Source organism: Bacteroides sp. UBA939, assembly GCF_002293435.1.
GTDB lineage: Bacteria > Bacteroidota > Bacteroidia > Bacteroidales > Bacteroidaceae > Bacteroides.
Genome location: NZ_DBDF01000068.1, coordinates 1 through 48,365, shown reverse-complemented (window position 1 = coordinate 48,365; position 48,365 = coordinate 1). Strand labels below are relative to the sequence as shown.

Annotated in this window: 37 protein-coding genes; 7 read left to right on the top strand and 30 right to left on the bottom strand. The window is 41.5% G+C overall.

Annotated features, from left to right (window positions below; translation table 11 throughout):
* Positions 1-228: 228 nt before the first annotated feature.
* Positions 229-2,751 carry an ATP-dependent Clp protease ATP-binding subunit gene (locus tag B2Z67_RS04865; protein WP_291528691.1) on the bottom strand — a complete coding sequence of 841 codons (2,523 nt, stop codon included), beginning with the start codon at positions 2,749-2,751 and terminating at the stop codon, positions 229-231.
* 683 nt (positions 2,752-3,434) lie between these two features.
* On the opposite strand from B2Z67_RS04865, the gene gyrA reads away from it, so the two are divergent.
* Entirely contained in the window at positions 3,435-6,014 is a 2,580-nt protein-coding gene (gene gyrA, locus B2Z67_RS04860; protein WP_291528690.1) for a DNA gyrase subunit A, read from the top strand.
* Positions 5,998-7,257 carry a tetratricopeptide repeat protein gene (locus B2Z67_RS04855; protein ID WP_291528689.1) on the top strand — a complete coding sequence of 420 codons (1,260 nt, stop codon included), beginning with the start codon at positions 5,998-6,000 and terminating at the stop codon, positions 7,255-7,257. Before gyrA ends, B2Z67_RS04855 begins: the two co-directional genes overlap by 17 nt.
* A 182-nt stretch (positions 7,258-7,439) precedes the next feature.
* Here B2Z67_RS04855 and B2Z67_RS04850 read toward each other — a convergent pair whose 3' ends face one another.
* From B2Z67_RS04850 to tsaD, 19 genes are all read right to left on the bottom strand, one after another.
* A complete protein-coding gene (locus B2Z67_RS04850; protein ID WP_291528688.1) occupies positions 7,440-8,573 on the bottom strand; it encodes a universal stress protein in 1,134 nt (377 codons plus the stop codon).
* A 159-nt stretch (positions 8,574-8,732) separates the two neighbouring features.
* The gene (locus B2Z67_RS04845; RefSeq protein ID WP_291528698.1) at positions 8,733-8,999 is read right to left on the bottom strand and encodes a DNA-binding protein; all 267 of its coding nucleotides are present in this window, start codon (positions 8,997-8,999) and stop codon (positions 8,733-8,735) included.
* A 145-nt stretch (positions 9,000-9,144) separates the two neighbouring features.
* On the bottom strand, positions 9,145-9,981 hold the full coding sequence (locus B2Z67_RS04840; RefSeq protein WP_291528697.1) for a tetratricopeptide repeat protein: 837 nt from the start codon (positions 9,979-9,981) through the stop codon (positions 9,145-9,147).
* 14 nt (positions 9,982-9,995) lie between these two features.
* Entirely contained in the window at positions 9,996-11,840 is a 1,845-nt protein-coding gene (locus B2Z67_RS04835) for a BatD family protein (protein ID WP_291528687.1), read from the bottom strand.
* 23 nt (positions 11,841-11,863) lie between these two features.
* Positions 11,864-12,556 (bottom strand): tetratricopeptide repeat protein, encoded by a 693-nt coding sequence (locus B2Z67_RS04830; protein ID WP_291528686.1) that lies wholly within the window; start codon positions 12,554-12,556, stop codon positions 11,864-11,866.
* A 6-nt stretch (positions 12,557-12,562) separates the two neighbouring features.
* Positions 12,563-13,585, bottom strand: coding sequence for a VWA domain-containing protein (locus B2Z67_RS04825; protein ID WP_291528685.1), 1,023 nt, complete (start codon positions 13,583-13,585; stop codon positions 12,563-12,565).
* 43 nt (positions 13,586-13,628) lie between these two features.
* Complete coding sequence (locus B2Z67_RS04820) at positions 13,629-14,612, bottom strand: vWA domain-containing protein (protein ID WP_291528684.1); 984 nt, start codon at positions 14,610-14,612, stop codon at positions 13,629-13,631.
* Between the two features lie 58 nt (positions 14,613-14,670).
* Entirely contained in the window at positions 14,671-15,750 is a 1,080-nt protein-coding gene (locus B2Z67_RS04815) for a hypothetical protein (protein ID WP_291528683.1), read from the bottom strand.
* A gap of 8 nt (positions 15,751-15,758) precedes the next feature.
* Positions 15,759-16,628, bottom strand: a complete 870-nt coding sequence (locus tag B2Z67_RS04810; RefSeq protein WP_291528682.1) for a DUF58 domain-containing protein — start codon at positions 16,626-16,628, stop codon at positions 15,759-15,761.
* A 122-nt stretch (positions 16,629-16,750) separates the two neighbouring features.
* Positions 16,751-17,746 (bottom strand): AAA family ATPase, encoded by a 996-nt coding sequence (locus B2Z67_RS04805; protein ID WP_291528681.1) that lies wholly within the window; start codon positions 17,744-17,746, stop codon positions 16,751-16,753.
* Positions 17,747-18,013: 267 nt separating this feature from the next.
* Entirely contained in the window at positions 18,014-19,147 is a 1,134-nt protein-coding gene (locus B2Z67_RS04800) for an HU family DNA-binding protein (RefSeq protein WP_291528680.1), read from the bottom strand.
* Between the two features lie 38 nt (positions 19,148-19,185).
* Entirely contained in the window at positions 19,186-19,458 is a 273-nt protein-coding gene (locus B2Z67_RS04795; RefSeq protein ID WP_291528679.1) for an HU family DNA-binding protein, read from the bottom strand.
* A gap of 76 nt (positions 19,459-19,534) precedes the next feature.
* A complete protein-coding gene (rimO, locus tag B2Z67_RS04790; RefSeq protein WP_291528678.1) occupies positions 19,535-20,833 on the bottom strand; it encodes a 30S ribosomal protein S12 methylthiotransferase RimO in 1,299 nt (432 codons plus the stop codon).
* Complete coding sequence (ftsY, locus tag B2Z67_RS04785) at positions 20,830-21,789, bottom strand: signal recognition particle-docking protein FtsY (RefSeq protein WP_291528677.1); 960 nt, start codon at positions 21,787-21,789, stop codon at positions 20,830-20,832. Before ftsY ends, rimO begins: the two co-directional genes overlap by 4 nt.
* Before the next feature lie 139 nt (positions 21,790-21,928).
* Positions 21,929-22,087, bottom strand: coding sequence for a DUF4295 domain-containing protein (locus tag B2Z67_RS04780; RefSeq protein ID WP_291528676.1), 159 nt, complete (start codon positions 22,085-22,087; stop codon positions 21,929-21,931).
* Positions 22,088-22,099: 12 nt separating this feature from the next.
* Positions 22,100-22,288 carry a 50S ribosomal protein L33 gene (gene rpmG / locus B2Z67_RS04775; RefSeq protein ID WP_156737426.1) on the bottom strand — a complete coding sequence of 63 codons (189 nt, stop codon included), beginning with the start codon at positions 22,286-22,288 and terminating at the stop codon, positions 22,100-22,102.
* Between the two features lie 23 nt (positions 22,289-22,311).
* Complete coding sequence (rpmB, locus tag B2Z67_RS04770) at positions 22,312-22,572, bottom strand: 50S ribosomal protein L28 (protein ID WP_291528675.1); 261 nt, start codon at positions 22,570-22,572, stop codon at positions 22,312-22,314.
* 121 nt (positions 22,573-22,693) lie between these two features.
* Positions 22,694-23,161: a CinA family protein gene (locus B2Z67_RS04765; RefSeq protein ID WP_291528674.1), complete on the bottom strand. Its 468-nt coding sequence runs from the start codon at positions 23,159-23,161 to the stop codon at positions 22,694-22,696.
* Between the two features lie 187 nt (positions 23,162-23,348).
* Positions 23,349-24,371 (bottom strand): tRNA (adenosine(37)-N6)-threonylcarbamoyltransferase complex transferase subunit TsaD, encoded by a 1,023-nt coding sequence (gene tsaD / locus B2Z67_RS04760; protein WP_291528673.1) that lies wholly within the window; start codon positions 24,369-24,371, stop codon positions 23,349-23,351.
* Positions 24,372-24,536: 165 nt separating this feature from the next.
* On the opposite strand from tsaD, the gene B2Z67_RS04755 reads away from it, so the two are divergent.
* Positions 24,537-29,003, top strand: a complete 4,467-nt coding sequence (locus B2Z67_RS04755) for a translocation/assembly module TamB domain-containing protein (protein WP_291528672.1) — start codon at positions 24,537-24,539, stop codon at positions 29,001-29,003.
* Here the strand turns inward: B2Z67_RS04755 and B2Z67_RS04750 are convergent.
* The 4 genes from B2Z67_RS04750 to B2Z67_RS04735 are packed head-to-tail and all read right to left on the bottom strand — an operon-like array spanning position 29,000 to position 33,926.
* Entirely contained in the window at positions 29,000-29,905 is a 906-nt protein-coding gene (locus tag B2Z67_RS04750) for a Ppx/GppA family phosphatase (protein ID WP_291528696.1), read from the bottom strand. The genes B2Z67_RS04755 and B2Z67_RS04750 overlap by 4 nt on opposite strands.
* Before the next feature lie 4 nt (positions 29,906-29,909).
* Positions 29,910-32,000 (bottom strand): RNA degradosome polyphosphate kinase, encoded by a 2,091-nt coding sequence (locus B2Z67_RS04745; RefSeq protein ID WP_291528671.1) that lies wholly within the window; start codon positions 31,998-32,000, stop codon positions 29,910-29,912.
* Positions 31,993-33,108 (bottom strand): glycosyltransferase family protein, encoded by a 1,116-nt coding sequence (locus B2Z67_RS04740; RefSeq protein WP_291528670.1) that lies wholly within the window; start codon positions 33,106-33,108, stop codon positions 31,993-31,995. The genes B2Z67_RS04745 and B2Z67_RS04740 overlap by 8 nt, the downstream gene beginning before the upstream one ends.
* A 32-nt stretch (positions 33,109-33,140) precedes the next feature.
* Positions 33,141-33,926, bottom strand: coding sequence for a UDP-2,3-diacylglucosamine diphosphatase (locus B2Z67_RS04735; protein WP_291528669.1), 786 nt, complete (start codon positions 33,924-33,926; stop codon positions 33,141-33,143).
* 128 nt (positions 33,927-34,054) lie between these two features.
* Here B2Z67_RS04735 and B2Z67_RS04730 point away from each other — a divergent pair, with 128 nt between their 5' ends.
* Together B2Z67_RS04730 and B2Z67_RS04725 are read left to right on the top strand one after the other, a co-directional pair.
* Positions 34,055-35,407 carry a sigma-54-dependent transcriptional regulator gene (locus B2Z67_RS04730; RefSeq protein ID WP_291528668.1) on the top strand — a complete coding sequence of 451 codons (1,353 nt, stop codon included), beginning with the start codon at positions 34,055-34,057 and terminating at the stop codon, positions 35,405-35,407.
* Positions 35,404-36,771, top strand: a complete 1,368-nt coding sequence (locus tag B2Z67_RS04725; protein WP_291528667.1) for a sensor histidine kinase — start codon at positions 35,404-35,406, stop codon at positions 36,769-36,771. Before B2Z67_RS04730 ends, B2Z67_RS04725 begins: the two co-directional genes overlap by 4 nt.
* Before the next feature lie 123 nt (positions 36,772-36,894).
* Here the strand turns inward: B2Z67_RS04725 and B2Z67_RS04720 are convergent, their stop codons facing one another.
* The 6 genes from B2Z67_RS04720 to dnaB form a co-directional block, all read right to left on the bottom strand.
* Positions 36,895-37,095: a winged helix-turn-helix domain-containing protein gene (locus B2Z67_RS04720; RefSeq protein ID WP_291528666.1), complete on the bottom strand. Its 201-nt coding sequence runs from the start codon at positions 37,093-37,095 to the stop codon at positions 36,895-36,897.
* A gap of 177 nt (positions 37,096-37,272) precedes the next feature.
* Entirely contained in the window at positions 37,273-38,037 is a 765-nt protein-coding gene (locus B2Z67_RS04715) for an exodeoxyribonuclease III (RefSeq protein ID WP_291528665.1), read from the bottom strand.
* A gap of 60 nt (positions 38,038-38,097) precedes the next feature.
* Positions 38,098-39,360: an Nramp family divalent metal transporter gene (locus B2Z67_RS04710; protein WP_291528664.1), complete on the bottom strand. Its 1,263-nt coding sequence runs from the start codon at positions 39,358-39,360 to the stop codon at positions 38,098-38,100.
* A 155-nt stretch (positions 39,361-39,515) separates the two neighbouring features.
* Positions 39,516-40,250, bottom strand: coding sequence for a YebC/PmpR family DNA-binding transcriptional regulator (locus B2Z67_RS04705; RefSeq protein ID WP_291528663.1), 735 nt, complete (start codon positions 40,248-40,250; stop codon positions 39,516-39,518).
* A 110-nt stretch (positions 40,251-40,360) separates the two neighbouring features.
* Positions 40,361-42,823 (bottom strand): phenylalanine--tRNA ligase subunit beta, encoded by a 2,463-nt coding sequence (gene pheT, locus B2Z67_RS04700; protein WP_291528662.1) that lies wholly within the window; start codon positions 42,821-42,823, stop codon positions 40,361-40,363.
* Positions 42,824-42,942: 119 nt separating this feature from the next.
* Positions 42,943-44,502: a replicative DNA helicase gene (gene dnaB, locus B2Z67_RS04695; RefSeq protein ID WP_291528661.1), complete on the bottom strand. Its 1,560-nt coding sequence runs from the start codon at positions 44,500-44,502 to the stop codon at positions 42,943-42,945.
* A 212-nt stretch (positions 44,503-44,714) separates the two neighbouring features.
* On the opposite strand from dnaB, the gene B2Z67_RS04690 reads away from it, so the two are divergent.
* Positions 44,715-46,175: a potassium/proton antiporter gene (locus tag B2Z67_RS04690; RefSeq protein ID WP_291528660.1), complete on the top strand. Its 1,461-nt coding sequence runs from the start codon at positions 44,715-44,717 to the stop codon at positions 46,173-46,175.
* Between the two features lie 186 nt (positions 46,176-46,361).
* Positions 46,362-48,026, top strand: coding sequence for a long-chain fatty acid--CoA ligase (locus tag B2Z67_RS04685; protein WP_291528659.1), 1,665 nt, complete (start codon positions 46,362-46,364; stop codon positions 48,024-48,026).
* Positions 48,027-48,365 lie beyond the last annotated feature (339 nt).

The following is a 48,365-nucleotide window of genomic DNA, read 5'->3' as shown; positions in this document are numbered from 1 at the left end:
AAATGCTGCGCTACGTTAGCCTGCCCGGAAAACAAAAAGAGATCCGTGTCATCCGCGTTATCTGCGTCTAAAAAATATAGTATAAACTAATTATGAACATTTACTTACGCTTACTAAGAGTTGTTTTTGAGGATATTTTTCAGTCTTTTCATCCGCAGATGACACAGATTACGCCGATTTATCTAAAACCCTAATCCGTGTTATCTGCACTATCTGCGGATGAACAACTCACAGTTTCTTAATATCCAGTTCCTCTTTTTCTTCATTCAGAGAAACGGAAACTGTATCGCCGGATTGTAATTCGGAAGTAACTATAAGTTCCGACAGCCCATCTTCCAGATAGGTTTGAATGGCGCGTTTCAACGGACGGGCGCCAAACTGTATGTCGTAACCTTTTGTTGCCATAAATGATTTGGCTTTATCATCTATGACAAGTTTATATCCAAGCGCTTCCATACGTCCATACAGGCCTTTAAGCTCGATATCAATAATTTCCTTAATGGCATCTAACGAGAGTTGGTCGAAAGTTATAATTTCGTCAATACGGTTCAGGAACTCCGGAGCGAATGATTTATTCAGCGCCTTTTGTATCACACTGCGTGAATATTCTTTATGGTCCGTACGGTTCTGAGCAGTAAAGCCAACACCGCGTTCGAACTCCTTCAACTGTCGTGTACCAATATTAGAGGTCATGATAACGACCGTATTTTTAAAGTCCACTGTTCTGCCATAACTGTCAGTCAAACGTCCTTCGTCCATTAGCTGCAACAGGATATTGAACACATCCGGATGCGCTTTTTCAATCTCGTCCAACAGTACGATGGAGTATGGTCTGCGACGCACTTTTTCTGTCAACTGTCCGCCTTCTTCATAGCCGACGTATCCCGGAGGGGCACCAACCAAACGGGAAACAGTGAATTTTTCCATATATTCGCTCATGTCAATACGGATTAACGCATCGGCAGAACCAAACATATATTTAGCCAACTGTTTAGCCAAGTGGGTTTTACCTACACCCGTAGGCCCTAAGAACAGGAATGTTCCTATCGGATGATTCGGGTCTTTCAAGCCTACACGGCTACGCAGGATGGCTTTCGTTACTTTCTCGATGGCTGCATCCTGAGCTATTACCTTGGCTTGCAGGTCATTTTTCATGCCTGCAAGTTTTATGCCTTCTGCCTGGGCCATACGCTGTACGGGTACACCGGATATCATGGATACGACATTGGCAATTTCTTCTTCATTAACCGTTTGGCGGTCGTCTTTCAAGCGGGCTTCCCATTCCACTTTTATTTCTTCCAGATGAATGGAAAGGTCTTTTTCGCGGTCACGATAACTGGCGGCAAGTTCAAAATTCTGCGATTTCACCGCATCCGCCTTTTGTTGACGGGCTTCTTCTATCAGTTTTTCCTGTTCTTCAACTTCTTTCGGAACGGTTATATTCGTGAGATGAACCCGTGATCCGGCTTCGTCCAAAGCATCAATAGCTTTATCGGGGAAGTTGCGGTCGGTAATGTAACGGCCTGTCAACTTGACACATGCTTCGAGCGCTTCGTCCGTATAAATCACATTGTGATGGTCTTCGTATTTCTCCTTGATATTCTTCAATATCTGGAGAGTTTCCTCGGCTGTGGTTGGTGCTACAATCACTTTCTGGAAACGACGTTCCAAAGCGCCGTCTTTTTCAATGTTTTTTCTATATTCGTTGAGGGTAGTGGCGCCGATACATTGTATCTCGCCACGCGCCAAAGCCGGTTTCAGCATATTAGCGGCATCCATAGAACCGGCTGCGGCTCCGGCGCCTACAATGGTATGTATTTCGTCGATGAACAAAATAACATTCGGATTCTTCTGAAGCTCATTGATAATAGAACGGATACGTTCTTCAAACTGCCCCCGGTATTTGGTTCCTGCCACTACGGAGGACATGTCAAGCATAACCACACGCTTATCAAACAGTATCCTGGACACCTTTCTCTGAACGATACGTAATGCCAACCCTTCTACAATGGCCGATTTACCTACACCAGGCTCGCCAATCAAAACGGGATTGTTTTTCTTGCGACGACTCAATACCTGCGCCAAGCGTTCTATCTCACGTTCACGGCCTACTACCGGATCCAAGCGACCTTCTTCGGCAGCCCGCGTCATGTCCATGCCAAAGTTGTCCAGTACCGGAGTATCATTGGACGGTTTCTTGGATGCAGTCTGCGTAGACGACCGTTGACCGGCGCTTTGCGAAGAACGTGAAGCCATGTTTATTTCCTCTTCCTCTTCTTCATCATCCTCCGTGAAACCCATACCCGCATTTGGGCTGGCTTTCATGGAAAGCTGTTCAAATATAGACTTATAATCCACGTTGCTTTCTTCTAAAACCGTAGCGGCCAAATTGTTACCGTCTTTTAAGATAGCCAGCAGTACATGTTCCGTATCGGCAGTGGCGCTCTTCAGCAGACGAGCCTCGAGTATGCACATTTTCATGATTTTGGCTGCCATCGGAGACAATGAAATGTCAGCATCAGGCAGCAAATTATCATCTTCAATCTCTTTTAAGAAGCCTTCCAGACGTTTTTTTACTCTGAACAGGTCTATATCCAGTTTCAGCAATATTTCTATAGCTTTCCCTCCACCATCTCGCAACATGCCAAGTAAGAGATGCTCCGGGCCGATATATCTATTCTTCAGCCGGTTAGCTTCTTCTTTGCTATAGGTTATAACGTCTGAAACTCTTTGTGAAAACTGATTATTCATATTTTATTCTCCTTCCTTAATTCTAAGGCATTATTTAGCGGTACAAAGATACCTAAATTAATAATTTCCGGAATGCAATACATTCATTTATCTATTAGAACACAAATCTTGTGCCATAGTTTAACCTACATATAAAATACTCAGTCTTATTAATAAAGTTGCCACCTTTATTTATATATAAAAAACATTAGCCTGCATTGTTTTTATTCAGGTTCTCGAGCCTGCATCATTCACAGGACAGGAGTTAGATAACTATGTTAACTCCTGACTCGCATTAATTACTAATTGTTGATTCATTAAGATTTAGTTCTCTGTTCGCTAAAAACTAATATCTGTTTTGCATAAATCTTTTCGTTCGACGGTTGTCGAATATGCGTTCGACAGCTGTCGAATAATTATTCGACAGATATCGCATAATCATTCGACAGCCGTCGAACGAAAAGATTTATGCAATCGCAGAGATAGATTTATTATAAATCAATACTAAATGACAGGCTAAGCAGAATCAGTTCATAGCAATACCGGCAGGAATAAACCTTTCGGTACGGTTGCTCTGATTTTAATGCTACTCCCATGGTCACGAAACAAAGTTTAATAAAGAAAGCTTTTGTATATCACAAAAAAGCAGTACTTTAGCGTGGTTTTTCACAAACCAAAGAATGTATAATTAATAATCTTTTTAAATGCTTGAACAAGACAGAATTATAAAGATAAACATCGAGGAGGAAATGAAGTCATCATACATTGACTATTCCATGTCAGTCATTGTTTCACGTGCCCTTCCGGATGTTAGAGATGGTTTTAAGCCTGTCCACCGTAGAATTCTTTTCGGGATGATGGGATTAGGAAATACGTCTGATAAACCTTATAAAAAATCAGCCAGAGTAGTAGGTGAAGTATTAGGTAAATATCACCCCCACGGTGACTCTTCCGTTTATGGCGCATTGGTTCGCATGGCACAGCCTTGGGCAATGCGTTATATGTTGGTAGACGGCCAGGGTAACTACGGTTCGGTAGACGGTGATAGTGCAGCAGCTATGCGCTACACCGAATGTCGCCTGCGAAAGATTGGTGAAGAAACCATGCAGGATCTCGATAAAGAAACCGTTGACATGCAAAGCAATTTTGACGACTCTTTGTCAGAACCCACCGTAATGCCGACCCGCATCCCGAACCTTCTGGTAAATGGAGCTTCCGGTATCGCAGTAGGTATGGCCACAAATATGCCGACACATAATCTGGCGGAAGTTATTGATGCCTGCGTCGCATACATAGAAAATAACGATATCGAAATAGAGGAGCTGATGAACTACGTAAAAGCTCCCGATTTCCCTACAGGAGGATATATATATGGTATGAGCGGTGTGCGTGAAGCATATCTCACCGGTCGCGGCCGTGTAATAATGCGTGCTAAAGCAGAAATAGAAACCGGCTCCACACATGACAAAATAGTCATTACCGAAATCCCGTATGGCGTTAACAAAGCTGAGTTAATAAAATACATCGCTGATTTGGCAAATGATAAAAAGATTGAAGGCATTTCAAATGCCAATGATGAATCCGACCGTCAAGGTATGCGTATCGTCGTTGACATTAAGCGTGATGCCAATGCAAGCGTAGTGCTGAACAAACTCTACAAAATGACACAATTGCAAACCTCCTTTAGTGTCAACAACGTAGCGTTAGTGCATGGACGTCCCCGTCTGCTAAATCTGAAAGATCTGATTAAATACTTTATAGAACACCGTCACGAAGTAGTGATTCGCCGTACGCAATACGACCTGCGTAAAGCCAAAGAACGTGCCCACATCCTGGAAGGTTTAATCATCGCATCCGATAATATTGATGAAGTAATCCGTATCATCCGTGCCGCCAAAACACCGAATGAAGCTATTGCCGGTTTGATGGAACGTTTCCAGTTAACCGAAATCCAGTCTCGCGCCATCGTTGAAATGCGTTTGCGCCAACTTACCGGACTGATGCAGGACCAGCTTCATGCCGAATACGAAGAAGTGATGAAGCAAATCGCTTATTACGAAGAAATTCTTTCAAACGAAGTACTTTGCCGTAAAGTTATCACCGATGAGTTGCTTGAAGTAAAAGCCAAATATGGAGACGGACGTCGTTCGGAAATCGTTTATGCATCCGAAGAATTCAACCCGGAAGATTTCTATGCAGACGACGAAATGATTATTACCATATCGCACATGGGATACATTAAGCGTACTCCGCTAAGCGAATTCCGTGCCCAAAACCGTGGTGGAGTAGGTTCAAAAGGTACAGATACCCGCGATGAAGACTTCATCGAACATATATACCCGGCAACCATGCATAACACCATGATGTTCTTTACCCAGAAAGGTAAATGCTACTGGCTTAAGGTATATGAAATTCCCGAAGGCAGCAAAAATTCAAAAGGCCGCGCTATTCAGAATCTGCTGAATATCGACTCTGACGATGCAGTAAACGCATATCTGAGAGTGAAAAGCCTTGCCGATGAAGAATATATAAACAGTCATTATGTCGTATTCTGCACCAAGAACGGTATCATCAAGAAAACATTGCTTGAACAGTACTCGCGTCCTCGTCAAAACGGTGTAAACGCTATTACAATCCGTGAAGACGACCGTGTTATTGAAGTACGTATGACCAATGGTGACAACGAAATCATTATCGCCAACTGTAATGGTCGTGCCATCCGCTTCCATGAAAGCGCCGTGCGTGTTATGGGACGTATTGCAACCGGCGTACGCGGTATGACTCTTGATGAAGACGGGCAAGATGAAGTTATCGGAATGATTTGCATTAAAGATCTTGAAACAGAAACCATTATGGTTGTTTCCGAACAAGGTTACGGCAAACGTTCGGATATTGAAGATTATCGTAAGACCAACCGTGGCGGTAAAGGTGTAAAGACAATGAATATCACGGATAAAACCGGTAAACTGGTAGCCATCAAATCTGTAACCGATGATAATGATTTGATGATTATAAATAAATCCGGTATCACTATTCGACTAAAAGTAGCAAACGTTCGCATCATGGGTCGCGCTACGCAAGGTGTCCGACTGATTAACTTAGAGAAGAGAAACGATGAAATCGGTTCGGTATGTAAGGTCACATCAGAGAATATGGCAGATGAAATTCCGGTTGATACAGATGGTGATAATTCTCCAATATCTCCCGTTCTGATAAATGATACCGAAGGAGGAGAGGAGAACTACAACTTTGGTAATGAGGCAAATAATGAAAATGAAGAATAGACATAATATTAATTTAAATTTAACAGTTATCATGAAAAGTGTATTATTTTCAGTGATTTTATTGCTTGTTGCAAGCTTCACTTTTGCTCAGGAGAAGAGCGTGAAAGAAGCTAAAAGCATTGCAAGTGAAACGAACCCGGATTTTAATAAAGCCGAGCAACTCATTAATCAAGCTTTGACTAACTCCGAAACAAAGGACGATGCCAATACTTGGGATGTTGCAGGTTTTATTCAAAAGAGAATTAATGAAAAGCAAATGGAAAATGCCTATTTAAGAAAACCTTACGATACGCTTAAGGTATATAGTAGCGCATTAAACATGTGCAAATATTATCTCAAATGTGACGAGCTTGCACAGCTTCCCAACGAAAAGGGTAAAGTCAAAAACAAGTACAGAAAGGCCAATAGTGCTGCTATTTTGACAGAACGTCCCAACTTGATTAATGGCGGTATCCAGTTCTATAACATGAATAATAACAAGGAGGCATTAGATTATTTCGGAACTTATATTGAAGTTGCTCAAAATCCGATGTTCGAAAATGAAAATTTCTTGGAAACTGATACTGTATTGCCTCAGGTTGCATATTACGCAAGCTTAGCAGCCGCTAAAATGGAAGATTATCCCAATATTTTGAAGTATGCTCCGTTGGCACAAAACGATAAGGAAGTTGGTCAATATGCTATGGAATACATTTCTTCAGCTTATAAAGCACAAGGTGATACTGTTAAGTGGATTGCTTCTTTGAAAAATGGTATAGAAAAATACCCGAATCACGCATTCTTTTTTGGTCATTTGATTGATTATTATAGCAATAACAATAAATATGATGAAGCTATGAAGTTTGCCGATGACATGTTGGCTAAAGATCCGAATAATACATTCTATCTATATGTAAAAGGGTATCTCTATCATAATACAAAAGAATATGATAAGGCTATTGAATTCTACAAAAAAACAATAGAAACTGATCCTACTTATGCAGAAGCATATTCTAATCTGGGATTAATTTACTGTCTGCAAGCTCAGGATTTCTCTGAACAAGCAACTGCTGATGTCAACGATCCGAAATACAAAGAAGATCAGGTTACATTGAAGAATTTCTATGAAAAAGCAAAACCTTGCTACGAAAAGGCAAGAGAACTAAAACCTGACCAAAGAGATTTATGGTTGAATGGCCTTTATAGAGTCTACTACAATTTGGATATGGGGCCAGAGTTTGAAGAAATAGAAAAGCTGATGTAAGCAAGCTGCATATCTTTAACGCTTTCTACGATAAAAGCCTAACCAAATATTTTGGTTAGGCTTTATTTGTTAATCATGGATAGCATGATTATGCCATTGAAGGATATGAATAATAAATGATCCGATTATATATTAAACATAATCGCGATATTAACATGAGAATGCGTGCCTTAGTTATTTGTTTAGTTTGACTGTTGTCCATAAATAACCAATAATGGCGTGTCAGAGTGGAAAATCATTTTTCTGGCAATACCGGGATTAAATAACCGAGAAAAAATATTCCGTTTATATGTTGTTAATGTCATAATATCAATGTGATTAGTTTTGATATAGTTTTCTAAACTATTTAAGAAATCATCATTCTCCACGACATCATAATGTATTTCTAAATCCGGATACTGTTTCTGAAAATACTCTTTAATACCACCTAATCTAATTTCATCCCATGTGTCTTTCACATCTGATAAGTGAATAAAAGATATCGTGAAATGAAACGATTTCAAGGAAGTAATCAATGAGTCAAATGCAATTAAATCTCTTTGATCAAAATTGGTAATAAACGCAATTCGTTTAGCTTCTGCTAATTGCTTAAATGGAGTATTTTCCGGAATAGCAAGAACCGGTATGCGGCTTCGTTCAATAACTTCAGCAGTTACGCTACCAATTAAATCAATATCTTTTTGATTTTTACCTCGGGTACCCATGATAACAACACGTGGCCGATAGTCTTTTGAATAACGAAGAATCTCTTCTTCCGGAATACCTTCACGTAATACACAACTATATTTAATGTTTGGGAATTCTCCGGAGTCTACTTTATCCTTTACTTTATCGGATAAAGCATTCAAATCCGCATGTACTTTTTGTAATATGTTTTTCGTGTTTTCATCATCAGTAATCTGATAGTTGAAAACATCTCCATAAGGTAATGAGGTTGTATAAATCGGTGTGAAATAGACATGTAATAAAACAACTTCCGCACCCATGTTCTGTGCAAAATTAAAGCCAAATTCACATGCTTTCATCGAATAATTTGAAAAATCAACAGGAATTAAAACTTTGTTACTCAGTTCCTCTACCTTAGGAGACTTCCCTCCCACTACTTCTTCCGAAAGCCATGCAGAACTTTCAGTAATCTTTAACGCATGTGGCAAATCACTTTCCTTTATGCGCAGACGCACACCGGAAGATACAACAGGCTGTATTTGATTTACGTTATGAATATAGGTCTCAATACCTTCATTTTCAAGTACATTCTTCAATATCTGTGCTTTAGCATAAGTCAGAATAGCTAAAGTTACTAACTTGTCTTCCATAATTGATAGTTGTTTATAATAGACTTCTTGTAGATTTGTTTTTGTATATGCGCACACGCATGTACGTTGAGTAATAAATTTCCGTAAACTTTAATATGAAACAAATAATAAATCCCAATTGTTTGTTTATCAATTGGGACTCATTTATACTCTTTCTTCTTAAACTCGAACAGGTTCGGTATTCATATCATCTAAAATCCTCAAAGCTCTATCCAGAACAGTAGTATCATCTAACATAACTAAGCCACCATCCGGTCCGGGTTCCAAGTGTATTCCAACACTTTTACCTTCCTTAAAATTATGTCCTCCAAAAAAATTTCTTACTGTATCAACGTTCATTCCAAGCTCATCGGCTATTCTATGCATACTACCACTGGGTAATGAATCTTTGATTCTACGAAGTTCATTGAATGTTATTGTTCTCATGTTCATAAATTTAATAGTTAATAACTCTATGAGTTTCATTTATCACGCTATAAATTTAAAGAAAAAAAAAGATAAAACAAATTATTTCGCTATCTTTTTTAAGAAATAAGAGAAACCTGCCTAAAGAATAGATTTCTTGTAGAACTTATATAATCTCTATGGATGATGCAGGCACCCACCCTACTTTACCATCTTCCAAGTGAATTTCTTTCCATTCGCGCATAGAGTTATCTTCAATTTTAACTTTCCGCCCTTCATGTAATATGAATAAACTTGTGCCACTTTCGCTGGGAGTACTACGCACTGTTACGCTTGGAGTTAATATGATGGCGTTCTTACGATTCAGTAATTCGTTTTTCTGCTGGAAAGCAAAAACATTTGCCAATATAACTAATACCAGAGACACACACCCCGTGATAAATCCCGCCTTTTTCCATACAATCTGTTTAGAAAAGAAAAAGAAATAAAGAGATGTCAGCAACAATAAGAAGCAGACAATACCTATCTTTGCCCAAGCATCTATACTCAAACTGTTAATCAATGATTTAGTCCAAGACACAAAGAATATTTCCGGTATTGGGATTACTTTATCAACAGTTTTTGCACGAGCTATTTCCAAATTAGCACGAATATCGGCATTGCCAGGTTGCAACAACAATGCACGTTCGTAATTCAAAATGGCCCTTGCTATATCACCAGCCTTATAATAACTGTTTCCCAAATTATAATATATTTCAGCAGCCTCTCCTTCTTTCAATAGAGTTTCATAAATCTGAATGGCAGAAGTATAGTCATTTTTCATATACGCACTATCTCCTTCTGCTTTTGTCATACCTTCCGGTTGCTTTACCGCAGAGAACTCCGTATGAGAACCTATTGATACTGAATCATTTGTATTTCGCAACGTATCCGATGCTACCTGCCCCCAAGAGGTCATTGCCATAAATAAGCCAAGAGCAAAAAACAATATCTTTTTCATTATATAACCTCCTTAAATTAATGTCTTATAGAATTTTCCATTTTGCTAATCACTGCCAATGAAGCCGAGTAGATTTTATCCATTGCTTGATTATCGTCACCAGGGGCAAAACGCACAAATTCACAATCATTCAAAGCTGCCAGGAATTCTCTAATCAAATCATCCTCTACTCCATGCTTACGAAGTTTTTCCTCAATATTATCTTTCGAAAGTTTCGAAACCGGAATGTTCAGTTTATCGCTGATATATCCCCAAAGAGCTCTTAATACTTCGTCATAGAAAACATCCTTTTTATTCTCAGCCAATAACTTACCAGCCTGTTTCATACGTTTAACAGCTACTTTATTGGCTTTTTTGGTACGCATTTTCGCAACGTTGGCATTGGCGGCTATCTGTTTGCGATAAATAATAAAGAAGATAATAAACGCAATGCCGGGTATTAAATAAAGTAACCAATATACCATAGAATCAAAGAAGAAGTCACCCTTTTGAGAAAGTGTTACATCATTCTGCTTGATAAAACGAATATCCTCATTCAGGATTCTCAGGTCTTCTTTATTTGTGAAGTTTGCAATACTTTGAGTCGCATTACCTTCACCTTTCTCTACATGCAGTTCATATTCCTCGGTCGTCAACGTTTTGTAAGAGCGAGACTTTATATCGAAGTAACTAAACGTCACAGCTGGTATTTTGAACGTTCCCGCATTACGCGGAATAGCCAAGTATTCAATCACGTTACTGCCTGAAAGTCCTGCATTCGTCAAGCGGAATTTATTATCCACTTTTGGATCATATACTTCGAAATCATCCGGAAACTTAACTTTGGGTTCACCTATCAACTTCAGATTACCCGTACCGGATATAACAAGTTTAATAGTAACGGCATCGTTTGTCTTCACATTGGTGCTATTAATAGAAGAGGAAATGCTAAAGTCTCCTACTCCACCTGAAAAATCGGCAGGCTTACCTTCCGGCAAAGGCTTAACATCAATTGTAACTTTTGGTGTCATCAGCGTTTTTTTGATTTCTACATAATTGTTGCCACCATTAAAAAACGCATCAAACGGATCAGTTACATGAGTAGCTTTAGCTATGGAAGCATCGAAACGTGCCGGTTCAATAGCTAATTTGCCGGATTGCTGAGGAAAGAGTACAAACTGCCGGTAAACAGTAGTCTGGTAATTTCTTCCTTTGTAATGTTCCAAACCCCATTTTCGATCATTTGAAAGTTCAACTTCCTGTGAATGAAATCCTTTAAAATCAGGTAGTTTCACATTATCAAAGCCACGTAAATCAACTAACGTATAAATTTTGTAGGTCAACAAAAAAGCTTCTTGCTCGTACACATTCGCCTTACTTGCCGTAGCCGTAATAAACAAGTCCTGATTGGAAACCGAAGTCCCTGATGAAGCACGACTCGTATTACCTTGCTGCTGACCGCCACTGTTTGAAGATGCTGCCGCTCCTGCCTGATCAGCCGGAAGTACTTTTACATGCACTGAATTAGAAACCAACTGATTACCATCCGCCATAATCGTGGCTCCCGGAATAGTGAAGTCTCCTTCAACAGTAGCCATTAATATATAAGTAAAGGTAATACTGGTGGTTGAAGTTGACACACCTTGAGCAATCTGCATGCTGGTTTGCTGTGAGCGACTGGGTCCCATCAACACCTCAAACCCTTTGATGGTAGGAACACGGAAATCCCTAATCTTCTGTGTGGTCACTGTATATGCCAGTCTAAACTGGTCACCTACCGCTACAGCATCAGGAGCAGATGCTGTAAACGATACCTTATCGTCTGCATAAACCTGCAAACAGACTGTTACCAATGCTATCCATAAGAAAATCAATTTTCTCATATATTTATCGTATCTTTTATTATTTACCAATCCTTTTCCAAGCGTCCCCCTTGGATAACCTGCTGCTTTTTAACTTTATCCTGAACTTCTTTCTCATCCTGCATAACCGACTTCAGAAGCTGTTCCGCATTTTCCTTCGACATTTGATTATCTTGCTGTTGAGGTGGTTGCTGATTCTGCTGCTGTTGATCTTGCTGTTTTTGTTCCTGTTCATCCTGTTTTTGTTCCTGATCTTTCTGATCTTGGTTCTGGTTCTGATTCTGATTTTGTTGATTCTGCTGATCTTTCCGCATTTTCTGAGCCAAAGCCAGATTATAACGGGTCTCATCATCTTTCGGGTTATTACGCAATGACTCCTTATATGCTTCTATTGCCTTTTCATAATCTTTACCGGCATGGAATATGACTCCCATATTATGATAAATCTGGGCAAGCTTATTCTTGTCCTTTTCCATTTTGGTTGCAGTTACAAACTGTTCCATAGCTTCCTGCAACTTATTTTGTTGCATAAGCGTATTCCCCAGGTTGTACATAGCCACAGCTGATGCCGGATTTGCATCAATAGCCTTACGATAGTTTACCTCAGCATTTACATACGTGCTATCTTTGTAAGCACGGTTTCCTTTACGAATATAATTGCGTTCTGCCTTTTGAGCAGAAACCGAAAGAGCCGTCAATAACAGCAAGATACTTCCGACAATTCTATTTCTCATCATACCTTCTTACTTTTTAAACAAATGGATATTACGGAATAGCGGGTTCTTGCGTTCCAGTATTAGCATTTCAACCAATAACAATAACAGAATAATCCAGGCAATAGATTGAAACTGTTCATTAAACTCTGTATATACCTGCGTTTCCACATCCGCTTTCGCCATTTTATCAATTTCCTGGGTAATCGCCTTTTGCGCAGCATTCGAATTATCGACCCGCACATATATCCCATTTCCTGCTTGAGCTATTTCTTGGCACATCTGCTCATTCAGGCGAGTGACAATTACATTTCCCTCACGGTCACGGCGAAAATCATTCGTATTTCCTACCGGAATGGGCGCACCATCGGGTGTACCTACCCCTAAAACACTAACTTGAATACCCTTCTCCGTAGCTGTTTTGGCAGCTTCCACCGCACCATCTTCATGATTTTCACCATCAGTAATGACAATAACAGTACGTCCTACTCCTTCCTGAGGTGTGAAGCTACGTGTAGCCAGATTGACAGCCGCTCCTATTGCCGTTCCTTGCTTTGATATCAACGACGGATTAATAGATTCCAAAAACATCTTGGCAGAAATATAATCACTCGTGATAGGTAATTGTGTAAAAGCATCACCGGCAAATACAATCATACCTACCTTATCATTTTCCATCTTATCTACCAGTTGAGCTACCAGCCTTTTGGCTTTTTCCAAACGGCTGGGTTGTATGTCTTTTGCCAGCATTGAGTTGGAGATATCTAATGCTATTATTACTTCTACTCCCTGACGCTTCACAGTCTCCAGTTTAGAACCAAACTGAGGACGCGCCAGCAACACTGCAAATAAACCAATTGCAGCAAATGCCAACCAGAATTTTATGTCCGGACGATATTTGGATACATCCGGCATCAGTTGCGCCATCAGCACCGGGTCACCGAACTTTCGGATTGCTTTCCGTCTCCGGTAATTGGAGTACAGATAGAAAGCTACCAGGAAAGGCAACAGGAGCAACAGGTATAAATATATAGGTTCTTCAAATCGAAACATCGTTTTATGTACAATTTAATGATTTACTTATAATACTTTGTTTTTAAGGTATCTTCTTTAAGATAGAGTTTCGGAGCAATATTTCCAGTAATACGCACAAGAATGCAGCCAAAGCAAACCAGCGGTATTCCTCCTGACGTTTGCTATATTCCTTCACATTCAGTTTTGTTCTCTCCAATTTGTCTATCTCCCCATACACTTCTTTCAGCTTGGAATTACTGGTAGCACGGAAATAATTACCTTCGGTAGTAGTGGCAATTTGCGTCAGTGTTTTTTCATCAATTTCCACCGGCATATTGACATACTGTATGGTGTTGCCTACCGGATAAGGATATGGCGCCATTCCATTCGTGCCTACCCCAATGGTATAAACACGGATACCAAAACTTTTGGCTATTTCTGCTGCTGTCAACGGAGAAATTTCTCCCCTATTATTCGTACCATCTGTCAAAAGGATGATTACTTTGGATTTTGCCTTACTATCTTTCAAACGGGTTACCGCATTGGCAATACCCATACCAACCGCCGTGCCATCCTCAATAATACCACTCTTGATACTTTGAAACAAGTTCAGTAATACTGCATGATCTACCGTCAATGGACATTGCGTGAAACTTTCACTTGCAAACAAAGTAAGACCGATATTATCATTGGGACGCCCATTGATAAACTCAGCAGCCACATCCTTTGCAGCTTCTAACCGGTTCGGCTTCAAGTCTTCTGCCAGCATACTGGTAGATACGTCAATAGCCAGCATAATATCAATACCTTCAATCTCACTATTTTGCCAGCTATCAGTTGTTTGAGGGCGCGCCAGCACTACAATAATCAGCGCTAATGCAACAATCCGCAGCATGAAAGGCATGTGCAACAAATAGTTCTTATAACTTTTCGGCGTATGTGCATACACACGAGCATCCGAAATCTGAAGTGTGGCTTCATTATTCTTCCGCTTCATGATATACCATATTATATAAGGTATAAGCAACAGCAACAAAAACAAATATTCAATATTGGCAAAAACCATTGTATTTACTATTTAACAATTTACAATTCACGATTAAGCGTAACTACTCATTCTGCTATCAGGCAAAATTGTTGTATAACTGCATTGCGATATAAAAGAGTGACCCCACCAGGATAACAGCCAAGACAGCAATACTAACACCCAGCAATATTTTGGTACGCAACGAACGCTTCTCAATAATAGTGATTTCGGTAGGTTGCGGTTTTGCATTTTCGTCTTCCTTTTCTTTGGTCTCGTTGATGAAATCAATGGCATTAATCAAGTTTGCGTCATTCTCGTTCATCAGTGGATTATGCTTGGCGAATTTCACCAAATCTGCTGTCTGGAAAAGAACACGCAAATCTGCAATTGCTTCTTTATCTTCCATATCAAGCAATCTTTCTATGATTTCCGAAGAAGTCATTTCCAATGCGTTGAAACCAAAACGATTTTTGATATAAGTACGCAAAGCATCTGTCAATTCCGTATAGTATTCCTTCGGTTGTCCCTTTTGCCATACTTTTTCGCTCTTGATGCGCTCAATCTCTTTCATCGCCTGTTGGTGTGGCGGTAACTTCGGTTCCACCTTCACCTTGCGAATTATAGGTTTATTATCACAAATACGCATTATCAGATAGATAAGCAACAAGCCTAACGGGATAAGCAATACAGCGCAAATGATAATTCCATACCAGTCTTCCCATACAAAAGGAGGTTGCATCACTGTTTTAGGGCCGAAGAACTGTTCCGGATTCTCCGGATCTATCGGTACATTCAAAGAGTAGACCTTCAATGCCAACGCATTAGATTGATATGCCTTATTCTCTATCGTCACTTCCATCGGAGGCAGATAATACAATGCCGAATCGAACGATGTAACTGTGTACTCCTGAGTTATCAGCATCCGTTTATCGTTATTTATATACTGCGTATCGGGCTTGGCAATATCAATAATCTCCACGCCCCGTATCAATGTGTCAACATAAACCGGGAAAATGGCTCGTTTATCGGCATCCAATGCTACTTGAAGCTTTATTTTCGCTTGTTCGCCTATATATATTTGCAGGGAGTCAATAGTAGCATCCACTGTCACCGACTGCGCCACAGCCTTGCCGGCCAGGAATCCCAATAGGGTTATCAGAAATAGATATTTTTTCATTTTTCCGATTAATTTCGTTTCGCAAACAAATTCATCAATGCCTTGACATAATCCTGATCAGTACGCACCGATACATTATCAACATTACTCTTAGTGAAGGTTTCGTTCAATTCCTCCTGCTTGTTCACCCACCAATTATGATGGGCGCGGCGAACGGCACGCGACGAAGTATCAATCCATTGTTCATGTCCTGTCTCAGCATCTTTAATTTTCATCAAACCAATAGCCGGCAACTGCTCTACCCTCCGGTCATATACCTGGATAGCGACTACATCATGTTTCCGGTTGGCAATAGTCATTGCACTTCTGAAGTTTCCCTGATCAATGAAATCGGATAAAAGAAAAGCTGTACAACGGCGCTTCATTACATTCGTCAGATATTCTAATCCCAAACGGATGTCTGTACGCCGGCTTTCCGCTTCAAAGTCAATCAACTCACGGATGATATACAAGATATGTTTCCGTCCTTTCTTAGGCGGAATAAACTTTTCTATCCGGTCGGAGAAAAAGATAACACCGATTTTATCGTTATTCTGTATGGCTGAAAATGCCAGCGTAGCTGCTATTTCCGTCACCATATCCTTTTTCATCTGCTTCACCGTACCGAACTCCAAACTACCGGAAACATCCACCAACAACATTACGGTCAGTTCGCGCTCCTCTTCGAATACCTTTATATAAGGTTTATTGAAGCGAGCGGTCACATTCCAATCAATGTCACGTATATCATCACCAAACTGATATTCACGCACTTCGGAGAATGCCATACCTCTACCCTTGAAAGCCGAATGATACTGCCCGGCAAAGATATTACTGGATAATCCGTGCGTCTTTATTTCAATCTGACGTACCTTTTTTAACAATTCACTTGTTTCCATTTATATAGTAGAAAATCCTGTTAATAAATAACCCCAACGTTCTTAAAAAACGCCGGTAACATTTATTAAAAACGTTACCCACATTTATTAATAGCTTTCAGAAGCTATTCGAAATTCTTATATCAAGGAACTTCAACCTTATTCAGTATCTTGCTGATGATTTCATCGGAAGTCAAATTGCTGGCTTCCGCTTCGTACGTCAGGCCAATACGATGGCGCAATACATCATGGGCCACTGCGCGTACATCTTCAGGAATAACATAACCACGGCGTTTGATGAACGCATACGTGCGGGCAGCCAGAGCCAGGTTGATAGAAGCACGGGGAGAACCGCCAAAACCTATCATGTCTTTCAGTTCCTTCAAATCGTATTTCTCCGGATAACGGGTGGCAAATACAATATCAACAATATAGCGTTCAATCTTTTCATCCAGATATACCTGACGAACTACTTTGCGGGCTTCAATAATCTCTTCCGCTTTCAGAACCGGTTTCACATTGAATTTCTCGCCATTGATATTCTGGCGGATAATCAGTTTTTCTTCTTCCAGTTTCGGATAATCAATAACCACCTTCAACATGAAACGGTCTACCTGCGCCTCAGGCAACGGATACGTACCTTCTTGTTCAATAGGATTTTGGGTGGCAAGTACAAGGAAAGGCTCGGGCAATGGGAATGTCTGCTTGCCAATAGTTACCTGGCGTTCCTGCATAGCTTCCAGCAAAGCACTCTGTACTTTAGCCGGAGCACGGTTGATTTCATCAGCCAGTACGAAGTTAGCAAAAACAGGACCTTTTTTTACTTGAAAAGTTTCGTCTTTCTGACTGTAAACCATTGTACCGATAACATCGGCGGGCAATAAGTCAGGAGTAAACTGTATGCGACTGTATTGCGCATCAATCAACGAAGCTAAAGTCTTAATTGCCAATGTTTTTGCCAGACCGGGCACACCTTCCAACAGTACGTGTCCATCAGACAACAAGCCTATTAACAATGACTCTACAAGATGTTTTTGTCCTACGATAATCTGGTCCATGCCAGTAGTAAGATTGGTAACGAAAGCACTCTGCCTTTCAATCCGCTCATTCAGTTCGCGGATATCAATTGTTTCAGTCATAAATTTTATTATTTTTATTATTTAATTTCTTCTGGTTTATCCGGTATTTTACCGGTAAGTTTTTTTTCGATTCCAAAAGTACAGGAATAATTTAACCATACCAACTAATTTTCATAAAAAAATGATTAGTTTAAGCTACTTTCATAGAGTTTAGTAGTTTGCAATAGTTCTAAAAAAGATTTTCATTTTCTCAGATAGGGTAAATAATTATTCACCCTTGCAAGAATATCATTATATACTTGCAAGGGTGCAACATTTTAAATCCAGTTATTTCTTAACCAATTCCGGGATTTTGATTACAGTTCCGTATGGAACGTTATCCGGATTTTTAATAACGCCGGGATTATGTTTCGCAATATACGGCCAAAGCGTTTTAGTCCCATAGAAGCGAAGCGCCACTCTCGTCAATGTTTCTCCTTCTTTTATTGTATATGTTGCTTTTGTCCCAACAATTTTATAGTTAACTGAATCAGGCTCAAATGGCGTCGGTTTCTTTTTTTGCGTTGCAACAGGTTTCGTGGTTGCTACTTCTGCTACCGTATCTTCTTTCATCGCCGTTGCGGTATCTTTTTTAATACTACTATCCGTCAGAGCCACAGTAGACTCCGGGTTCTCGTCTTTTGCATCGGCAACTGTTTCCGTCTGCCGGTTGGAATTGAAAAATAGCCCGTCAAACCAATCCGGATAATACATGAATAGCACTGCGCCTATACACAGGGATGTTATCAAAACTACAATTCCTATATAATATTTCACGGCGGAACTATCATCCGTTTTTTTATGTATCGGAGGTGTAACGGGAGAACCGGATGGCTTTGTCTCTTGAACAACAGGTTCGGGAGTGATATCCGAATCTGCCGGTAAATCGGCAGATTCTGTTAGATAAACAGGTGTTTTTTCATCCGGAATGGAGGATTCCGGGTCAATGACCTCTTCTGGTTTTTCAGCGATTTCGATTGTTTCGGCAGTGTTTTCCGGAATTATAACCGGTATTTCGCCGGATTGCTCACCGGTAGTCTCCCTTTCCTTTTCTTCTTCAATTTCTTCTTTTTCAACCGGAGTATCGTCAAATACCGTTTCATCGTTCAGCACCACTGTTTCAAAGTAAGAAAAAGGCTTGTTTATCAAGTCTTTTAAAGTAGGCTCGGGAGTAAAGGAAACCTTTGTATGCCCTTGTATTTCAAAACGCTCTCCCGTATTGACATTTACGCTTTCACGACTTTCTACATCAATGAGTTTGAATGTCCCCAACCCTTTGATCTTTACATAATTGTCATTTTCCAGCGATTCTTCAATCAGCAAGAAAAATTCTTTCACGAAATTATCGGCGTTTTTTCTATCCATGCCGTGCTTTTCGGCAAGTAACTCTATCAAATTCTGTATGTTCAGTTTTTCATTCATATTAATTCAGCAACAGACAAATTAAGTATAGATAGGGATTATTTGAATTTATCTTTCAGCGCCGTACTGGGCTTGTAATTCAACACCAATTTGGGCGGAACCAGCATACGCGACTTTGTTGTAGGATTAATAGTGATGCGTTCTGCTTTCTTCTTCACCTCAAAAGTACCGAAACCTTGTACGTAAATCGTATTTCCATCCTGCAACTGTTGCGTCATATCCGATAGCAAAGATGCAATCAGTTCGGATGTATCCTTCATGGTATATCCTAACCTCCGTGACAGCTCCGAAGTAAACTCTTTATTATTCAAAATTCAAGCATTTTATAAAATACGGTGCTATATTAGCAAATTTTATGCATATATACAAATTCTTTGGAATAAATATTCAAATAATTCGACCAAAAAGATCGAAATCATCGGAATCTATGATTTCCACCTGATAAAAGTTACCAATATGCAACGTTTTTCCGTCTGATTCTATTAAAACTTCAGGATCCACTTCGGGCGAGTCAAATTCAGTGCGCCCTATATAATAGTTCGCTTCCATACGATCTATGATAACTTTCATACATTGTCCTACTTTCGCCGCACTTAACCCGGCAGAAATGCCTTGTTGGATAGACATTATTTCATCTAAACGCGCCTGTTTCACTTCCTGGGGTATCTCATCCGTGTAATGTGTGGCGGCATAAGTGCCTTCTTCTTCCGAATATGCAAAAGCTCCCATTCTATCGAAACGAACCTTACGGACGAATTCTTTCAGTTGCTCAAAATCAGCTTCGGTTTCTCCGGGATGCCCCACCATCAGCGTGGTACGCAAATGGATGCCCGGTACTTCCTTACGGAAATCTTCCAGCAAGCGATAGGTTTCTTCCTTAGTTACCTGGCGGCGCATTTTCTTCAACACCGGGTCGCTGATATGCTGAAGAGCGATATCCATATATTTGCATACGTTGGGGCGCTCACGCATCACCCGGAACAATTCTGTGGGAAAGTGTGCCGGATAGGCATAATGCAATCGTATCCATTCCACGCCGGGAATCTCGGAAATGCGTTCAATCAGTTCAGGGAGCATTTGTTTCTTGTATAAATCAATGCCATAATATGTCAATTCCTGGGCAATGACCTGAAATTCTTTCGTTCCTTTTTCTACCAGATAACGGACTTCATCCAGGATTTCTTCCATCGGACGCGATACGTGCCCGCCGGTTATAATGGGAATGGCGCAATACGAGCATTTCCGGTCACAACCCTCGGAGATTTTCAGATACGCATAATGCCTTGGAGTGGTCAAAGTGCGCTCTATATGCAGTTCTTCGTGATAAACCTTACCAAGCTCCTGCAACAATTCCATCCAGTTGAATTTACCATAGAACTTATCTACCTGCGGAATTTCAATGGCTAAATCTTTCAAATAGCGTTCCGAGAGGCAGCCCATTACGTACAATTTCTCCAGTTTTCCTTCTTCCTTTGCCTGTGCAAATTCCAAAATCATATTAATGGATTCTTCCTTTGCATCTCCGATGAAACCGCATGTATTGATAACTGCAATTTCACCTTGAAGCTTTTCACTGTCGTGGGTCACGTGATAGCCTACTTCCTCCAGTTGGCGAATCAGACGCTCTGAATCCACTAAATTTTTAGAACAACCTAATGTAATGAGATCAATGGTTTTCCGTTTCATGCGTTATCTCCGAACAATGAGTCAACAAATTCTTTCTTACGGAATACCTGCAAGTCTTCCATGCCCTCACCCAGTCCGATGTATTTAACAGGTATCTTGAACTGGTCGGAAATCCCGATGACTACGCCACCTTTAGCCGTACCGTCTAATTTCGTGATAGCCATTGCCGTTACTTCTGTCGCCAGGGTAAATTGCCTGGCTTGTTCAAAGGCATTTTGCCCGGTGGAACCGTCCAATACCAGCAATACTTCATTGGGGGCATCGGGTACTACTTTCTTCATTACATTCTTGATTTTCGTGAGTTCGTTCATCAACCCCGCTTTGTTATGAAGACGTCCCGCCGTATCAATAATTACTACATCTGCATTGTTGGCCACAGCAGAGCTTAAGGTATCAAAGGCTACGGAAGCCGGGTCGGCACCCATTTTTTGTTTAATAACGGGAACGTTTACCCGTTCGCCCCAAATACACAATTGTTCTACAGCCGCTGCACGGAAAGTATCTGCGGCGCCCAGATAAACGGTTTTACCCGCTTTCTTGAATTGATAAGCCAACTTGCCGATGGTGGTTGTTTTTCCTACGCCGTTCACTCCTACTACCATAATGACATAGGGTTTCGTTTCAATCGGGGTTTCAAAGTCATCTACATCGTCCGAATTGTTTTCTGTCAGCAAAGCTGCAATTTCATCGCGCAGAATGGTATTGAGTTCCTGTACATTCATATACTTCTCTGCCGCAGCGCGTTTTTCTATCCGTTGAATTATATTCAATGTGGTCTCTACGCCCACATCCGATGTTATCAACACTTCTTCCAGATTGTCAAGCACTTCATCGTCCACTTTCGACTTTCCTGCCACAGCGCGGGCAATCTTTCCGAACACACTTTCTTTCGTCTTAGACAATCCCTTATCTAATGTTTCCTTCTTCTCTTTAGAGAAAAAACTTAAAAGTCCCATATCTTATCTATTAATACAACACATTATTGCACAAAGATATAACAAAGTAATGAAAGTACGGGGAATATGACATAAAAAAATCCCCTTACCGTATTCCGATAAGGGGATTTTATAAATAAATGCCTTTCGACAGTCAATCTTACTTTTTGAAAAAGTCTTGTACTTTTTCGTTTTGTACCATCTGTTCGTCAAAGGTGTAAGCGCCGGTTTTCGGAGACTTAACCATTTTGATAACTTTTGTATAAGCACGACCTTCTTTAGAACCTTCGTGCAAACTTGCTACTGTTTTCTTTGCCATGGATTATACTTATTATTTAATTTCTTTATGTACTGTTACTCTTTTCAAGATAGGATTGTATTTTTTCAACTCCAATCTCTCGGTAGTATTCTTTCTGTTCTTGGTAGTGATATAACGAGAGGTTCCCGGCATACCGCTATTTTTGTGTTCTGTACATTCCAGAATCACTTGTACTCTATTACCTTTTGCTTTCTTTGCCATAATCAGTATCTCCTCTTCTCTCTTTAGCCAATTACTTTAATGCTTTTCCAATCACAATAACCTTTAGCTACCGCATCATTCAAAGCTGCGTTCAATCCTTTTTTATTAATAATACGCAGGCCGTTAGCGCAAAGGCTAAGGCTAATCCAGCAGTCTTGCTCTACATAATAGAACTTTTTATTAAACAAGTTCAAATCAAAGGTTCTCTTTGTTCTTCTCTTTGAATGTGAAACATTGTTGCCAATCATGGCTTTCTTTCCTGTAATTTGACAAATTTTCGACATTTCTATCTTAGTTTTATAGTTTTTATCTATACTTATTTTAAACAGAGTGCAAAGTAAGTACTTTTATCGTTACCAAACAAGTATTTCCTAAAATAATTCGCTGTCTGATAGCATTTTTTGTTCATTTTAAAACTCTATAAAGCATCATGATAGCATTTTGAACAGCGTTTTGTATGTTTCCGGTTCTTCCGTTATCGCCTTCTTGTTTAAATGTAATAATTTCATTTTTATAGGCAGCAGCAATCCATACAGTACCAACCGGCTTCTCCGGTGTTCCCCCTCCGGGGCCTGCAATCCCTGATGTGGCGACGGCGCAATCGGTATTCATCGCTTTCATCGCACCTTTCACCATTTCAATCACAGTTTCACGGCTGACAGCCCCATGATTGTCCAGAGTACCGGCCGAAACGCCGAGCAAGGACATTTTCACTTCATTAGAATACGCTACAATCCCACCATTGAAGTATTCCGAGCTTCCCGGAACAGAAGTTATCAGAGCAGCGATGTTTCCTCCCGTGCAACTTTCGGCGGTGGAAAGGGATAAATTCTTCAACTTCAGTACATATCCAATCTCTTCTTCAATTTTCATACATCCTCGATTATGGATTCTTTCATTTATTGTTCTATTTCTCCTGCCTCCAACCACCCGAAACGTACCAAATCCTTGTTTTCTCCTTGTCTATACAAGAGGAGCAGGTATGGACTTGGTAAGGAGCGGATAGGGTGTTGGTACGGTGGGGGTACGATCTGGCTATAAAAGTGTTCTGAAATTCTTTTTATGACAAGGTCGTACGCGAGTAAGCCGGTGCATCAATTGAACAAAAGTTCTTATCCAGATATTTAAAATAACCGGTGATTGCAATCATGGCGGCATTATCCGTTGTATAACTGAATTTAGGGATAAATATCTTCCATCCATACTTCCCGGCATGTTCACGGAAAGCATTGCGCAGGCCGTTATTAGCCGACACGCCTCCAGCCACAGCTATTTCTTTAATTTTATACTCCTTGGCTGCCTTGCGCAGTTTATCCATCAGAATCTCGACAACAGTAGCTTCAAGGGAGGCTGCCAAATCAACCTTATGATGCTCGATGAAATCAGGATCTTCTTTCATCCAGTCGCGCAACGAATAAAGAAACGACGTTTTTAATCCGCTGAAACTGTAATCAAATCCGGGAATATGGGGTTTACTGAAAGTATACGCTTTGGGGTTGCCCTGCCGGGCAAGCTTGTCAATAATCGGTCCACCGGGGTAACCCAACCCCATGACCTTGGAACATTTATCAATGGCTTCTCCGGCGGCATCATCTATTGTCTGCCCTATAATCTCCATATCATTGTATGCTTTCACCCGTATTATCTGCGAATTTCCACCTGACACAAGCAGGCAAAGGAAAGGAAAATCCGGCTGAGTGTTTTCTTCATTCTCTTCTTTAATGAAATGGGCTAACACATGACCTGTCAGGTGATTAACATCTATCATCGGGATTCCCAGAGACCGAGCGAAACCTTTTGCGAACGAGACGCCCACCAACAAAGAACCCATCAATCCGGGGCCTCTTGTGAATGCCACCGCACTCAATTCTTCTTTGGTCACTCCGGCGCGTTTCAACGCTTCGTGAACCACCGGAACTATATTTTGTTGATGCGCACGCGAAGCCAATTCGGGCACCACACCACCGTAGGCTTCGTGCACTGCCTGGCCGGCAACTACATTGGACAACAGGTATCCATCCTTGATAACAGCAGCAGAAGTGTCGTCGCACGAACTTTCTATCCCCAAAATTATGATACTCATATCGTTTATTTATGGTTAAACGGTGCAAAAGTAGCGATAAAAATAGCATTGATAACGTATTATTTTATATTTTTGTTGGCTCATTCAAACAAAACGCTTATCAGAAAGTTAAAAAAGACGGTACGCTGGGTACTCGGTATCATATTAGGGTTGTATATCGGGATTATGTTATTGTTGAACATTCCTTACGTTCAGCAGCAACTTTCCGTATTGGTGGCCAACGAACTGTCCACGGTTTTAGGCGCAAAACTAACCATTGGGCGGATAGACATAGGACTGTTGAACCGCATTATTGTTGACGATTTGTTATTGGACGACCAGTCCGGCAAAGAGATGCTGAAAGTCACCCGGCTATCGGCAAGATTCGACATATTTCCCCTGTTCAGGAAAAAGATATCTATCAGCAATGTTCAAATGTTTGGTTTCAACGCTGTTCTGGAAAAGAAAACACCGGAAGACATACCTAACTTTCAATTCGTGCTCGACGCTTTTTCCTCAAAAGATACCGTAAAGAAACAGACTAATCTGGATTTGCGCATCAATTCCTTACTGATGCGTCGCGGCAAGGTATCCTACGATGTACTTTCGGCAGAAGAAACGCCCGGAAAGTTCAATGCGCAACATATACAGCTACGCGATATTATCGCCAATATTTCATTGAAGGCATTACAGAAGGACTCCATCAATGCGGCCATAAAGCGATTAAGCGTCGAAGAAGAACATTCCGGTTTCGAACTAAAGAAATTAAGCCTCAAAGTTGTGGGCAATGATAAGAAGATGAGCATTGAGAATTTTGCCATCGACTTGCCAAATACTTCGCTGACTACGGACACCATACACATGGATTATGACAATTTTGAAGCCTTTGGCAATTTCGGCAATGACGTACGCTTTTCGTGTCATATACTACCGTCGAACATTACACCTTATGATTTGGCAGCCTTTCTACCTCCTTTTTCTTCTTTCAAAGAGAAACTGCAGGTCGAAATAAAAGCCGACGGGACGTTCAACCAGTTGAATTGCCCCTATTTATCGATTACGGGTAACGAGCATTTCCGGTTGAGAGGAGAAGTTTCCTTCCAGGATTTAAACCGTCCTCAGGATGCCTTTGTATTCGGTAACCTCTCCAATTTGTATGCCAACCCGGAAGGAGTCGCTTTTCTGATCCGTAATCTAAGCAAGAACTATGAAGGAGTTCCGCCAATCTTGCAACGGTTAGGAACCATCTCGTTTAACGGAGAAATATCGGGGTATTTCACCGACCTTGTAACATACGGTATGGTGCGCACTGACGTAGGTTTCCTCAAAACAGACGTAAAACTGAGTTCAAATAAAGAGACGAAGCATTTTGCCTATTCGGGAGCTGTTAAAACAGAGGGTTTTGACTTCGGTAAAATGCTGGCGAATGAAAAATTGGGGAAAGTTACGTTCAACCTTAATATTACAGGTAATCACAATGAGAATCAATATCCATCCGTCACGATGAAAGGGCTGGTTGCATCCATTGATTACAGTGATTATAACTATGAAAACATTACCTTGGACGGAGAGTATAAACAGGGCGGTTTCAACGGAAAAGTAGCATTGAACGATGAGAACGGTTCTGTTTTCCTGAATGGTAGCATAAACACTACCAGTCGCATACCGACATTCAACTTCCACGCCGACATACGCAAGGTGCGCCCTCACAATCTACTCTTGACACCCAAGTACGAAGATGCGGAGGTTTCCGTTCAACTGACAGCCGATTTCACCGGTGGTTCCATTGACGAAATGAATGGAGAAATCAATATTGACAGTTTACACTTCATTGCTCCGGAAAAGGAATATTCGCTGGATAACCTGAAAATAGCCGCCACCCGGCAGAACGACCACCATAAACGGCTGACTGTAACATCTAATTTCCTTAACGCAAGCATTGAAGGAGACTACTCCTATCGCACACTACCGGTCGGTGTACTAAACATTATGCGAAGGTATATCCCCGCACTGATATTGCCGGATAAGAAGCCGACAGATACTCAAAACAACTTCCATTTTGATGTGAACATCCTCAATACGGACTTCTTCGCTACAATATTCGATATACCTGTAAGAGTATACACCCATTCTACCGTCAAGGGCTATTTCAATGATAAAGCGCAGCGGTTGCGGGTAGAAGGATATTTCCCCCGTCTACGCTACGGAAACAACTTCATAGAATCGGGCATGGTGTTATGCGAAAATCCCGGTGACAACTTCCATGCACGGGTTCGGCTCACCAACCGGAAACCGGAAGGGGCGGTAAATGTATCGTTGGAAGCGCAGGCAAAAGATAACCGCATCCAGACTATGCTGAACTGGGGAAACAACGGTACTGTAACCTATAGCGGCAAACTTGACGCTTTGGCACACTTCATGCGCGAACAGCCTGCCAAACAGAATAAACCTTCCTACGCGAAGAAAGCGATTCCGGCCTTAAAAACAGTGGTTGATGTCCGGCAAACCGATATCATACTCAATGATACTTTGTGGAAAATACACCCATCGCAAGTAGTGATGGATTCCGGCAAAATACATATTAATGACTTTTACTTCAGTCACGAAGACCGGTATCTGCGCATCAACGGAGTGATGTCGGATCAGCCTGAAGACACCGTACGCATGGATTTGAAAGATATCAATATCGGATACGTATTCGACATAGTCAATCTGAATGTCAATTTCCAAGGTGAAGCCACCGGGCCTGCATTTGCAAGCGGAGTGCTGAAAAACCCTGTTATGCACACCGACCTTTTTATCCGGAATCTCGGTTTAAACAGTGGTTTATTGGGAGACGCCAACATTCATGGCGAATGGCACAATGAAGTGGAAGGCATCTACCTGGATGCGCATATCCGCGAAAAAGACATAGCCAAGAGCCATGTATCCGGGTATATCTATCCGCTAAAGTCTAAAAGCGCGCTCGACCTGCAGATTGAAGCGGACAATACCAACCTGAAATTCATAGAATATTTCATAAACACGATTACTCCCGAATTCAACGGACGGGCAAGCGGGCACGTACATTTTTACGGTGGTTTCAAGGAACTCACGATGCAAGGAAACGTACTTGCCGATGCCTCCATGAAAGTAGATGTGCTGAATACCACTTACTCTGTAAAGGATAGTGTCCGTATAGAACCTGACGGGCTGACTTTTGCAAACAACCGCGTCCTCGACACGCAAGGCAACCAAGGTCGCGTTAACGGGTACCTGCATTATACGCACTTTAAGAATCCGGAATACCGTTTCCGGTTTGAAGTGAACAACATGCTGGTGATGAACACGAAAGAGTCATTGGATTTTCCTTTCTACGGAACTGTATACGGCACAGGTAATGCGCAGATTGCCGGTAATGCACAGGATGGGGTGAACATTGATGTAGCAATCACCACCAACCGCAATACGAACTTCGTCTATATAAAAGATAATGTATCTTCGGCAGCCAGCAATCAGTTTATCAAGTTTGTAGACATGACCCCGCGACGTGCCATATTGGATTCCATACAATTGGTATCGGATTATGAACTGGCACAACGGGAAATACGTCAGGAAGAAGAAAGTAACGACACGGATATCCGTCTGAACCTGCTTGTTGAAGCTACTCCGGATGCTACCATGAAAATGGTTATGGATCCCATAACCGACGACCACATCAGTGGACGGGGGACGGGAAATATCCGTGCCGAGTTCTATAATAAAGCAGGCGATGTGAGGATGTTCGGTAATTACCGTATCAGTCAGGGAGTGTATAAATTCAGCTTGCAGGAAGTTATCCGCAAGGATTTTACCATTAAGGATGGAAGTACAATCACCTTCAACGGCAACCCGTTGGACGCTACGTTAGATATCCGGGCAGGTTATACGGTAAACTCAGCTTCATTGAACGACCTTATGCCGAACGCCAACGACTATATGAACCAGACCAATATCAAAGTAAACTGTACGATGAACCTGACCGGACAGCTTACCTCTCCGGATATCAAGCTGGGATTGGAAGTGCCCAGTGAGCGGGACGAAGTGCAGGCGCTTATCCGCAATTACATTCCTACGGACGAGCAGATGAATATGCAGATACTTTATCTGCTGAGTATCGGTAAATTCTATGCTACGGATTATGTGGACAGGGCGCAAAACTCCAACATGATGTCTTCCGTACTTTCGTCAACACTTTCCGGACAGCTAAACAATGCGCTGTCGCACATCATCAATAGCAATAACTGGAATTTCGGTACAAACTTCAGTACCGGCGAAAAAGGATGGACGGACATGGAATTTGAGGGTATGCTTTCGGGGCAGTTGTTGAATAATCGCTTGCTTATTAACGGTAACTTCGGCTATCGTGAAAATCCGATGGCAAACACGAACTTTGTAGGTGACTTTGAAGCGGAATGGCTCGTAAACCGAAGTGGGGACATTCGTCTGAAAGCATATAATGAAACCAACGACCGCTATTATACAAAAACCAACCTGACAACACAAGGCATAGGCATCATCTTCAAAAAGGACTTCGACCACTGGAAAGAATTGATATTCTGGAACAAATGGAAGTTGAAGAGGTTGCAGCAGAAGATGGAGAAGAAAGAAGCCGAAGCTAACTCAACTAATTAATGCCTCATTTCTTTTTCTTCATATAAGCTGCCTATTATACCATCAGCCAATCCTATAACCGGTACACATATGTATTCCGAACGAACTACTTTCGCAATTGCCAGAAAGATTTCGGAAGCAGGTACAATTACATCTGCACGGTCTGCTTTCAAGTTGAATGCTTCCATGCGCTGCTTGGGTGTCAAAGGCAATAGTTCCTCGTACAAGGTTTGTAATGAAGTTACCGGTAATCGTAAATTCTTCCTGTCTTTCTTTTCGGCCAGTCGATAGAGTTTATTGATGTTACCGCCGGAACCTATAATATTCACTTCCCCCAGACCTTCCGTCAGCCGTGCCAGGTCTTCGTGCATCTGCGACCATACATTTTCGCATACCGCACCGTTAAGCATACGAATTGTACCGATATTATACGAAAGAGAATGCTGCAATTCACCATCAACCAACAAATTGATTTCCGTACTGCCACCGCCAACATCCACATAGATATAGTTACCGGTACGGTCAACCATACATTCAATATGGTTATTATAAATCATGTGGGCTTCTTCCTGTCCGTCAATAACTTCAATAGTGATACCCGTATCTTTCTGTATCTTTTTGATAATGGACTTGCCGTTACGGGCATCGCGCATGGCAGAAGTGGCGCAGGCACGATAATCCGTAACATCATAAATCTTCATCAATTGCCGGAAAGCCTTCATGAGACGTTGTAACTTCACTGTCTTTTCATCAGATACTTCTCCTAAGGAAAACACATCAAAACCAAGTCGCAACGGTACACGTAGCATCAACGCCTTCGATAGTTTCTTGTTTACCAACGTTTCGTCATCCTTCACCTTTTTTATTAATAGTCTCACCGCATTAGAACCAATATCTATAGCGGCATAGCATGTATTCGGCATAATTCTATTTATCATTTAAAGCAATATAATGTTTATACAATTCTTCCTGCGACCGGAAGGGCTTATCATCATTGTCCACCCAGGGACGATTCTCTCCCGTTCCGTCAACAATACTCCCCTGGCGCGTATCACGCAGTCCGAAATCAATGACTTTCCACAAATCTTCCTTTATCCGGACATCATATACAGGGGTTATTACCTCTATACGATTATCAAGATTACGCGGCATCCAGTCTGCCGAACCGATAAAAGTCTTGTTTTCACCGTTCGCTGCAAAAATGAATATACGCGAATGCTCCAGATAGCGATCAATAATACCATTAATGTGAATGGTATCACTCAATCCGGGAATTCCTGTTACTAATGAGCAGTTTCCGCGCACCAACATATTTATAGGAACTCCGGCTGCCGAAGCCTCATACAGTTTCTTGATAATATCAGGGTCTGTAATGTGGTTCACCTTCACCCGGATATATGCCGGACGACCCGACTTCCGATTTTTGATTTCCTCATTAATCAGGCGGATGAAACACGATTTCATCTCATTAGGAGATATCAACAATTCCTTGAAATGTACAGGCGAGTATGGCTTTTCTATAAAAGAGAATACGGAATCAACATCACGCACTATCGAAGACAACGTAGTCATCAACATATAATCAGTGTACATACGCGCATTTCCTTCGTGGAAATTTCCTGTACTGATGCAAGCTATATCATTGCCTGATTTCATTCCAATATGGACAATCTTTGAATGAACTTTCAATCCTTCTACCCCAAATATGACATGAATACCTGCATCTTGCATTTTCTTGGACCAGTCTATGTTGGATACTTCATCAAAACGCGCCAGCAGTTCAATGACAACTGTCACCTTTTTGCCGTTATGGGCTGCGCAAATCAATGCTTTCACCACTTTGGAGTCTTTCGCCAGGCGGTAAAGGGTAGTCTTTATGCTTTTTACATTCTTACTGATAGCAGCTTCCTGAAGAACACGGATATAATAATCAAAACTGTGGTAAGGAACGTGGATATAGCGGTCTTGCTTCTGAATGAGTCGCAACAGGCTTACGTTTTCCTCCAGTTCCGGTTTCAGGATAGGAAACCAAGAAGGGTATTTTAAGTCGGAACGCCCGCAATCAGGAAAGGCCATCAAATCCTTATGATTATGATAACGCCCGCCACCGAGCACAGTGTCCAGTTTGTCTAAATGCAAATGACCAACTACCCGTTTGAGTAAATCACGTGGCATATCAATATCGTAGATTACTCGTAAGGCATTCCCCTTCTTACGGCTCCTCACACCTTTGGAAATCTTCTGAAGTATATTATGATTCAAGTCATTGTCAATTTCCATTTCGGCATCTTTCGTAAACTTGAAAGCATAAGCCTGAAATAAATTATATTTCATTCCGGAGAATATCACGGGCAGACAGAAACGGATAACATCATCCAGATACATCAAATAGCTACATTCCTTACGGTCGGGCAAGCGAATGAAGCGTCCGCACATGGGGACGGGAAGTTCTATCAGTGCATAATCCGGGCGAGGGCACTTTTTCTTTGCACCGCAAGTTATCTCATCTGCTGATATTTCCATTTTTACAGCCAGATAAATGCTTTCGTCTGTGGCGTCCGTCAATCGTTTTACGGCTGAGAACCAGACCGGACTAACAAAGCCACTGAGCTTTCTACGAAAAAAGTCATTGATGAATCTCTGTTGTTCTTCGTCCAGTTCATCTTCCTTTAAGATAAAGATATTCTCTTTACGCAGGCAATCAGTTACTTCACTAATGGTATATTCATACTCTTTGGCATATTGGCTATTCAGCTTATTGATGCACTTAATAAGCTGTTTGGCATGTTCACGTTCGGCATGGAGAACTTTACCCTCACTCTCAGCTATACGGCTAAGCGTTGCCATACGGACACGAAAGAATTCATCCAGATTATTGGAATAAATACCAAGAAAGGAAAGCCGTTCAAGTAAGGGTACATCCGGCTTCATGGCTTCCTGCAGGATGCGGCGGTTGAAATACATCCAGCTTAGATCACGTTCTATATGTGGGGTAACTAAACCTGTTTTTTTATTCATACGCCAGTCTATAATCATTTACCAAGCCTATTCCTTCCACAGCTTCTATGCTATTCAATATCTTCCGTTCACAACTGCGTACCCATCTGCGGAAGTCATCCTCGGGTTGATAATCCTTTTGGGCGAAATCAAGCAAACGATCCACATCAAAAACATCTGAGACAATGCCTGCGCCATTACGTGACGCATCGTAAGCATTACAATCCTGCTCAATATGTACCGGTACCATCAGTAAGGGTTTTTTGAGAAGCATGGCTTCACATACAGACTCGAAACCGGCTGTAGTGGCATACGCCCGGCATCCTGCCATGTAACGAAGAAACTTTTCATCATCCAATTGGTGAAATGATAACGTGTCATCGGGTTGATATACATCCTCTTCATCGGGTTTATCCCAAAAGAAATGCATCGGAATCTCAGGATGCTGTTTATGCCACTGCACGATACTGTCACCAAAGCCTGTATTAACCATATATCCATGCACATAATCCCCATCAGTCGGTTCACAACACAGAACTTCCCGGCGGAGTAAGGGGGGAATTACAGAAATATGAGCATCGTTATCTTCTTCCATCGGACGAAATGAGAGGGCTAACTTTTCTTTAGCTCCAATACAGGTAAGCCGCGTAAAGAAACGAAGCATTAACAAGCTAAATGAATCCTTATCGGGAAAATCAAAATCACGATGCAGAAAGAGATATTGATGTCCGACACTGATTTGTGGCACGGAGGGACGAAACAGGAAATAAGTCAATCCGGTCAGTAGTTCGTAGAAATTGATAACCAGGTCTGCTTCACTTTCCCGGATACGCCGGCGAATATAGCACACACTACGGAAGTAAACAGGAAGCTGCATCAGATTATATATTATGCTACGAGACAAGCTTACCCGCTTATTGGCAGGAGTCGGCAGAAAATTCGGACTGAGGAAACGCTTCACCGGTGCCTGTATGCTACGATTGAAGAAGCCCGGTAAACGGCGGTTATTGCTTTTCCCTACCAATACCTCTACTACTTCATGCCCGTTTCTCCGTAAGATTTCTTCCAGCGTAATAGCTTGCGTCAGATGGCCACGACCCTCTCCTTGAACAATAAACAGAACTTTCATCTTGTACACTCAATTTATTTATATATATATTGTTATGCTCCACACGACAGATAGTCTTTTTCATTCACCGCCATATCTTCATATCGTAATATTTCCCATTTGCCCTCTTCATCTTCTACGAGCGCCGAAAGCGTTTCCACCCAGTCACCGGAGTTAAGATAATGTATATCATTATAGTAAACATTCGCCGGATGATGGATATGTCCGCAGATGATACCGTCACATTTACGTAAGCGGGCAAACCCCACCAGTTCCTTTTCAAAATCGGATATATATGAAACAGCAGATTTTACTTTTTGTTTAATCACTTGTGATAATGAGTAATAAGGTTGTCCCCTGCGGGCGCGATAAGTATTGTAAACGCGATTCAACCACAGCAGAAATGTATAGCCTATGTCACCCAACTGAGCCAGCCATTTCATTTTTGTAGTCACTGTATCAAAAATATCCCCGTGTGTCACATAATAACGCCTGCCGTGACTCTCATGGATAAAATCTCTTACTATTTTTATATTATAGAACTCTATCGGAACCAGTCCGTCCAGGAAATCATCATGATTCCCCCGGACATAAATCACTTCGGTTCCCTGTTTTTCCATCATTTTCATAATGACTTTAAAAAACCCCGTATGCTTTACCTGCCATTTACGCGTACCGCCTTTGTGTAGCGCCCAGCCATCAATTATATCTCCATTAAGTATCAACCGGCTACAATTTACGGATTTTAAGAAGTTGCTTACTTCCACAGTTTTAGAATGGGATGTGCCCAAATGAATATCGGACAATACAATTGTAGGGTAAAAAGTACGTAATCGCATAGTAACTATATTTTCAACGCGAGCAAAGTTCAGGCTTTTATATTACGGTAATATGTAGGAAACATGACATATATCTTTCACTTTTCCGATGAACTTCTTATCTTTGACCAATAATTATAAATTCCCGTATGAAAAAAGTTGGAAGTATTCTTATTATCGACGATAACCGTGGCGTACTTACCGCAGTACAATTGCTGCTGAAACCCTATTTTGAACAGATTCTCACACTCGCTTCTCCGGTAACGTTACCCACAGTACTGCGTGAGAATACTCCATCCGTAATATTGCTCGATATGAACTTTACTTCGGGTATCAATACCGGAAATGAAGGATTATTCTGGTTACGGGAAATCAAACGGCTACACCCTTCACTGCCGGTTGTTCTCTTCACTGCATACGCCGATATAGATCTTGCGGTGCGCGGCATTAAGGAGGGTGCGGCAGATTTTATCGTCAAGCCGTGGGATAATCAGAAATTAGTAGAAACACTGCTGAATGCTGCAAAAGCAACAAGCGGAAAGAAACAAAACAAAAGTGTTTCTTCCGGAACTTCTTCCATGTATTGGGGAGAAAGCGCTATCATGCAGCAACTTCGTTCGCTCGTAGAAAAAATCTCCGTTACAGAGGCCAATGTCTTAATAACCGGAGAAAACGGTACGGGAAAAGAGATGCTGGCACGTGAAATACATGCCCTCTCTCCTCGCCGCCCGAAAGAAATGATTGCCGTAGATATGGGAGCTATCACTGAAAGTTTATTCGAAAGCGAATTGTTCGGGCATGTGAAAGGTTCTTTTACGGATGCGTATTCCGACCGTCCAGGTAAATTCGAAGCTGCCGTTCAAAGTACTCTCTTTCTCGATGAAATCGGTAATTTGCCTTATCACCTGCAAGCCAAACTTCTGACGGTATTACAACGCCGTTGCATTGTCCGTGTAGGAAGCAACCTGCCAATCCCCGTTGATATCCGCCTGATCTGCGCCACCAACCGCAACCTGAACGAAATGGTACAGCGTAATGAGTTTCGCGAAGACCTGCTTTACCGTATCAACACGATACATCTTGAGATACCTCCTTTGCGTAGGCGACCGGAAGATATTCTCCCCCTTGCCGAACGCTTTATCACACGATTCTGCAAACAATACGATAAGGGGATTCTTCACCTGTCCGGTGCCGCACGCCTAAAACTAACCTCATACCCTTGGTATGGAAATATCCGCGAACTGGAACATGCTATCGAAAAAGCAGTTATCATCTGCGATGGTAATGAACTGCCTGCTGAGTTGTTTCAATTGCACAAGCGTACCAGCACCTCTCACTCTGAGAGCCAGGATAACGGAGCAATATCTACCCTCGAAGAAATGGAACAGAAAATGATACAGAAAACTCTGGACGCCTGTAACGGAAACCTTTCTGCTGTTGCTGCCCAATTAGGCATTACCCGGCAGACGCTCTATAATAAAATGAAGAAGTTCGGACTATGAAACATTTCTACCGCCATATTACCGATCGTTATCTTTTCCGTGCCATCATCTCATGCTCGATGGCGATGGGTGTCACTCTATCTGTTTTAAACGGAAATATCCTGTGGATTATCATCTCTTCTCTTTTATTGTTAATATGCCTGTACTGGCAATGGAAACTCTACCGCCGGCATACGAAAAAAGTTCTGTTCTTACTCGATGCCATTGAGAATGACGATACCTCCATACACTTCTCTGAAAAAGAAGATATTGCGGACGACCAACTCATAAATCAGGCTCTTAATCGCGTTGCATCTATATTATATAATGTAAAGAACGAAACGATACAGCAAGAAAAATATTACGAACTCATTCTGGATTGTATCAGTACCGGTATTTTAGTACTGAATGATACCGGCGCTGTATATCAGAAAAATAACGAAGCGCTCCGCTTGTTGGGATTGGATGTTTTCACCCATATCAAACAGCTTGCCGCAATTGATACCCGGCTCATGGAGATCCTTACCCAGTGCCGTTCCGGAGATAAACTGCAAACCCGCTTGTCAAACGAACGCGGAACCCTTAATTTGTCCATTCGTGTATCCAACATAACCGTTCGTCGGGAACACCTGCGTATCCTCGCCCTGAACGACATCAACAATGAGCTTGATGAAAAAGAAATCGACTCATGGATTCGTCTAATCCGTGTACTGACACACGAAATTATGAACTCTGTCACTCCCATTACTTCGCTTAGTGACACATTACTGACATTGATTCAGGATAGTGAAGAACAGAATATCAAAGGAGAACACATATCTTCGGAGAAAGAAACCGCTGAAGAAATCCGTAACGGTCTGCATACTATCAGCGCCACCGGTAAAGGGCTTCTCTCCTTCGTAGAAAATTATCGCCGCTTCACCCGTATTCCTACTCCGGAACCATCTTTATTCTATGTCAAAGGCTTCATCGACCGAATGGTAGAATTGGCACGGTATCAATATCCCGATTCTCACATCACTTTCCGCATTAATATCACACCGGACGACTTGATTCTTTATGCTGATGCAAACCTGATATCGCAGGTGCTCATTAATATATTAAAGAATGCCATCCAAGCCATTGAAGCCGGTAAAGTCCACGAAGGTATCATTACCCTGCGTGCCTACTGTAATGAAAGTGAGGCTGTACTTATTGAAGTTTCTAATAACGGTCCTGCCATTCCGGAGGAAATAGCTGAGCACATCTTTATTCCTTTCTTTACAACAAAAGAAGGCGGTAGCGGCGTAGGATTAAGTATTTCCAGGCAAATCATGAGATTATCAGGAGGAAGCTTATCTCTGCATCCGGGCAAAGAAACAATGTTCGTGTTGAAATTTAATTAGTGACCACAGCTTTGGTGGGTCAAGCTATAATTTACGTACAAATCCTTAGAAACATCATATAAAAAAGATGCGTTGATAACATGTACCAACGCATCTTTTATAAAATTGATGTTAATTTCGCTCTTATACCAATTTAACAAACAGTTCGCCTTCTACTTCTTCGGTAGCGATCTTGTCTTCTCTCAACAACCAGCCAAGACCTAAGAATAAATCTTTGTCTACCAATTTAGTTGCTTTCTTGATTTGTTTAGCAGTTAAACCTTCAGTCTCATTCAGAGCAGTCCAAATTTGTCCCGCAGTTTCACCAGCTTTTTTCTTTAACATTTTCTTTCTTTTTATAGTTAGACATAGTTTAATCTAAATTCTTTCATATAAGATTTCAGATTTTATATCAGCGGCAAAGGTAGCTATTTTTATGTTATATAACACGTTAATTCTCGTTTTTTATATCTTATGTCATAAAAAGAGGCAAATCTTTCGTAAATATCGTATCTTTCTTAATCAATCTGTAATATCCAACAACATGGGGCAATGGTCAGAATGTATGGCATCATTCAATATACAAGCCTTATTCAACATCGGACGGACAGCTTCGGTTACCATACAATAGTCAATACGCCAACCTTTATTCTTTGCACGAGAGTTAAAACGATAACTCCACCATGTATATTCTTGTTTGTCGGGATGCAAGAGACGGAATGTATCAATAAAACCAGCATTCAGAAAGCGAGTCATCCACTCTCTTTCTTCCGGCAGAAATCCGCTATTGGTTGCATTACGTACAGGGTCATGTATATCTATTTCTTCATGGCAAATGTTATAATCACCGCAAAGAATAAGCTTCGGACGCGATTTGCGTAATTCCATTACATATTCCTGAAATTTCTCCAACCACACCATTTTAAATGCTTGTCTTTCATCACCGCTTGTTCCGGACGGATGATATACACTTACAACAGACACATCTCCATAATCAGCACGGATAAATCGGCCTTCATTGTCATAGATCTCCATACCCATTCCATATTCTACATGGTCAGGTTCCCGCTTAGTAAGAATGGCTACCCCGCTATAACCTTTCTTCTGCGCCGAACACAAATAATGTTTATACCCTAACGCAGCCAAAGCTTCCTCCGGATACTGGTCAGGTTGCAACTTTGTTTCCTGAATGCATACCACATCGGCTTGTTCTTCCTTCAACCACTCAGGTAACCCTTTGTTTACCGCAGCACGTAATCCATTAACATTGTACGTAATAATCCTCATATATTTATTTATTTATATTATAAGACTCTTTATTCTTATTTCATAGTCCTACTACCTGACTTATAAAAACTCAGATACCAGCAACATAATATTTAATACCGTCACAATACCGGCAATGGCATAAAGTACAAAACTATTCCATCTACTGTTTACGTATTGTCCCATGACCTTACGGGAGGAAGTTAATCCTACTTGCAGAAAAACAGTAAACGGTAACTGAATACTTAGCACCATCTGGGAGATTAATAATCCCTTGAAAGGGTTACCGATGAAGAATATCAATAGCAGTGCCATACCCAACGAAAGAAGCACTCCTACTTGCGAATGAGTATCTTTAATATGGTAAGACTCTCCGAAAATACCGGCAAATATCGAACCGGCTGCCATGCCACTGGTAATTGTAGACGAAATACCTGCCATCAGCAATGCCAAAGCAAATACCACAACAGCATTATTTCCAAGTAGAGGTTCCAGCAAAGACTTTGCCTGTTGCAGTTCTTCAACCAGAATACCACTCTTAAAAAAAGTAGCAGCAGCCAATAATATCATTGCACTATTAATGGCCCACCCCACAATCATAGAAAAGAGTGTGTCAAATAATTCATATTTCAAGACTTTCCGGACAGAGGCATCATCTTTCTTGTTATACTCATGACTCTGAATTACTTCCGAATGCAGAAACAGGTTATGCGGCATTATCACCGCCCCCAATACACTCATAATAATCAGCATACTTCCCTCAGGAAAAGAAGGTTTCACCCAACCTTCTACAGCCAAAGGCCAATTGATTTCCACTAAAAATAACTCATAAATAAAGGACAGCCCGATAACAGATACAAACGCAATGATGGAACGTTCTATTTTCCTATATGAATTTGTGAAAAGCATGATTATGACAAAAAGCGTCGTCAATATTGCACCCCAGATGATTGGAATATTAAAAAGCATTTTCAATGCTATCGCTCCTCCCAGTATTTCCGCCAATGAAGTTGAAACAGATGCCAACACAGCAGTTCCCAATATAGGACGCGATACCCATTTAGGCGTATATTTCGTAGCCGCCTCCGACAAGCACAAACCGGTTACAATACCTAAGTGAGCCACATTATGTTGCAATATAATCAGCATAATCGTCGATAAGGTCACTACCCACAACAGAGAATAACCGAACTCTGAACCGGCAGCAAAGTTAGAAGCCCAGTTTCCCGGATCAATAAAACCTACTGTTACCAACAATCCGGGACCAATATATTTAAATACATCCAGACCACCTAAATAGCGCTTGTGGTCTTTACGCTTCAAATCCTTTAGAATATTTTTCATTGTTCGTTCCTCCGATGATGTAAAATTACGAAATAATAATAATCTTCCTATGCTTTTAGTTCAAAAAAACCCTCGGTATTTTTCAACACCGAGGGTTAACTCTTATATACTGAAAGAATGGGAATTATAGTCGATATCCCATTTCATCATTATTATTATTCCTCTTCCTCCGGTTTCATATTTGTATAAACCGTTTGCACATCGTCAAATTCTTCGAGACGTTCCACCATTTTATTGAGGATTTCACGTTGCTCGGATGTTACATCTTTCAGATCATTCGGAATATAGGTAAACTCACCACCGACATCTTCAAAGCCACTTTCCTCCAGATGTTTCTGGATAGCAGCATAACTCTTCGGGTCACCATAAATAGTGATTGTACCTTCTTCTTCATCTTCTTCAAACTCGTCGTCTACATCATAGTCAATCAGATCAAGAATTAATTCTTCCATATCCAGACCGTCTTTCTTCTTGAAAGTAAACATACACTTATGGTCGAACAGGAAAGCCAGAGAGCCCATAGTACCCATGTTACCACCAAATTTATTGAATATGGAACGTACATCGGCAACAGTACGGGTGGGATTATCCGTTAATGTATCAACGAATACGGCAATACCGTGAGGGCCATAGCCTTCATAAGTCATTCCTTTATATTCGCTTTGATCCTTACCCATTGCGTTCTTAATAGCGCGGTCGATGTTATCCTTCGGCATATTTTCACGCTTACAGGTAGCTATCACAGAACGTAATGTAGGGTTGTTTTCCGGCTCCGAGCCACCTGACTTTACAGCAATAGCGATCTGTTTACCCAGTCTTGTAAAGGTCTTAGCCATGTGACCCCATCTTTTCATTTTGGCAGCTTTTCTATATTCAAATGCTCTTCCCATTGGTTTTAACTATTTATATTTTTTATGATTTATGATTTATCACCTGATTTAGAAGCTGTTTTGATCTTAAAAGAAAACTGAATAAATTCAAAACAACTTCTAAATTGCTTTTATCTCAATTTAGCCCCCAGCGTGTCTTCCAGATTCTTCACTAACTTCGACATGATTTTATCAATCATCTTATCGTTCAGAGTTTGCGATTCATCCTGCAACAAGAAGCTGACAGCATAAGACTTCTTACCCGCTTCCAGATTCTTTCCTTCGTAAACGTCAAAGAGAGAAACTTCTTTCAGCAACTTTTTCTCTGTATCATAAGCTATCTTCTCTATTTCGGCAAACTGCACTTTTTTATCGAGCAATAAAGCCAAGTCACGTTTCACTGCCGGGAATTTAGGAACTTCCGTATATCTGATTTTCACCGACCGTATAGCCCTCATCAACTCTTTCCAATTCAAATCGGCAAAATACACTTCATTATCAATATCAAATGCTTTCAGAAGTTTCTTCGTTACAATACCGAATGTAGCAAGACGCTTTCCACCTTTCGTATTTACAGAAAGCGCAGCGGCATAAATATCATCCGTCAAATTACCTATGACCAGATTTCTCATGTTCAATCCCAGACGCAGAAATATATTCTCTACGTAAGCCTTCAATTCGTAGACTGAACTATTTTCATCAGGATGCGCCCATGAATTGGACACCTTCTTGCCTGTTACCCACAAACCAAGATGATAATCCTCAGAATAAGCAGCCAATGTCTTTTCCGGATTCTTTTTCTCCTTATCGAAATAATAACAATTACCGAATTCGAAGAACTTCAAGTCGGCATTCTTGCGGTTAGCATTGTGAGAGATACTTTCCAAACCACCGAACAATAAAGTTTGGCGCATAGCATTCAAGTCTGCGCTCAACGGATTCAGCAACATTACCGAATGCTTGGAAGGATATGATTCCAGTCCTTCATAATAAGCGGCACGGGTCAGTGAGTTGTTCAGTATCTCGTTGAAACCGCAACCTACCAATTGTTCAGCTACCAGATTTTGCAGTTTGTTTGATTTATCTTCTTCTCCCTTTGTAGTCAGGCTTGATTTCAATGTAGACGGAATCTCCACATTATTATATCCGTAAATCCGAAGGATATCTTCAATAACGTCACAGTCGCGCTGTACGTCTACCCTGTAAGGAGGTACCGCCAACGTCAGACCTTCTGCCGTCTCATTGGTTATTTTCATTTCCAGACTGGTAACAATACTCTTGACTGTCTCTACCGGAATTACTTTACCCACTAATGAATTAACTTTTTCGTAAGCTAACTCCACAACAAAATCCTTGATAGGAGTAGCACAAACATCTTTAATCTCGGACGAGATAGTACCACCTGCCAACTCTTTCACCATCATGGCGGCGAGTTTCAGACAGTAAATAGTGATGTTGGGGTCGATACCTCTTTCAAAACGGAAAGAAGCATCTGTATTCAGTCCATGACGACGAGCGGTCTTACGTACCCACGTCGGATGGAAATAAGCGCTTTCCAGGAAGATATCCTTGGTAGTTTCCGTAGAACCGGAATCCAGACCGCCGAATACACCGGCAATACACATCGCTTCTTCTTTGTTGCATATCATCAGGTCACGGTCAGACAGCTTACGTTCTACTCCATCCAGGGTCACGAATGGAGTACCTTCGGGCATCGTTTTCACGATAACTTCATTACCCTTAATTTTGTCCGCATCAAAACAGTGAAGTGGTTGAGCAAATGCGTGGACAATATAATTAGTGATATCCACTACATTATTAATAGGACGCAAACCTATTATGCGAAGTTTGTTCTGTAACCATTCAGGGCTTTCTTTCACCGTCACACCTTTCACCGTTACACCCGCATAACGGGGACATGCTTCATGGTTCTCAACCGCTACCTTGATGTCTAAGTCATGGTTTTCAACGGCAAATGCATCTACAGACGGCTTTTTCAAAGCAGACGTCTTGCCATTCTGCACCAAGTAAGCGTACAAATCACGGGCTACACCATAATGTGAACAAGCATCCGCACGATTCGGAGTTATATCTACCTCCAATACATAATCGCTCTTGATGTTATAATAATCCTTGGCCAAGGTTCCCGGTACAGCATCATCAGGCAATACGATTATACCAGCATGGTCTGTACCTATGCCGATTTCATCTTCAGCACAAATCATACCATTGGATTCAACCCCACGGAGTTTTGACTTCTTGATTGTGAAACAGTCATCGCCATCGTACAGTTTTGCACCTAAGGTAGCTATTACCACCTTCTGGCCGGCAGCCACATTCGGCGCACCGCATACAATCTGCACAGGCTCGCCTTGCCCCAGATTAACGGTTGTTACGTGCATGTGGTCTGAATTCGGGTGAGGGACACATGTCAGCACTTCACCGATTACAAGACCTTCCAGTCCGCCTTTGATTGTTTGCACTTCTTCCACACTTCCTGTTTCCAAGCCGATGGAAGTTAATGCAGCTGCAACTTCCTCAGGTGTCAAATCGAAATCGACATACTCTTTCAACCAATTATAAGAGATATTCATATTGTTATTTTATTATTGTTTCCAAGTTTCCAAAAGTGACCCGCAAAATTACAAAGAACTTTCTTTAAAACCGAAACTTGAATTGAGAAACTGTTTTGTATTTCTAAAAAATTGCTATATCAGAACGGTAATGGCGCATCCGAACCTACTCCACCAAACGGATTATCCGTTTGAGGCGGATAATTGCCCGGAGGTGGTATGCTACCGCTACTTGGCGTATTCATCCTTGAACCGAAAGTGGTTCTTCCTTCTTCTGTCGGATGTGGTATCATCATATCGTCTTCCGGATTCTGGAAACGGGTGTATTGACCGATAAAACGTAAACGAACATCACCCACAGCACCGTTACGATGCTTGGCGATAATGATTTCCGCCATACCGCGCAAATCGCTGCCATCCTGCGAAGTATAGATTTTATAATATTCCGGACGGTGAATGAAGCACACCATATCAGCATCCTGCTCAATAGCGCCCGACTCGCGCAAGTCACTCAACTGCGGTCGTTTACCTTCCTCGCCTTCACGGTTTTCCACACCACGGTTCAACTGCGACAGGGCAATAATAGGAATATTCAACTCCTTCGCCAAGCCTTTCAAAGAGCGTGAAATGGTACTTACCTCTTCCTGGCGGCTACCGAATGACATACCACTTGCGTTCATCAACTGAAGGTAGTCGATGATGATGATTTTTACTCCATGTTCACGTACCAACCGGCGGGCCTTTGTACGAAGTTCAAATACAGACAGGGAAGGTGTATCGTCTACAAACAGCGGCGCATCCAGAAGGTCACGCAGCTTATAGTCCAATTGTTGCCATTCGTAATCAGCCAACTGTCCACTCTTGATTTTCTCACTCGGGATTTCACATACATTGGAAATCAAACGATTCACCAACTGCACATTACTCATTTCAAGCGAGAACACAGCTACCGCATTGCGATAGTTTACCGCAATATTCTTTGCCATAGAAAGTACGAAAGCTGTTTTACCCATAGCAGGACGGGCGGCTATAATAATAAGGTCTGAGTTCTGCCAACCGGAAGTCATCTTATCAAGTTTGGTAAAACCACTCTCCAAACCGCTTAATCCATCGGCGCGGGCGGCGGCTTTGGCAATTAAATTACGGGCCTCTTCAATAACAGGATTAATCTGCGTATAATCCTTCTTCATGTTTTGCTGGGAAATCTCGAAGAGCTTTCCTTCGGCCTCCTGCATCAGGTCGTCTACGTCCAAGGTTTCATCGAAGGCTTTGCTTTGCACATTGCTGGTGAATGTAATCAACTCGCGCGCCAACGCCTTTTGTGCTATAATACGGGCATGGTATTCAATGTGTGCCGAAGAAGCAACTTTACTGCTCAACTGGGTAATGTAGAACGGTCCCCCTATTTCTTCCAGGTTTCCACGTTTGGCAAGCTGATCCTTTACGGTAAGTATATCCACCGGTTTTTGATTGATTGCCAGGTCGGTGATAGCGGAATAAATCAACTGGTGCCGGTGTTCGTAGAACGACTCCGGACGAAGAATTTCACTTACCAATGAATAAGCGTCTTTCTCAATCATCAACGCCCCCAATACAGCTTCTTCCAATTCCGTGGCTTGCGGCTGGATACGTCCGTAGTCATTTACGGGCTGTACTTTAGCCTTGCTATTGCTTCGGGGAGCTTTTCTTTGTTCTGCCATTTTTTTAGAATTCTATTTATAATCACTTACTACCTCAATTCTCTACTACTACTTTCCAGAAAAAGGGGATGGCAAAGATAACGCTTATTAATTAAAACTACCTCTACTCTATCGAACTATTTATGACAAGATACTTACCTTATTAAAAAAAGAAGTATATTTGTCTCCGAAAACAAAAACCTTAGGCTGGCAACCTTTATAATGCATAACTTATGATTTTTACAGCAGAAAACATTCTTTTAGTAGGTTCTATTTTACTTTTCATCAGTATCATTGCCGGTAAAACCGGTTATCGTTTTGGTGTTCCCGCCTTATTGTTATTCCTCGTTGTCGGTATGATTTTCGGTAGCGACGGGTTAGGATTACAGTTCCATAACACCAAAGAAGCCCAGTTCATCGGTATGGTTGCCCTCAGCGTCATTCTGTTTTCGGGCGGTATGGATACTAAATTCAGTGAAATAAAGCCGATACTTGCCCCGGGTATTGTCCTTTCAACTTTCGGAGTGCTGCTAACGGCTGTCTTCACAGGACTATTTATCTGGTGGCTATCCGACATGAGTTGGACTAATATTTATCTGCCAATCACGACTTCCCTGCTTCTTGCCTCTACCATGTCATCTACCGATTCTGCTTCCGTATTTGCTATACTGCGTTCGCAGAAAATGAACCTCAAGCACAATCTTCGCCCCATGCTGGAGTTGGAAAGCGGTAGTAATGACCCTATGGCTTACATGCTTACCATCGTACTGATACAGTTTGTACAATCCGACGGTATAGGCATTGCAAATATTCTCGGTTCGTTTACCATACAATTCATCGTAGGCGCAGCAGCCGGATATCTTTTAGGAAAGCTCGCCATCCTGGTGCTGAACAAACTTGATATTGATAACCAGGCGCTCTATCCCATCCTGTTGCTTTCGTTTGTATTCTTCACATTTGCCTTTACTGATTTGCTACGGGGAAACGGTTATCTGGCGGTGTACATCGCAGGTATTATGATAGGTAACAATAAAATCATGTACCGTAAAGAGATATACACCTTTATGGATGGACTGTCGTGGCTGTTCCAAATCATTATGTTCCTCTGTCTGGGTTTGTTGGTCAATCCTCACGAATTGCTCCAGACTTCTTTAGTAGCGATGCTTATTGGTGTGTTTATGATTGTAATCGGTCGCCCGTTGAGTGTATTCATTTGTCTTTTACCTTTCGGCAAGAAGATTACCAAACGTTCCCGGCTTTTCATCTCCTGGGTAGGATTACGCGGTGCCGTTCCTATTATCTTCGCCACTTATCCCGTGGTGGCGCAAGTACCCGGTGCACATGTAATTTTCAATATCGTATTCTTTATTACGATTGTATCTCTCGTTATACAAGGAACTACAGTCTCCCGGGCTGCACGCCTGCTGAAACTTTCTACTCCGTTGGAAAAAACAGGAAATGAATTCGGGGTGGAGTTACCGGAAGAGATAGACTCTGACCTGAACGATATGGCTGTCACTACGGAAATGCTGGAAGAAGGTGACACACTGAAAGATATTACCCTGCCCAACGGTGCGCTCGTAATGATAGTGAAACGAGGCACAGAGTTCTTAATACCCAATGGCTCACTGAAACTGCATCTTGGCGATAAGTTATTGTTAATCTCGGAAAAGAAGAATAACGAAACCAAATGAATGGTCTTTTTCCCCTCTTCCGAAGAAAGGTGTGTTAGGAAAAAGAGATTTTTGCTATCTTTTTGGTAGATTGGTTAATTTTTCCTTTTCTTTCGCCTTACGCTAAAGAAACAATATATATACTTGCACAGAATACCTCTAAGTTCTATATTTGCGCAGTTTTAACCAAAGTGTGCAATTTAACAAATGAAACAAGAACAACACTTCATTAATTACATTGAACAGAGCATCATCCATAACTGGAATTTGAATGCATTGACAGATTATAAAGGTATTACCCTTCAATACAAAGACGTAGCCCGCAAAATAGCGAAATTCCATATCGTACTGGAAAACGCCGGAATTGAGCCGGGTGATAAAATTGCAGTCTGCGGTCGTAACAGCGCCCACTGGGCGGTTGCTTTTCTGGCAAGCATGACTTACGGAGCCGTTATCGTACCTATCCTCCACGAATTCAAGGCAGACAACATACATAATATTGTAAACCACTCCGAGTCCAAATTACTCTTTGTTGGCGACCAGGTATGGGAAAACCTTAATGAAGAAGCTATGCCACAACTGTTGGGCGTTGTTCTAATGACCGATTTCACGCTTGTAGTTTGCCGCAACGAGAGACTGATGGAAGCTTTTGAACACCGCAATATCCTTTACGGACAACGGTATCCGAAGAATTTCCGTCCCGAACATATCCGTTACCGGAAAGATGAACCGGAGGAACTTGCCATTATCAACTATACTTCCGGTACAACCGGATATTCCAAAGGTGTTATGTTGCCTTATCGCAGCCTCTGGTCAAATGTAGATTACTGCCACGAAATGCTCCGGGTAAAACCCGGAGATAGCATGGTTGCCATGCTTCCTATGGGACATGTGTTCGGAATGGTTTACGATTTCCTTTATGGTTTTTCAGCCGGTGCGCACCTGTATTTCCTTACTCGTATGCCGACCCCCAAGATTATCGCACAATCATTCGCGGAAATAAAGCCGCGTATCATTTCATGCGTACCGCTGATTGTGGAGAAAATCATCAAGAAGAATATCCTGCCTCGCTTAGATAACAAAATAGGCAAACTATTATTGCATGTTCCTATTATTAATGATAGAATCAAGTCTCTTGCCCGTAAAGAAGCTATGGAAATATTCGGAGGGAACTTTGACGAAATTGTTGTTGGCGGCGCTCCATTCAATGCGGAGGTAGAACGTTTTCTGAAACAAATCGGATTCCCTTATACCATTGGTTACGGAATGACGGAGTGTGGCCCTATTATTTGTTCCAGCCGTTGGGAAACTCTGAAATTCGGTTCATGTGGCAGGGCAACCACCCGTATGGAAGTAAGTATCGATTCACCCGACCCTAAGAACATAGCAGGAGAAATTATTTGCCGGGGCGCCAATCTGATGCTGGGGTACTATAAGAACCCCGAAGCTACCGCACAAGTCATTGACGAAAAAGGCTGGCTTCATACAGGCGACCTTGCCACAATGGATACAGAGGGTAATGTCACCATACGCGGTCGCAGCAAAAACATGCTCCTGACGTCAAGCGGACAGAACGTTTATCCGGAAGAAATTGAAAGTAAGTTGAACAATTTGCCTTATGTTTCAGAGTCGCTCATTGTATTGCAGAAAGAAAAACTTGTCGCTCTCATCTATCCGGACTTTGATGATGCCTTTGCCAATGGATTACAACAGTTGGATATAGAACGTGTCATGGAAACTAACCGTAATGAACTCAATCAGCAGTTACCGCCATATAGCCAGATATCAAAGGTGAAGATCCATTTCGAAGAGTTTGAAAAAACAGCCAAGAAGTCAATTAAGCGGTTTATGTATCAAGAAGCTAAGGGATGATTTCACGGATTATCCCCCACTGTTTCGTTAACAAAAATAGAAATAGCCACAAAAATGCATAATTAATGTTATAAAACATACTATTTTTCTTGGATAATTTGCTAATTCACTAAATACTCGTATATTTGCATTGTGTTTTTCATAGTATTAGATTTAAGGTTAACAAAGGTTGGAGTACAGCGGTACTCCTTTTTTTATGTCTATACCTTATCTATCAATGAAATTTAAGTTCATCCGATAAATTATCTCATTTTTGCCCAGTAACGATTGGCTAATTACTTAGTAGTAGTTAGTCAACTACTACGTAGTAGTTGGTCAATTACTTAGTAGTAGTTGGGT

Coding starts and splice junctions, on each gene's coding strand:
- B2Z67_RS04730 (WP_291528668.1), top strand. CDS start 34,055: ATGAAAAAAGTTGGAAGTATTCTTATTATCGACGATAACCGTGGCGTA.
- gyrA (WP_291528690.1), top strand. CDS start 3,435: ATGCTTGAACAAGACAGAATTATAAAGATAAACATCGAGGAGGAAATG.
- rpmG (WP_156737426.1), bottom strand. CDS start 22,288: ATGGCAAAGAAAGCAAAAGGTAATAGAGTACAAGTGATTCTGGAATGT.
- rimO (WP_291528678.1), bottom strand. CDS start 20,833: ATGAAACGGAAAACCATTGATCTCATTACATTAGGTTGTTCTAAAAAT.
- B2Z67_RS04815 (WP_291528683.1), bottom strand. CDS start 15,750: ATGAAAAAATATCTATTTCTGATAACCCTATTGGGATTCCTGGCCGGC.
- B2Z67_RS04830 (WP_291528686.1), bottom strand. CDS start 12,556: ATGATGAGAAATAGAATTGTCGGAAGTATCTTGCTGTTATTGACGGCT.
- B2Z67_RS04780 (WP_291528676.1), bottom strand. CDS start 22,087: ATGGCAAAGAAAACAGTAGCAAGTTTGCACGAAGGTTCTAAAGAAGGT.
- B2Z67_RS04705 (WP_291528663.1), bottom strand. CDS start 40,250: ATGGGAAGAGCATTTGAATATAGAAAAGCTGCCAAAATGAAAAGATGG.
- B2Z67_RS04805 (WP_291528681.1), bottom strand. CDS start 17,746: ATGACTGAAACAATTGATATCCGCGAACTGAATGAGCGGATTGAAAGG.
- tsaD (WP_291528673.1), bottom strand. CDS start 24,371: ATGAGTATCATAATTTTGGGGATAGAAAGTTCGTGCGACGACACTTCT.
- dnaB (WP_291528661.1), bottom strand. CDS start 44,502: ATGGCAGAACAAAGAAAAGCTCCCCGAAGCAATAGCAAGGCTAAAGTA.
- B2Z67_RS04855 (WP_291528689.1), top strand. CDS start 5,998: ATGAAAATGAAGAATAGACATAATATTAATTTAAATTTAACAGTTATC.
- B2Z67_RS04820 (WP_291528684.1), bottom strand. CDS start 14,612: ATGGTTTTTGCCAATATTGAATATTTGTTTTTGTTGCTGTTGCTTATA.
- B2Z67_RS04750 (WP_291528696.1), bottom strand. CDS start 29,905: ATGCCGAATACATGCTATGCCGCTATAGATATTGGTTCTAATGCGGTG.
- B2Z67_RS04735 (WP_291528669.1), bottom strand. CDS start 33,926: ATGCGATTACGTACTTTTTACCCTACAATTGTATTGTCCGATATTCAT.
- B2Z67_RS04825 (WP_291528685.1), bottom strand. CDS start 13,585: ATGTTTCGATTTGAAGAACCTATATATTTATACCTGTTGCTCCTGTTG.
- B2Z67_RS04715 (WP_291528665.1), bottom strand. CDS start 38,037: ATGAGGATTATTACGTACAATGTTAATGGATTACGTGCTGCGGTAAAC.
- B2Z67_RS04810 (WP_291528682.1), bottom strand. CDS start 16,628: ATGGAAACAAGTGAATTGTTAAAAAAGGTACGTCAGATTGAAATAAAG.
- pheT (WP_291528662.1), bottom strand. CDS start 42,823: ATGAATATCTCTTATAATTGGTTGAAAGAGTATGTCGATTTCGATTTG.
- B2Z67_RS04765 (WP_291528674.1), bottom strand. CDS start 23,161: ATGAAAATTGAAGAAGAGATTGGATATGTACTGAAGTTGAAGAATTTA.
- B2Z67_RS04725 (WP_291528667.1), top strand. CDS start 35,404: ATGAAACATTTCTACCGCCATATTACCGATCGTTATCTTTTCCGTGCC.
- B2Z67_RS04800 (WP_291528680.1), bottom strand. CDS start 19,147: ATGAATGAAAAACTGAACATACAGAATTTGATAGAGTTACTTGCCGAA.
- B2Z67_RS04865 (WP_291528691.1), bottom strand. CDS start 2,751: ATGAATAATCAGTTTTCACAAAGAGTTTCAGACGTTATAACCTATAGC.
- B2Z67_RS04850 (WP_291528688.1), bottom strand. CDS start 8,573: ATGGAAGACAAGTTAGTAACTTTAGCTATTCTGACTTATGCTAAAGCA.
- B2Z67_RS04685 (WP_291528659.1), top strand. CDS start 46,362: ATGAAACAAGAACAACACTTCATTAATTACATTGAACAGAGCATCATC.
- B2Z67_RS04690 (WP_291528660.1), top strand. CDS start 44,715: ATGATTTTTACAGCAGAAAACATTCTTTTAGTAGGTTCTATTTTACTT.
- B2Z67_RS04845 (WP_291528698.1), bottom strand. CDS start 8,999: ATGAGAACAATAACATTCAATGAACTTCGTAGAATCAAAGATTCATTA.
- B2Z67_RS04710 (WP_291528664.1), bottom strand. CDS start 39,360: ATGAAAAATATTCTAAAGGATTTGAAGCGTAAAGACCACAAGCGCTAT.
- B2Z67_RS04755 (WP_291528672.1), top strand. CDS start 24,537: ATGTTATTGTTGAACATTCCTTACGTTCAGCAGCAACTTTCCGTATTG.
- ftsY (WP_291528677.1), bottom strand. CDS start 21,789: ATGGGACTTTTAAGTTTTTTCTCTAAAGAGAAGAAGGAAACATTAGAT.
- B2Z67_RS04745 (WP_291528671.1), bottom strand. CDS start 32,000: ATGAATAAAAAAACAGGTTTAGTTACCCCACATATAGAACGTGATCTA.
- B2Z67_RS04835 (WP_291528687.1), bottom strand. CDS start 11,840: ATGAGAAAATTGATTTTCTTATGGATAGCATTGGTAACAGTCTGTTTG.
- rpmB (WP_291528675.1), bottom strand. CDS start 22,572: ATGTCGAAAATTTGTCAAATTACAGGAAAGAAAGCCATGATTGGCAAC.
- B2Z67_RS04720 (WP_291528666.1), bottom strand. CDS start 37,095: ATGTTAAAGAAAAAAGCTGGTGAAACTGCGGGACAAATTTGGACTGCT.
- B2Z67_RS04740 (WP_291528670.1), bottom strand. CDS start 33,108: ATGAAAGTTCTGTTTATTGTTCAAGGAGAGGGTCGTGGCCATCTGACG.